General features: G+C 65.8%; 51 protein-coding genes and 1 pseudogene (2 of these 52 cut by a window edge). 43 read left to right on the top strand and 9 right to left on the bottom strand.

Going from position 1 to position 57,671, the window contains the following annotated elements; all coding sequences use genetic code 11:
* On the top strand, window positions 1-659 hold the end of the coding sequence (locus D3I60_RS12030) for a M16 family metallopeptidase (RefSeq protein ID WP_262776556.1). Its footprint begins 691 nt before the window's first position; 659 of the gene's 1,350 nt are visible here — the last part of the coding sequence; its start codon lies off the left edge, out of view; its stop codon occupies window positions 657-659.
* 76 nt (window positions 660-735) lie between these two features.
* Window positions 736-1,323 carry a TetR/AcrR family transcriptional regulator gene (locus D3I60_RS12035; protein ID WP_262776557.1) on the top strand — a complete coding sequence of 196 codons (588 nt, stop codon included), beginning with the start codon at window positions 736-738 and terminating at the stop codon, window positions 1,321-1,323.
* Between the two features lie 34 nt (window positions 1,324-1,357).
* On the opposite strand, the pseudogene D3I60_RS12040 reads toward D3I60_RS12035, so the two are convergent.
* Window positions 1,358-1,772, bottom strand: a pseudogene (locus tag D3I60_RS12040) (SDR family oxidoreductase); the annotation flags it as partial.
* A gap of 126 nt (window positions 1,773-1,898) precedes the next feature.
* Between D3I60_RS12040 and D3I60_RS12045 the strand changes: the two are divergent.
* The 8 genes from D3I60_RS12045 to D3I60_RS12080 all read left to right on the top strand — a co-directional run bounded on the left by D3I60_RS12045 (window position 1,899) and on the right by D3I60_RS12080 (window position 10,835).
* Window positions 1,899-3,077, top strand: a complete 1,179-nt coding sequence (locus tag D3I60_RS12045; protein WP_262776558.1) for a Glu/Leu/Phe/Val dehydrogenase dimerization domain-containing protein — start codon at window positions 1,899-1,901, stop codon at window positions 3,075-3,077.
* Window positions 3,078-3,081: 4 nt separating this feature from the next.
* A complete protein-coding gene (locus D3I60_RS12050) occupies window positions 3,082-5,169 on the top strand; it encodes an acetate--CoA ligase family protein (protein WP_262776559.1) in 2,088 nt (695 codons plus the stop codon).
* A gap of 2 nt (window positions 5,170-5,171) precedes the next feature.
* Window positions 5,172-6,806: a thiamine pyrophosphate-dependent enzyme gene (locus D3I60_RS12055; protein ID WP_262776560.1), complete on the top strand. Its 1,635-nt coding sequence runs from the start codon at window positions 5,172-5,174 to the stop codon at window positions 6,804-6,806.
* A gap of 70 nt (window positions 6,807-6,876) precedes the next feature.
* Window positions 6,877-8,043 carry an acyl-CoA dehydrogenase family protein gene (locus D3I60_RS12060; protein ID WP_262776561.1) on the top strand — a complete coding sequence of 389 codons (1,167 nt, stop codon included), beginning with the start codon at window positions 6,877-6,879 and terminating at the stop codon, window positions 8,041-8,043.
* Between the two features lie 159 nt (window positions 8,044-8,202).
* Window positions 8,203-8,910 (top strand): superoxide dismutase, encoded by a 708-nt coding sequence (locus D3I60_RS12065; RefSeq protein WP_262776562.1) that lies wholly within the window; start codon window positions 8,203-8,205, stop codon window positions 8,908-8,910.
* Window positions 8,849-9,409, top strand: a complete 561-nt coding sequence (locus D3I60_RS12070) for a GNAT family N-acetyltransferase (RefSeq protein WP_262776563.1) — start codon at window positions 8,849-8,851, stop codon at window positions 9,407-9,409. The genes D3I60_RS12065 and D3I60_RS12070 overlap by 62 nt, the downstream gene beginning before the upstream one ends.
* A gap of 221 nt (window positions 9,410-9,630) precedes the next feature.
* Window positions 9,631-10,377, top strand: coding sequence for a 4-hydroxy-tetrahydrodipicolinate reductase (gene dapB / locus D3I60_RS12075; RefSeq protein WP_262776564.1), 747 nt, complete (start codon window positions 9,631-9,633; stop codon window positions 10,375-10,377).
* Window positions 10,377-10,835 (top strand): hypothetical protein, encoded by a 459-nt coding sequence (locus D3I60_RS12080; protein ID WP_262776565.1) that lies wholly within the window; start codon window positions 10,377-10,379, stop codon window positions 10,833-10,835. The genes dapB and D3I60_RS12080 overlap by 1 nt, the downstream gene beginning before the upstream one ends.
* On the opposite strand, the gene D3I60_RS12085 is transcribed toward D3I60_RS12080, so the two are convergent.
* Window positions 10,798-12,078, bottom strand: coding sequence for a DUF1624 domain-containing protein (locus tag D3I60_RS12085; RefSeq protein WP_262776566.1), 1,281 nt, complete (start codon window positions 12,076-12,078; stop codon window positions 10,798-10,800). The genes D3I60_RS12080 and D3I60_RS12085 overlap by 38 nt on opposite strands.
* A gap of 68 nt (window positions 12,079-12,146) precedes the next feature.
* Between D3I60_RS12085 and ypfJ the strand changes: the two genes are divergently transcribed.
* From ypfJ to D3I60_RS19185, 3 genes are all read left to right on the top strand, one after another.
* Entirely contained in the window at window positions 12,147-13,025 is an 879-nt protein-coding gene (gene ypfJ, locus D3I60_RS12090) for a KPN_02809 family neutral zinc metallopeptidase (protein WP_262776567.1), read from the top strand.
* 162 nt (window positions 13,026-13,187) lie between these two features.
* A complete protein-coding gene (locus D3I60_RS12095; protein WP_262776568.1) occupies window positions 13,188-15,188 on the top strand; it encodes an oxidoreductase in 2,001 nt (666 codons plus the stop codon).
* Window positions 15,185-15,823, top strand: coding sequence for a TetR/AcrR family transcriptional regulator (locus D3I60_RS19185; RefSeq protein ID WP_262776569.1), 639 nt, complete (start codon window positions 15,185-15,187; stop codon window positions 15,821-15,823). The genes D3I60_RS12095 and D3I60_RS19185 overlap by 4 nt, the downstream gene beginning before the upstream one ends.
* Before the next feature lie 37 nt (window positions 15,824-15,860).
* Here D3I60_RS19185 and D3I60_RS12105 read toward each other — a convergent pair whose 3' ends face one another.
* Complete coding sequence (locus D3I60_RS12105) at window positions 15,861-17,174, bottom strand: ATP-binding protein (protein WP_262776570.1); 1,314 nt, start codon at window positions 17,172-17,174, stop codon at window positions 15,861-15,863.
* Between the two features lie 174 nt (window positions 17,175-17,348).
* On the opposite strand from D3I60_RS12105, the gene dapA reads away from it, so the two are divergent.
* A complete protein-coding gene (dapA, locus tag D3I60_RS12110) occupies window positions 17,349-18,272 on the top strand; it encodes a 4-hydroxy-tetrahydrodipicolinate synthase (RefSeq protein ID WP_262776571.1) in 924 nt (307 codons plus the stop codon).
* A gap of 34 nt (window positions 18,273-18,306) precedes the next feature.
* Window positions 18,307-19,953 (top strand): ribonuclease J, encoded by a 1,647-nt coding sequence (locus D3I60_RS12115; RefSeq protein ID WP_262776613.1) that lies wholly within the window; start codon window positions 18,307-18,309, stop codon window positions 19,951-19,953.
* Window positions 19,954-20,179: 226 nt separating this feature from the next.
* Here the strand turns inward: D3I60_RS12115 and D3I60_RS12120 are convergent, their stop codons facing one another.
* Window positions 20,180-22,102, bottom strand: a complete 1,923-nt coding sequence (locus D3I60_RS12120; protein ID WP_262776572.1) for an L-lactate permease — start codon at window positions 22,100-22,102, stop codon at window positions 20,180-20,182.
* A gap of 360 nt (window positions 22,103-22,462) precedes the next feature.
* Here D3I60_RS12120 and aceB point away from each other — a divergent pair, with 360 nt between their 5' ends.
* Together aceB and D3I60_RS12130 are read left to right on the top strand one after the other, a co-directional pair.
* Window positions 22,463-24,067, top strand: coding sequence for a malate synthase A (gene aceB / locus D3I60_RS12125; protein WP_262776573.1), 1,605 nt, complete (start codon window positions 22,463-22,465; stop codon window positions 24,065-24,067).
* A 162-nt stretch (window positions 24,068-24,229) separates the two neighbouring features.
* On the top strand, window positions 24,230-25,384 hold the full coding sequence (locus tag D3I60_RS12130) for an FAD-binding oxidoreductase (RefSeq protein ID WP_262776574.1): 1,155 nt from the start codon (window positions 24,230-24,232) through the stop codon (window positions 25,382-25,384).
* Between the two features lie 57 nt (window positions 25,385-25,441).
* On the opposite strand, the gene D3I60_RS12135 is transcribed toward D3I60_RS12130, so the two are convergent.
* Complete coding sequence (locus tag D3I60_RS12135; protein WP_262776575.1) at window positions 25,442-25,903, bottom strand: universal stress protein; 462 nt, start codon at window positions 25,901-25,903, stop codon at window positions 25,442-25,444.
* Window positions 25,904-25,916: 13 nt separating this feature from the next.
* A complete protein-coding gene (locus tag D3I60_RS12140; RefSeq protein WP_262776576.1) occupies window positions 25,917-27,410 on the bottom strand; it encodes a CitMHS family transporter in 1,494 nt (497 codons plus the stop codon).
* Window positions 27,411-27,553: 143 nt separating this feature from the next.
* Between D3I60_RS12140 and D3I60_RS12145 the strand changes: the two genes are divergently transcribed.
* Window positions 27,554-29,410 (top strand): ATP-binding protein, encoded by a 1,857-nt coding sequence (locus D3I60_RS12145; protein ID WP_262776577.1) that lies wholly within the window; start codon window positions 27,554-27,556, stop codon window positions 29,408-29,410.
* 55 nt (window positions 29,411-29,465) lie between these two features.
* Window positions 29,466-30,125: a response regulator gene (locus D3I60_RS12150; RefSeq protein WP_262776578.1), complete on the top strand. Its 660-nt coding sequence runs from the start codon at window positions 29,466-29,468 to the stop codon at window positions 30,123-30,125.
* Window positions 30,126-30,146: 21 nt separating this feature from the next.
* Here the strand turns inward: D3I60_RS12150 and D3I60_RS12155 are convergent, their stop codons facing one another.
* Window positions 30,147-31,448 (bottom strand): MFS transporter, encoded by a 1,302-nt coding sequence (locus D3I60_RS12155; RefSeq protein WP_262776579.1) that lies wholly within the window; start codon window positions 31,446-31,448, stop codon window positions 30,147-30,149.
* 63 nt (window positions 31,449-31,511) lie between these two features.
* On the opposite strand from D3I60_RS12155, the gene D3I60_RS12160 reads away from it, so the two are divergent.
* From D3I60_RS12160 to dapF, 13 genes are all read left to right on the top strand, one after another.
* Window positions 31,512-31,943 (top strand): winged helix-turn-helix transcriptional regulator, encoded by a 432-nt coding sequence (locus D3I60_RS12160; RefSeq protein ID WP_262776580.1) that lies wholly within the window; start codon window positions 31,512-31,514, stop codon window positions 31,941-31,943.
* 646 nt (window positions 31,944-32,589) lie between these two features.
* Window positions 32,590-35,370, top strand: a complete 2,781-nt coding sequence (locus D3I60_RS12165) for an FtsK/SpoIIIE family DNA translocase (protein ID WP_262776581.1) — start codon at window positions 32,590-32,592, stop codon at window positions 35,368-35,370.
* A 125-nt stretch (window positions 35,371-35,495) separates the two neighbouring features.
* Window positions 35,496-36,164 (top strand): CDP-diacylglycerol--glycerol-3-phosphate 3-phosphatidyltransferase, encoded by a 669-nt coding sequence (gene pgsA, locus D3I60_RS12170; protein ID WP_262776582.1) that lies wholly within the window; start codon window positions 35,496-35,498, stop codon window positions 36,162-36,164.
* On the top strand, window positions 36,157-36,699 hold the full coding sequence (locus D3I60_RS12175) for a CinA family protein (RefSeq protein ID WP_346659569.1): 543 nt from the start codon (window positions 36,157-36,159) through the stop codon (window positions 36,697-36,699). The genes pgsA and D3I60_RS12175 overlap by 8 nt, the downstream gene beginning before the upstream one ends.
* Before the next feature lie 177 nt (window positions 36,700-36,876).
* Window positions 36,877-37,206 (top strand): helix-turn-helix domain-containing protein, encoded by a 330-nt coding sequence (locus tag D3I60_RS12180; protein WP_262776583.1) that lies wholly within the window; start codon window positions 36,877-36,879, stop codon window positions 37,204-37,206.
* Window positions 37,206-37,433 carry a DUF3046 domain-containing protein gene (locus tag D3I60_RS12185; RefSeq protein WP_139470110.1) on the top strand — a complete coding sequence of 76 codons (228 nt, stop codon included), beginning with the start codon at window positions 37,206-37,208 and terminating at the stop codon, window positions 37,431-37,433. Before D3I60_RS12180 ends, D3I60_RS12185 begins: the two co-directional genes overlap by 1 nt.
* 120 nt (window positions 37,434-37,553) lie before the next feature.
* Window positions 37,554-37,961: a VOC family protein gene (locus D3I60_RS12190; protein WP_262776584.1), complete on the top strand. Its 408-nt coding sequence runs from the start codon at window positions 37,554-37,556 to the stop codon at window positions 37,959-37,961.
* 191 nt (window positions 37,962-38,152) lie between these two features.
* Complete coding sequence (gene recA / locus D3I60_RS12195) at window positions 38,153-39,244, top strand: recombinase RecA (RefSeq protein ID WP_262776585.1); 1,092 nt, start codon at window positions 38,153-38,155, stop codon at window positions 39,242-39,244.
* Window positions 39,225-40,289: a regulatory protein RecX gene (locus D3I60_RS12200; RefSeq protein WP_262776586.1), complete on the top strand. Its 1,065-nt coding sequence runs from the start codon at window positions 39,225-39,227 to the stop codon at window positions 40,287-40,289. The genes recA and D3I60_RS12200 overlap by 20 nt, the downstream gene beginning before the upstream one ends.
* Window positions 40,290-40,324: 35 nt before the next feature.
* Window positions 40,325-41,821 carry a tRNA (N6-isopentenyl adenosine(37)-C2)-methylthiotransferase MiaB gene (miaB, locus tag D3I60_RS12205; protein ID WP_262776587.1) on the top strand — a complete coding sequence of 499 codons (1,497 nt, stop codon included), beginning with the start codon at window positions 40,325-40,327 and terminating at the stop codon, window positions 41,819-41,821.
* A 1-nt stretch (window position 41,822) separates the two neighbouring features.
* The gene (locus tag D3I60_RS12210) at window positions 41,823-42,488 is read left to right on the top strand and encodes a hypothetical protein (RefSeq protein ID WP_262776588.1); all 666 of its coding nucleotides are present in this window, start codon (window positions 41,823-41,825) and stop codon (window positions 42,486-42,488) included.
* Between the two features lie 6 nt (window positions 42,489-42,494).
* Window positions 42,495-43,415, top strand: a complete 921-nt coding sequence (miaA, locus tag D3I60_RS12215) for a tRNA (adenosine(37)-N6)-dimethylallyltransferase MiaA (RefSeq protein ID WP_262776589.1) — start codon at window positions 42,495-42,497, stop codon at window positions 43,413-43,415.
* Between the two features lie 76 nt (window positions 43,416-43,491).
* Window positions 43,492-44,481, top strand: coding sequence for a diaminopimelate epimerase (gene dapF / locus D3I60_RS12220; protein WP_262776590.1), 990 nt, complete (start codon window positions 43,492-43,494; stop codon window positions 44,479-44,481).
* Window positions 44,482-44,483: 2 nt separating this feature from the next.
* Here the strand turns inward: dapF and D3I60_RS12225 are convergent, their stop codons facing one another.
* Entirely contained in the window at window positions 44,484-45,098 is a 615-nt protein-coding gene (locus D3I60_RS12225; protein ID WP_262776591.1) for a class I SAM-dependent methyltransferase, read from the bottom strand.
* Between the two features lie 129 nt (window positions 45,099-45,227).
* On the opposite strand from D3I60_RS12225, the gene hflX reads away from it, so the two are divergent.
* Together hflX and D3I60_RS12235 are read left to right on the top strand one after the other, a co-directional pair.
* Window positions 45,228-46,700 (top strand): GTPase HflX, encoded by a 1,473-nt coding sequence (gene hflX, locus D3I60_RS12230; protein WP_262776592.1) that lies wholly within the window; start codon window positions 45,228-45,230, stop codon window positions 46,698-46,700.
* Window positions 46,697-48,667, top strand: a complete 1,971-nt coding sequence (locus D3I60_RS12235) for an ATP-dependent DNA helicase (protein WP_262776593.1) — start codon at window positions 46,697-46,699, stop codon at window positions 48,665-48,667. The genes hflX and D3I60_RS12235 overlap by 4 nt, the downstream gene beginning before the upstream one ends.
* Before the next feature lie 66 nt (window positions 48,668-48,733).
* Here D3I60_RS12235 and lexA read toward each other — a convergent pair whose 3' ends face one another.
* Entirely contained in the window at window positions 48,734-49,489 is a 756-nt protein-coding gene (lexA, locus tag D3I60_RS12240; protein WP_092012603.1) for a transcriptional repressor LexA, read from the bottom strand.
* A gap of 234 nt (window positions 49,490-49,723) precedes the next feature.
* Here lexA and D3I60_RS12245 point away from each other — a divergent pair, with 234 nt between their 5' ends.
* The 9 genes from D3I60_RS12245 to D3I60_RS12285 form a co-directional block, all read left to right on the top strand.
* Window positions 49,724-50,062, top strand: a complete 339-nt coding sequence (locus D3I60_RS12245) for a LysM peptidoglycan-binding domain-containing protein (protein WP_101546893.1) — start codon at window positions 49,724-49,726, stop codon at window positions 50,060-50,062.
* A 129-nt stretch (window positions 50,063-50,191) separates the two neighbouring features.
* Window positions 50,192-51,379 carry a histidinol-phosphate transaminase gene (locus tag D3I60_RS12250; RefSeq protein ID WP_262776594.1) on the top strand — a complete coding sequence of 396 codons (1,188 nt, stop codon included), beginning with the start codon at window positions 50,192-50,194 and terminating at the stop codon, window positions 51,377-51,379.
* Entirely contained in the window at window positions 51,376-51,972 is a 597-nt protein-coding gene (hisB, locus tag D3I60_RS12255; protein WP_262776595.1) for an imidazoleglycerol-phosphate dehydratase HisB, read from the top strand. Before D3I60_RS12250 ends, hisB begins: the two co-directional genes overlap by 4 nt.
* Window positions 51,969-52,571 carry a hypothetical protein gene (locus D3I60_RS12260; RefSeq protein ID WP_262776596.1) on the top strand — a complete coding sequence of 201 codons (603 nt, stop codon included), beginning with the start codon at window positions 51,969-51,971 and terminating at the stop codon, window positions 52,569-52,571. The genes hisB and D3I60_RS12260 overlap by 4 nt, the downstream gene beginning before the upstream one ends.
* On the top strand, window positions 52,568-53,233 hold the full coding sequence (hisH, locus tag D3I60_RS12265) for an imidazole glycerol phosphate synthase subunit HisH (RefSeq protein ID WP_262776597.1): 666 nt from the start codon (window positions 52,568-52,570) through the stop codon (window positions 53,231-53,233). Before D3I60_RS12260 ends, hisH begins: the two co-directional genes overlap by 4 nt.
* Window positions 53,234-53,291: 58 nt before the next feature.
* Entirely contained in the window at window positions 53,292-54,029 is a 738-nt protein-coding gene (gene priA, locus D3I60_RS12270) for a bifunctional 1-(5-phosphoribosyl)-5-((5-phosphoribosylamino)methylideneamino)imidazole-4-carboxamide isomerase/phosphoribosylanthranilate isomerase PriA (RefSeq protein WP_262776598.1), read from the top strand.
* Between the two features lie 4 nt (window positions 54,030-54,033).
* The gene (locus D3I60_RS12275; protein WP_262776599.1) at window positions 54,034-54,870 is read left to right on the top strand and encodes an SseB family protein; all 837 of its coding nucleotides are present in this window, start codon (window positions 54,034-54,036) and stop codon (window positions 54,868-54,870) included.
* Window positions 54,871-54,916: 46 nt separating this feature from the next.
* Window positions 54,917-56,263, top strand: coding sequence for a M20 family metallopeptidase (locus D3I60_RS12280; RefSeq protein ID WP_262776600.1), 1,347 nt, complete (start codon window positions 54,917-54,919; stop codon window positions 56,261-56,263).
* A gap of 49 nt (window positions 56,264-56,312) precedes the next feature.
* A protein-coding gene (locus D3I60_RS12285; protein ID WP_262776601.1) for an AbgT family transporter crosses the window boundary here: on the top strand, window positions 56,313-57,671 show its 5' portion. It continues 285 nt past the right edge of the window; only the first 1,359 of its 1,644 coding nucleotides appear in the window; it begins with the start codon at window positions 56,313-56,315; the stop codon falls past the right edge of the window.

Raw genomic sequence — 57,671 nt, forward strand, 5'->3', positions numbered from 1 at the left:
CGGTGCGCACGGGTGACGCCGACGGCGGGGCCGCCTCGGTGGCGAAAGGCTCGCACCTCGGTGGTGCCGCGCGGGCGCGTCCGGAATTCCATTCCGGGAAGTCGCACACCGTCAAAGACATCGAGCAGCTGGGCATCATGCTCGGCTGCGAAGGCCTGCCCGAGGGCGACGACGACCGTTTCATATACTCGGTGATGCTCACGATGCTCGGCGGCGGGATGTCGTCGCGGCTGTTCCAGAGCGTGCGCGAGGAGCGCGGACTGGCCTATGCCGTGAACTGCGTGGCCAGCCAGTTCACGGATACCGGCACCTTCGGCATCTATGCCGGATGCACGGCCGAGAACGCTCAGGCCGTCGTCGATCTGGCGGTGAGCGAATGGGATCGGCTGGCGCAGGAGACGCCGAGCCAGTTCGAGCTCGACGAGATCGTGTCCCAACTGTCGGGGTCAATGGTGCTCGGACTCGAGTCCTCTGCGGCGCGGATGAATCGTCTCGCCCGGTCGGAGATCTTCGGGCTGCCGCTCGAATCGCCGATGGACCTCATCGAACGCGTCCGCTCGGTCACAGCCGAGGACGTCAGCGAGATGGCCGGGCGGCTGCTGTCGCGGCCCAAGGCTCTGGCGCTGGTCGGACCGGCCGCCGAGGTCGAACTGCCCTGATCGCGTCGCCGCATCCGGGGCTTCGGCCTCGGGCGCGGGATGCCGTCCGGCTGGAACGTGAAAGGAGACAGGCGAGATGGCGAGGAAGAGCGCAGCGGTCCGCCGGGAGGAGATTCTGGCGGCTACGGTCGAGGAGATCGAGGCGACGGGTCTGCGCGCGCTACGGGTCTCCGACGTCGCCGCGCGTTTGGGCTTGAGCGCCAGTCTCGTCATCTACCACTTCGAGACGAAGGAAGCCCTCGTCGCCGAGGCGTTCGATTTCGCCGGGCGGCAGGACATCGATCGGGCCCGGGAGCTGGCTGCGGGGCATGTCTCGGCTCTCCAGCGACTGCGGGACGTTGTCGGCTGGTACCTGCCCAGCGGGTCCTCGCGAAGCTGGAAGATCTGGATCGACGCTTGGTCGGCCGGACTCTTCGATGCTGGTCTGAGAGCAACATTCGCCGCGCTCGACCGGGAGTGGAAGTCGATTCTCGTGCACCTCATGGACGAGGCCATCGCGGCAGGGGAGTGCACGGCACCTGACGGCGGCACCGCGTCGGGCGCGACCCGGGTCCTCGCCTTCCTCGACGGCCTGGCTATCCAGGTGATGGTCAATTCGGAGACCGTTGACACTGAAGCGCTGAGCACCTGGGTCGACGACTTCCTCACCCGCGAACTCGGCTGAGGGTGATTGTTGGGTCGACTGCCGTGTGCTCCCATCAGTAGCGAGCGGAGAACCCTCCGTCGGCAGACAGCAGTTGGCCGCTGATCCACCGGCCCTCAGCAGAGAGCAGAAATGCAGTGACCCAGGCGATGTCGCGAGGAGTGCCCATACGGCCGAGTGGCTGATAAGGGATCAGCCCGGTCCTCGTCTCTTCGTCCATCCAACCCGTATCGATCGGCCCAGGATTGACGACGTTCGCAGAGATCCCCTTCGGTCCGAGTTCCCGCGCAGCGGAGATGACGATTCGATCGAGCGCGCCTTTCGATGCTCCATAGGGCAGATTGCCCGTGGCGTGATCGCTGGTGAAGGCGACGATCGCGCCTCCCGACTCGCCGATCTGCTTCGCGAACGCCGCGATGAGGAGCAACGACGCGCGTGCGTTGACAGCCCATGTGGCGGTCGAAGCTGTCGGCATGCTTCGATCCTAGCGGCCTTGACGTGGTGGCCCTCACCCGGACAGACTGGAGTCACACGTCTTACTGAATAGCGGTTCAGTAAGAGTCTTGAGACGCCGATCTTTTGGGAGCCCCATGTTCATGGACATCACTTGGCAGGATCCGGACACCGGTGCACTCGGGTATGTCGTCATCGACACCCTTGTGCGCGGCACCGCTTCGGGAGGTCTGCGCATGCGCAAAGGCTGCACCCTCGAGGAAGTGCGCGGACTCGCCCAGGGAATGACCCGCAAGGAAGCGATCCATCTGCGCGAGGGTCGACACTATGTGCCCGTCGGCGGAGCCAAGGGCGGAATCGACTTCGACCCTCGCGCACCCGGAGCAAAGGACGTCCTCGAACGATTCCTCGTCGACATCAACCCGATCATGCACGCCTACTGGGCCCTCGGTGAAGACCTCGGCGTTCGCCAGGACGACATCGACGAGATCCTCGCCCGCCGCGAACTCGGCTCGGGGCTCTCCGCCGTCAACAAGCTCGTCGACGATCCGGTCGCCGTCGAGGCCCGCGCGGAGAAGGCCTTCTCCGCCATCGTCGACGGCGTCGCCCAAGACGAACTCGTCGGCGGCCTCGGTGTGGCCACCTCGGTGATCGCGGCCCTGCACGAAGCTGGACGCGACCCGAGAGAATCCACCGTAGCCATCCAAGGATTCGGCTCCATGGGCGGCGCCACCGCCCGCTATCTCGCCGAGGCGGGTCTGCGTATCGTCGGCATCGCCGACGCCGACGGGTTCGTGTCCAACCCTGCCGGGCTCGACGTCGAAGCGCTGCTGGTCACACGCGACCAGTTCGGCGGTATCGACCGCAGAGCACTGCGCCCGGAGGACCAAGTCGGCGATCGCGACGACTGGCTCGCTGCCGACGCCGATGTCCTCGTCCCTGCGGCCGTGAGCTACTCGATCACGCCGGACAACTGCGACCGCGTCACCGCCTCACTCATCTTCGAGGCCGCGAACATGCCTGTCCTGCCCGCCGCCGAAGAGACGCTGCTGGCTCGCGGCGTCACCGTCGTCCCGGACTTCCTCGCGAACTCGGCGACGAACGCCTGGTGGTGGTGGGTGACCTTCGGCGACGTCGACGGCAGCTGGGAGGACAGCCGCACCATCGTCACCTCGACCCTGCGCGACCTCACCGCCGAAGTCCTCACCGCAGCCCGCGACCAGGGCATCAGTCCCCGGGCGGCCGCCCAGGCGAAGGTCGATGCGAATCTCGCCGCTTTGGGCGATCGCACTGCCGCTGCCGCCTCGGTGACGGAAAGCTAGCGACATGGACGCGTTCTTCGATCCCGGCAGCGTCGCCGTCCTTGGAGCATCGAACGATTCCAGCAAATGGGGTTTCTGGCTCGCCGCCGGAGCTCTGCGCGGGGCCGAGCGTCGCCGCGTCTACCTCATCAACGCCAAAGCCGGCTCGATCCAGGGCCAGCCGACGTACGCTCGCCTGAGAGACCTGCCGGAGACGCCCGAGCTGCTCGTCATCTCCGTGCCCGGCCCCACCGTCGCGGGAGTCGTCGCCGAAGCACTCGAGAACGGAGTGCGAGCCTTCCTCATCATCTCCGCCCGCGTCCCCGACGCCGACCAACTGGCTGCCACTATCCGCGAGACCGGCGGCCGCCTCATCGGCCCGAACTCGCTCGGGATCGTAGACTCACACACCGATCTGCTCCTGGCCTGGGGCAACTTCATTCCCGGAAGTCTCGCCGTAGTCACCCAGAGCGGCCAGCTCGGCACGGAGATCGCGACACTCGCGGCCCGCAGCGGACTCGGCGTCTCCCGATTCGCTTCGATCGGAGGACAGTCCGACGTCCGCGCCGCCGAGGTGCTCGCCACCCTCGTCGACGACCCCGCCACCGCTCAGGTCGCGCTCTACCTCGAATCCTTCACCGGCGGAGCCGCCCTCGTCTCAGCCCTCAAAGCCCTGCGCGCCGCCGGGAAGCCGACGATGATCCTGACCACCGGTGCGTCGTCGGCCGGTGCCCGCCTCGCGAGATCCCACACCGGATCGATGACCTCGGCCATGGACACCATCGACGCCGCCTGCCGTGCCGCCGGCTCGATCCGCCTCACCACCCCCGGACAACTCGTCGAACTCGCCGGATTCTTCGCCTCCGCCTGGCTGCCGAACGGCCCACGCATCGGTGTGCTCTCCGACTCCGGCGGGCAGGGAGCAATCGCCGCCGACACGGCCGAGAGCTGGGGACTCGACGTGCGCGAACTCAGCGCCGGCGCTGCCGGACGCGTGAGCGAACTGCTGCCCGAGGCCGACCACATCGTTAATCCCATCGACCTCGACGGTGCAGGAGAGAAGAACCTTGATGTCTATGCGGACCTCGCCGAGGTGCTGCTGACCGATGCGGACATCGACGCCGTCGTCCTGTCCGGATACTTCGGCTGCTACGGCGAGGACGTCCCCGACCTCATCGACAGGGAACTCGCCGTCGTCGATCGTCTGGGCGAGCTCGTCGCCGAGGCGAAGAAGCCCGTCATCGTCCACTCGATGAGCGCATCGTCGCCCGCCGTCACCCGTCTTTGGGAGCTCGGCGTCCCCGTCTGCACCTCGATCGAAGCGGCCATGCGCGTGCTCGCCCGCGCCGGCTTCTACGCCGCCCATTCGGGTCGGCTCACCGAATCCCTCGAACTCACCGGCCCCGTCACCCCGTGGGGCACCGGATATGCGGCCGCTCGAGCAGTGATCGAGGACGCTGGGATTCCCGTCCCCGCCGCTGTGACTGTGGGCAGCGTGGGCCCGGGGGAGTCCCGTGCACCCGCCGAGGCGGCCAAGGCGTCCGAACTCAGACCGCCGTTCGCGCTCAAGGCCGGGTGGCCCGCCCACAAGACCGAGGTCGGAGGCATCGCCCTGGGACTGAACGACCTCCACGCAGTCGACACGGCATACGCGGACATGGTGGGTCGCCTCGGCGAGGGTGAGTACATCCTCGAGGAGATGGACACACGCGATCACGTAGTCGAGATCCTCGTCGGGGGTCGGCAGGACGAGAACTTCGGGCCGCTCGTCATCGTGGCCGCGGGCGGGACGGAGACCGAACTCTTCGCCGACACGTGGCTCGAACTCGCCCCCGTCACCCACACCGAAGCCTTGGACATGATCTCGCGGCTGAGCTGCTCGCGGCTGCTCACCGGATGGCGGGGCAGACCCGCCGCGGATGTCGACGCACTCGCCGAGATCATCGTCGCGGTATCCAGACTGGTGGCCGGGAACAACGCCATCGCCGAGATCGAGATCAACCCGGTGCGAGTCGCCCCGGACGGCGCCTTGGCCGTCGACGCACTCGTCGTGACGACGGAGAACCCGACAGCAGAGAACGTGCCAGCAGAGAAACCGAACAGCGAGGAATGAGAATGGACCAGACGACCATCACCGGCGGAGCACACCTGGCTCGTGCGCTCCAGGCCGAAGGGTTCACCCGCGTCTTCGGAATCCCCGGCACCCACAACCTCGAGATCTTCGCGCAGCTGAGCGCCGCAGGCATCGACATCGTCTCACCTCGCCACGAACAGGGCGCGGGCTACATGGCCGACGGAGCTGCCCGCGTCACCGGCGAGGTGCAGGTCATCGTCACGACCACCGGGCCGGCCGCGCTCAACGCACTCACCGCCCTGCTGCAGTCCTTCACCGATTCCGTGCCCGTCCTCCTCATCACCCCCGGCATGCCGTTGACCCACCCCGGCCGCGGGAACGGACTCCTCCACGAAGTGCGCAACCAGTCCGCGGCGCTATCGGCGGTGCTGACCGAGGTCATGCGGGTCACGAGTCCCGGCGAGGTGTCGCTGGCAGTTGGGCAGACGCTGTCGGCGATGCGTTCGGGCCGGACCCGCCCGGCCGCCATCGAGATCCCACTCGACCTCATCGAAACCGCCGGCCCGGGTCAGCTCCATCCGTCCTTGACCCGGGCGCTGCCGGCTCCCGTGTCCTCGGAGATCGATGCTGCCGCCGAGGCGATCGCCGGCTCGAAGCGTCCGCTCATCATCGCCGGGGCCGGAGCACACGGAGCAGGAGCGGAGGTCGCGGCTCTGGCCGAGTCACTCGGAGCGGGAATCGGCCTGTCCTCGAACGCGAAGGGACTCGTCGATGACCGCGCCGAGAACACCATCGGCGCCGTCGGGGTCCTCGAGTTGCTTCCAGAACTCACAAGCGATGCCGATGCGGTCATCGCGATCGGTACGGAACTGGCACCCAGTGACTTCTGGCCGGAACCTCTGCCACTGCCCGACACCGTGGTGCGCATCGACATCGACGAAGTGCAGATGCTCACGAACGCGGCCGTCACCCATCCGATCCTCGCCGCCGCGAAGAACGCGACAGCCGCCCTGAGCGAACAAGTGTCTGCGCTGCGGACGGAGTCCACGACTGCCGCCGCACGGGACTGGACGGTCGGCTGGAAGTCGAGGGCCGCCTCGGCGATGGAATCCGATGGTCGGCCGTGGGCCGAACTGTCGGCCGCACTCACAGCGTTCGCGGAATCGGACACCTCACCGCTCATCGTCGCAGCGGATTCGACGATGGCCTGCTACTACGGGGTGCAGACCGGGTGGAAAGCTCGATCCGGAGACCGATTTCTCTACCCGGCCGGGGCGGGCACGCTCGGTTACGGGCTGCCCGCCGGCATCGGTGCGAAACTCGCTGCTCCGCAGGCCAGAGTGGTCGCGGTGGAAGGCGATGGGGGATCGATGTTCACGATCCCCGAGCTCGCCGCGGCCGTGCAGGCGGGCGTGCGAATGAGCCTCATCGTCGTCGACAACGGCGGGTACGGGGAGATCCGCAACGAGATGGAGGACCGCGGGGACAGTCCGTCAGGGGTGAAGCTCACCGGGCCGGATTTCCCGGCACTCGCGCAGGCGATGGGCGCGCGCGGAGTCCACGTCGACGGCGCGGACGCGCTGCTGGCCGCGCTCACCGAGGCAGAGGCAGCGGACGGTCCGACGCTCATCCACATCACCGAGGATTCCCGGGCCGGAGCGGACATGCTCGACTGACCGGGGACGAGGAACATCGGCCGGGCGCAATGAGGCGCCCGACCTCCACTGACACTTCGAAGGAGAACTGATGAGCTACACACCTTGGCCGCTGAGCGATGAACAGCACGACATCCTCGACCTCGTGCGCGGATTCGCCCACGACACGATCCGCCCGGTCGGTCGGCGCGTCGACGAGGCCGACACCGAATCGCCCGTCGACATCTTTGCGGCGGCAGCAAGGCTCGGGATCACCGACTTCATGATTCCTGAGGAATTCGGCGGCGGCGGATTCACCGATGTCTTCACTCAGTGCCTTGTCCAGGAACAGCTGTGCTTCGGGGATCCGGGCATTGGGAACTTCGTGTGCTCGAACGGCTTCTTCGCCGACCCGATCCTCGCATTGGGCACGCCGGAGCAGAAGGAGGAGTGGCTGCGCCCGCTGACTGGAGCGGACCCGAAGATCACGGCGCTGGCAACGACCGAACCCGGCTCCGGATCGGACTCGGCTTCGATCATCACCCGGGCGGATGCCGTCGACGGTGGATACGTGCTCAACGGGCAGAAAGCCTGGATCTCGAACGCGGGACTCGCCGACTTCTACGTCGTCTTCGCCAAGACTGACTCGAGCCGGCGTTCTCGCGGAATCAGCGCATTCCTGCTGCCCAGGGAGACCGGGGGGATGGAGTTCGGTGCGCCGATGAAGAAGATGGGACAGCGGGCCATCGTGTGTCGGGAGATCTTCTTCTCCGACGCATTCGTGCCCACGTCGGGCCGCCTCGGCGAGGAGGGGCAGGGCTTCTACGGACTCATGCGCACCTTCGACATCTCACGGGTGGTGCTCGGTGCTGCGGCGCTCGGCACGGCTCGGGCTGCCTTCGAATATGCGCTTGACTATGCGCGGGAGCGCACGCAGTTCGGGACGAAGATCATCGATCATCAGGCCGTCGCGTTCCGGCTGGCGGATATGTCCTCGCGGATCGATGCGGCGTGGCTGCAGGTGCTCAATGCGGCGCGGATGCTCGACGCCGGCGATGTCGTGGATCGGCAGCGGATGACGGCCGCGGCGGCGATGGCGAAGCTGAACGCCTCGGAGACGGCCATGTTCTGCACCTGGGCGGCCGTGCAGACCCTCGGCGGATGGGGGTATTCGCGCGAGCATCCCGTCGAGCAGTGGATGCGAGATGCCAAGCTCGAGGAGATCGAGGAGGGCACCTCGGACATCATGCGGCTGCTCATCTCACGCAACCTCGGGTGAAGGTGTCCTAAGCAATCTCGGGTGGGGAGGTGATCCCGTCACCGCGCGTCATATGGAATAGGATGCGGGATCCCCTTGTTGTCCGAGATGAGACCCTGGGATAGGGTCGAAATGAAGCCACCGATGTGGTGGTCATCAAATCTGATCAGGAGGAATCTCATGGCTGAGCAGTACACACTTCCGGAACTGCCCTACGACTACTCCGCTCTTGAGCCGCATATCTCGGCTCGCATCATGGAGCTGCACCACGACAAGCACCACGCCACCTACGTCAAGGGCGCCAACACCGCCGTTGAGCAGCTGGCCGAAGCCCGCGAATCCGGCAACCTCGCCAATGTGCCGAAGCTGACCCGCGACCTCGCGTTCAACCTGGGCGGTCACGTCAACCACTCGATCTTCTGGAACAACATGTCCCCGGACGGTGGAGACAAGCCGGTCGGTGAACTCGCCGCAGCCATCGACGACCAGTTCTGTTCATTCGACAAGTTCCGCGAGCACTTCACCACCGCGGCCACCACGATCCAGGGCTCCGGCTGGGCCGTGCTCGTCTATGACCAGCTCGGCGGGAACCTCTTCATCGAGCAGCTCAAGGACCAGCAGTCCGACATCCAGCTCGGCGGCACCCCGGTTCTGCAGCTCGACATGTGGGAGCACGCCTTCTACCTCGACTACCAGAACGTCAAGCCCGACTACGTCAAGGCTTGGTGGAATATCGTCAACTGGGCCGCCGTCAGGTTGTTTGAGAGTCCAGAACTAGCGCTGGCGGACCGGCGGCTGGACCCCCAACCGCGAATAAGGTGGCCGGATGAACGCAATTCTCAGACAGTGGCAGGCAGGCGACGCCGAGGCGTTGGCCCAGGTGTATGAGCGGGCCGACGATGCACTGCTGAGCAACATCCCCGACGACCGTACGATCGCTGGTGCCCGGACATGGCTGGAGACCATCACCGACGCCGAGGCGGCCAGTGAACTGTGCGCTCGGGCGATCGTTGGCGACGCTGACCGTTCAGGCCGACGAATCTTTGGAAACGTCATGGCCTCCCGGATCGAACGCCGGCACTCGAGTGCGTGGATCTCCTATTGGTCGGTGGCCGAGGCCCGCGGCCAGGGGCTGGTGTCGGCGGCGCTGCGCAGCCTCGTCGACCTCCTCCACGACGGACTCGGGATCCACCGGCTCGAACTCGGCTACCGGGTGAACAATCCGGCTTCGGCCGCAGTCGCGAGGAACGCGGGCTTCATCGTCGAAGGCCGCGAACGAGAGAAACTCCTTTACGACGGCATTCGCTACGACACCGAGATCTGCGCTCGGCTGAGTGGAGACCCGCGGCACAGCGGACCGCGCGTACCGGTCGCCCCACCTCGTTGACCGCGCCCCGTCCTCTCAAGAACTACCTGACGGGGGCCCAGATACCTGGCGCCAGGTTGCTGCGCCGCCGTCGGGTAGCAATTGGGAGTGTTTGGATGGTCACTGGATGTGAAGAGAACTGTCGAGGGTCGCTAGACTGGCTGGCGGAGATCGTTCCGGTCGTTTCGCCTCGTCCCGACCGGCACACCTCGCAGGGATCATCGCACAAGGAGTCACAGCATATGAGCATTCGCGTAGCCGTCATCGGAGCCAAGGGTCGGATGGGATCCCACGCCGTCGATGCGATCAACGATGCCGAAGGACTCGAACTCGTCGCCGCACTCGGCAGCAGCGATTCGCTGGAGACCCTGCTCGATCAGAACATCGACGTCGCCGTCGAACTGACCGTGCCCAAATCCACCGAGGACAATGTCACCTTCCTCGTCGAGAACGGCATCGACACCGTCGTCGGCACCACCGGCTGGAACAACGACCGTCTGGCCCGCCTCGAAGCCACACTGAAGAACCACCCGGAGACCGCGGCGCTCATCGCCCCGAACTTCTCGATCGGTGCCGTCCTGGCCATGCGCTTCGCCGAACTCGCGGCTCCCTACTTCGACTCGGCCGAAGTCGTCGAAATCCACCACACCCGCAAACTCGACGCCCCGTCTGGCACAGCGAACCACACGGCCCAGCGCATCGCCGCGGCGCGCAGCGCCGCCGGACTGCCTGCCGTTCCCGACTCCACCGAATCCGATCCGCACGGTGCGCGCGGCGCCGTCATCGACGGAATCCACGTCCACGCCATCCGTCAGCAGGGCATGAACGCCCACGAGGAGATCCTCTTCGGCTCCGACGGCGAAGCCCTGACCATCCGCACGGACTCGCACTCCACCTCGGCGTTCATGCCCGGCATCGTCACCGCCGTGCGATCGATTGCCGATTACACGGGGCTCATCCACGGCCTCGAGAACATGCTCGACCTCTGATGTCGAAGGCCAAGATCGGAGCGATCATCGTCTCCGTCGTCCTCGTCTTCTACTTCGCCCTCATGGGACAGCGGGCGTGGATCCTCGTCCGCGAACCCGCGATGATCCCCAAGATCATGGGCATCGCCCTGTTCGTCCTGCCCGCCATCGGAGCGTGGACGCTCATCGTCGAACTCGTCTTCGGCGCTCGTACGGAGAAGCTCGCGCGCATCCTCGGGGAGGAAGGCGGACTGCCCGTCGACGACCTTCCCCGGACTCCGGGCGGGAAGATCATCCGCGAGGCCGCGGATAAGGAATTCGTGAAATACCAGGCCGAAGCCGAGGCCGCACCCGAGGACTGGCGGTCCTGGTTCCGGCTCTCGTGCGCCTACGACGCCAGCGGCGACCGCAAACGGGCGCGGGCCACGATGCGCAGATCGATCAGCCTTTTCCGGGAAGGTCAGAAGCAGGGCGCTTAGGACCCGGCGACGCCACCCTGATGATGCCCGCGATTCCGCCTTCCAGCGGGCCGCGGGTGCTGACAAATGCTTTCCACAGCAGAGGCAGCAGCACGAACGTGAGTGCGTGAATGACGAACTCGAGAGTCTGCTCGCCCGTCGTTGCGGACTCCTTCAACGGATCGCCCACGATCTGAGACCTCGTGATCTCCAACAGCACGACGTGCGCCGAATACACGCTCAACGGCATTGATCCCGGCGCCGACAGCGGCGCGAGTACCCATGACTGGCGACCCAAGAGCACTGCCGCGGCCTGGCAGGCGGCGATCGTCATCACCGCGGTTCCACCCGTGGAGAGCAGATCGAACGGCGTCCCCGAATGCGGTCCCGCGATCGCCAGCCACCACCACGACGTCGCCGGAGTCACGCCGTAGCTGCCGGTGAACAGTGCCGCCGTGAGATCCGTGCCCCACATCTGCGAAACCTCCACGAGCGCGGCATCACCGCCGAAAACATTGAGCAGAATCCACGAGGCACCGCGCCCGACGACGAAGAGTCCGAGCCCGGCGGTGAACAGCGCGAGCAGGTGACGCCCGATGTCGAGCTTCGCCACGGCCATGCCGAGCAGAATGTACGACAGCCACTGCAGCACCGGGTAATAGCCGGTGAGGAAGAGGTCGGTGAGCATCGTCCCCGGCGTCGCGAAGTCGAAGAAGCCCATCGGCAGGTAGCTCGGTTCGAGGAGGAACGTCGAACGCACCCACATCGACGCGACGGGGGAGACGACCATCCAGACCCCGGCGATCGCGAACAGCGCTCCCGCGCGCAGCCGCAGGAAGAACAGGGCGAGGGCGAACATGATCCCGTAGTTGACGAGGATGACCGCGAGCAGTCCGGAGATCGACCCGAGGCAGAGCCCGATGAGGACGATGGCCGCGGCCCGGATGAGCACGCTCGGTGCCGCATCGCGCAACCGCCCCGACACCGCCATCCGCGATCGGGTCGAAAGCACCAGGGAACAGCCGGCGAGGACCGCGAACAGCGCCGAGGCCCGTCCGGCGAAGACCGCGGCCCAGGTCGGCATCCCCGTCTCGTCGCCGAGGGCGAAGATGTGCGTGACCATCATCGCCAAGAGCGCGATCCCGCGGGCGACATCGAGTCCGATGAGCCGACCATCGGGGCTGAGCCGACGGGAAACCCTCGCCGAGGTGGCCGTGGAGTCCGCGTCGTGCGCTCGGTGAGGTTCCGCCGGGTGAGAGCTCATGGAACGATTCTCACACGACTTCACTTCTGCGCGCCCTCCGGCGTACGCTCCCGGGGTATCTTTATGCCATGACCTTCAATCCGAACGCCGATATCAGCGGCAACAGGACGAGCAAACGCGGTCGCAACACCGCGATCGTCGGCGGTGGCGGCGTGGGCATCGTCGGCCTGCTCGTCTTCCTCATCGGACCGCTGCTCGGCGTTGATGTCACCGGTCTGATGGGCGGAATCACCCCGGACGACGGCGGCCAGAACCAATCGAGCGGGACGAGCATGGCCCAGTGCGATACGGGCGAGGACGCGAACACGAACATCGACTGCCGAATGGCCGGAGCACAGGTCGTTCTCGATGACTACTGGGCGCAGAAGGTCGACGGCTACGAACCGCCGGCGATGACTCTGGTCGACGGTCAGACCTCGACCGGCTGCGGGACCGCATCGAACCAGGTCGGACCCTTCTACTGCCCGGCCGATCAGGGCGTCTACATCGACCCGAGCTTCTTCGACATTCTGCGCCAGCAGTACGGGGCCTCGGCCGATGAGCTCGCCCAGCTCTACATCGTCGGCCACGAATGGGGCCACCACATCCAGAACATCACGGGCGTGATGAGCGAGCATCCGAACAACGGCACGGGTCCGGAGAGCAACGGCGTGCGCACCGAACTCCAAGCCGACTGCTACGCCGGCGCCTGGCTGGGCAAGGTCACCACTCTCACCGACGACAACGGCACTCCGTATCTCGAAGGGCCCTCCAAGGAACAGCTCGATGACGCTCTCAACGCGGCCTTCGTCGTCGGCGACGATCACATCCAAGAGCAGTCCGGCTTCGTCAATCCGGAATCGTTCACCCACGGTTCGAGCAAGCAGCGCCAGACATGGTTCACCACCGGATACAACGAGGGCCTGAGCAGCTGCGACACCTTCGTGGTCTCCGGCAGCGAGCTCTGACCGACGGTTCCGCCCGATAGCAATCGCGCCGCCCCAATCGGCGATCGGCACCTTGGGAGCCAACCCTTGCCGCCGTTCGTCATACGGTGATATGAATAACTGAGGCAGCCCCATCGAGGGGCGGCCGCCCAGTCTCACCCGACGATCTGATCAAGGACGATCATGTCTCAGCTGTTCCCGCACCTCTTCGACCCCATCACCATCGGCTCCACGACGATCCGCAATCGCATCGTCTCCTCCGGACATGACACCGTGCTCGACGATCACGGCCACATCGGCCACGACCTCGTTGCCTACCATGAGGCCCGCGCGAAGGGCGGGGCCGGACTCATCGTCCTCCAGGTCTCCGGCGTCCACGAAACCGCCCGCTACACCAGCCACGTCCTCATGGCCACCGACGAATCCTCCGTCCCGGGTTACCGAAACGTCGCCGAGGCGGTCCACCGCCACGGTGCCACGATCTTCGCCCAGCTCTTCCACCCCGGCCGCGAAGTCATGGACGGTGAGCGCGGAATGGCACCCCGCGCCAAGGCCCCGAGCGACGAACCGCAGGAACGCTTCAAAGTGGTCCCCGAGCCTCTGACCACCGCTGAGGTCAGAGACATCATCGCCGGCTACGGACGTGCCGCGAAACGCATCGCCGACTCCGGAATCGACGGCGTCGAGATCGTCGCCAGCCACGGCTACCTGCCCATCCAATTCTTCAATCCCGCCGTCAACACCCGCACCGACGACTACGGCGGCAGCCCGGAGAACCGCCGCCGTTTCCTCACCGAGGTGGCCCAGACCGTCCGAGCCGCCGTCGGACCCGACGTCGTGGTGGGCGTGCGGATTTCCGGTGAGGAGAAGACCGAGGACGGCCTCGTCGCCACCGAGATCCTCGACCTCATCGAACACCTCGACTCCCTGACCGCCGACGGCGTCGACTGCCTCGACTACTTCTCGATCACCGCCGGCGATTCCTCCACTCTGCAGGGCGCCGTCCACATCGTGCCCTCGATGCAGATCGACCCCGGCTACGCCGCGAACCTGTCCCAGCAGGTCAAGAAGATCACCGCCAAGACGGTCATGGTCGCCGGCCGCATCAACCAACCTCACGAAGCCGAAGCCGCGATCGCTGAGGGCCGCACCGATATGGCGATCATGACCCGCGCGATGATCTGCGACCCCGAAATCGCGAACAAGTCCGAATCCGACAAGGTCGACGAGATCCGCGCCTGCATCGGGTGCAACCAAGCCTGCATCGGCCACTTCCAACAGGGCGTGCCGATCTCGTGCATCCAATACCCCGAATCGGGCCGGGAACTGACTTTCCTTCCCCGACCGACGGTGCGCTCCCGCAGCCGAGTCCTCGTAATCGGCGGGGGACCGGCCGGCCTCAAGGCAGCCGCGGTCGCCGCCGAGCAGGGCGATGACGTCGTCCTGTGCGAGAAGGAGCCCCACCTCGGCGGGGCGGTGCTGCTGGCTCAGGAACTGCCGTATCGGTCCGAATTCGGGGGAGCGGCGACCAATCTCTCCGCTGAGGCGGCCCGCGCCGGCGTCGACATCCGCACCTCCGAACCGGCCACCCAGGACCTCATCACCGAGGTCGCCCCCGACTACGTCATCATCGCCACGGGAGCCGAACAGCGCATGCCCGCCCTTGAGATTGCTGACGACGCATTCGTCATCGGGGCTCGCGATTATCTGCGGGAGTCCCCGGACCTGCCGCCCGGCCGCGTGCTCATCACGGACTGGAAGGGCGATTGGATCGGACTCGGCATCGCCCTGCGGCTGGCCGAGGCCGGGCGACACGTGAGCTTGGCGACGGCGGCGAACTTCGCCGGTGCCGCGATCCAGCAGTACACGCGCACCCTGCTCGTGTCGCAGGCGCTGCGGACCGGTCGGATCGGATTCGTCAACGACGTGCGCCTCGTCGGAGTCGATGCCGACACCGGCTATCTGCAGTCCACTCTCTGCGAGGTCGTTCACGAGGTCGATGGTGTCGCCGCGACGATCGTGTCCGGAGCACCGCGATCTGTTCCGGTCGATCTCGACTTCGGGGCCGCCTCGGTGACGGTGATCGGCGACGCCCTGGCCCCGCGCACGGTCGAAGAGGCCGTGTACGAAGGGCTGACCGCGGCCACCGCCCTGGCCGAACGACGAACACCGGTCACGGCGTGAGCCCGCGTCCGGCCCAACCTGCGGCCGAAGCCGAGGCGAAGAAGGCGGCGACCATCGCGGCTACCCTCGGCCAGATCGTCGACCGAGGCCCCGCGGCTGTGCGCATGGCCGATGTGGCGAAAGCGGTCGGCATGTCAGTCGGGTCGGTGCAGTACTACTTCGGGTCACGCGATGCCCTGCTCGCCGCAGCGTTCTCGGCCCACAGCGATGCGGTGCTCAAGGACATCGCGGACATGGCGAATCCTGATGGCAAGAACACGGGCGAAGGGACAGAAGCCAGTTCGCCTCGGTCCCGTCTGCACGCGGCCTTCAGCGCCGTCCACGAGGTCGGCAATCACGGCCAGAGATCGCGGATCTGGATCGAACTCGTCACCGCGGCACGCACCCACGCGAGCCTGCAGGATTGCGTCGACTCCGTCTTCGAAGGGTGGCGCAGTCTGTTCTCACGCATCATCTGTGACGGCATCAGGACCGGAGATTTCACCCTCGGAGAGCTCACCGCCACCGAGGTGGTCGATACGTTCATCGCCATCATCGACGGCTTCGACCTCGCCGCCGTCGCCGGTCACGGATCGGATCCACGCACAATGACGCGCATCCTCATCGAAACAGCCGACCGCCTGCTCGAAGCTTAGGGGAACCGCGCCCGAGCGACGGGTGAGCGCGCCCGCCTCACAACCGCGCGATCGTCTCCACGTCCTCGCCGAACTCCCGAGCCGTCTCCTCGGACACCGTCGCCCGCGTCGCACGCAGCGCCTCGAGATAGTCATCGGTCGAAAGCACGTCGGTCCGCGAAGCGATGTCGACGTGCTGCTGTCGCAGCGACGAGGCCAGAGCTTCCTGCGAAGCACGCCGGGCAGCGTATTCGATATCGGCCGGGGTCAGACCATCACTGGCATCGACGAGCACATCGAGATCGACACCGTTGATCGTGTGCTCGGGAATGTAGCGCGACCAGATCGCCTCCCTGGCAGTGGCATCGGGCAGCCCGATGGGAATGACATAGTCGAAGCGCCCATGCCGCAGGAACGCCGCATCGAGGGCACGGACGAAGTTCGTCGCACAGATGAGCAGCCGGCCCTCCCGATCCCGGAACTGACCGACCTGCTTGAGCAGCTCATTCGTCACCCCCTGCGTCGGCGACGGCGGCTCACCTCCGCGCCTCGACGCGATCTCCTCTACCTCATCGATGAACACCACAGCATGCTCGAGTTCGTTGATCTGCTCGAACGTCGTGCGCAGACCCGCGGCCACGCCGCCGGGCTCACCGGACAGACGCGACGGGAACACCTCGACGAACGGCCAGTCCAAGCGCGACGCCACCGCCTTCGCGAACGTCGTCTTCCCCGTCCCCGGCGGACCGAAGAGCATCACCGCCCGAGGCGGCACCACCCCGAAATGATCGGCGAGATCCGGTTCGGCCAAGGGCACGACGAGGCGGTCCTCGAGCATGTCCTTCTCCTCCTGCATCCCGCTCACCCCATCCCAGAGATGGCGCGGCAGAATCCGTCCCCCGACCGCTTTGAGCCGGTCGAGCTCACGACGTTGGACGGGCAAGTGCCGCTCGACGTACTTCAGTCCGGTCCGGGTCTCGAAACCGTTGGCCACCAGACCATCGCAGGCCGACGTCCCCGCGGGAACGAGCATCGACAGCTTCCCCAAACCCAGCGGCATGAGGCGTCGTTCGAGCGCATCGAGCAGTCCCGCCTCGGCGCGGGTGCCCTGCTCAGGATCGGCACGGATCGCCTCCAGGACATGGAAGAACACGAGAACTCCCTGACCGTGTGCGGCGCGGCCGACGGCGGCACCGACGATCTCCTCATCGCGGACGGCCACGACGGCCTGATTGCGCTGGCAGGCGGCCAACACCTCGGAGAGCAGATAGAGCGGGGGAGCGGCCTCGGATTCCGGGACGGCGGCTTCGAAGAGACGGATGATTCCGTCGAGGTCATCATCATGGAAATCGCGGAAGCGGGTGCGGGTCATCGAAAACTCCCTTGTTTCGGTGGCGGGCAGGGCTCAAGAGTAGACGATCGGGCGGCCGCAGGTGTGATCCGTCTCTCAACGTGACCGCACGGGCACCGCAGGCGAGGCGAACGACACCCGCAACGCGGGTGGACCACTGCACTGATGCGAGGACGTGGGCGCTATCCTGGTTCTATGGCGATTCTCGGTGACCAGGCAGCAGCGACTGCCATTGACGCGTTCGGTTCCGTCGGCACTGCAATGGTGACTCCATTCAAGCGCGACGGCAGCATCGACTATGCGTCTGTGGAGAAGGTGGCGAACCACCTCGTCGAGCTCGGCAACGACATGCTCGTCGTCTCCGGCACCACCGGCGAATCTCCCACGACGACCGACGACGAGAAGGTCGAACTCATCCGAGTCGTCCGCGGTGTCATCGGCAAGCGGGCGAAGATCGTCGCTGGCACCGGCAACAACGTCACCGCACACACCATCGACCTCTCCCGCCGTTCGGCCGATGCCGGGGCCGACGGGATCCTGCTCGTCACCCCTTACTATTCGAAGCCGACCCAACCGGCGATCGAGGCCCATATGCGTGCGGCCGCCGACTCCACCGACCTGCCGGTCATGCTCTATGACATTCCCGGGCGCGCCGGTGCCCCGATCATCACGGACACCCTGCTGCGCCTCTCGGACCACCCGAACATCCTCGCGGTCAAGGACGCCAAGGGAGACCTCTTCGCCTCCTCGTTCGTCATGAACAACTCCTCGCTCGTGTACTACTCCGGCGAGGATGCGCTGAACCTGCCGCTGCTGTCCCTCGGCGCGCTCGGACTCGTGTCCGTGGCCGGACACGTCTGCTCGGACCGGTTCGCCGCCATGGTCTCCGCAGTGGCGAACAACGACCTCAGCACCGCACGCACCCTTTCCCGCGACACCGCGGACGTGGTGGATGCGCTCATGAACCACATGCCGGGAGTGATCTCGGCGAAGGCCGCTCTGCAGGCCCAAGGAATACTCGACAACCGCGACGTGCGTATGCCGCTGCTCCCAGCTGATGAGGAGCAGACGGCGTTCGTCGCCGCCCAATTGACCAGGAGTGGTTACCTCAGTGAATAATGCATTGACCCAAGAACTGTCCCTCCCGCCGAAGATGGACAGAGAAGCCGTCCGCATCGTCGCGCTCGGCGGACTCGGCGAAGTCGGCCGTAATATGACCGTCTTCGAATACCACGGCAAACTCCTCATCGTCGACTGCGGTGTGCTCTTCCCAGAAGAGGACCAGCCCGGCGTCGACCTCATCCTCCCCGACTTCTCCTACCTCGATGACCGCCTCGATGACATCATCGGCCTCGTGCTCACCCACGGCCACGAAGACCACATCGGCGCCGTTCCCTACCTGCTGCGCCGGAAGGGCGACATCCCGATCCTCGGTTCGCAGCTGACCATCGCGCTCATCGAAGCGAAACTCAAAGAGCACCGCATCAAACCCATCACCCGCGTGGTGAAGGAAGACGATGTCGATCAGCTCGGTCCCTTCGACCTCGAATTCGTCGCCGTCAACCACTCGATCCCCGACGCCCTGGCCGTGTTCATCCGCACCGGCGCCGGAAACATCCTGCACACCGGCGACTTCAAGATGGACCAGCTGCCGCTCGACGGCCGCATCACCGACCTCCGCGCCTTCGCCCGCCTCGGCGAAGAGGGCGTGGACCTGTTCATGACGGACTCGACGAACGCTGAGGTCCCCGGCTTCACCGCGCTGGAGAAGGACATCGGGCCAGTGCTCGAGAACCTCTTCGGCACCGCCGAACGCCGCATCATCGTCGCCTCGTTCTCCTCCCACGTCCACCGTGTGCAGCAGGTGCTCAACGCCGCCACCGCCCATGGTCGCAAGGTGGCCCTCGTCGGCCGCTCCATGGTGCGCAATATGAAGATCGCCGAGGACCTCGGCTACCTCAACGTGCCCCAGGGAACGCTCATCGACATCAAGAAGGTCGACGACTTCCCCGAGGATCAGATCGTCCTCATGTGCACCGGCTCCCAGGGTGAGCCGATGGCCGCCCTGTCCCGCATGGCCAACCGCAACCACCGGGTCGACGTCGGCGACGGCGACACCGTCATCCTCGCCTCCTCGCTCATCCCCGGCAACGAGAACTCCGTGTTCAAGGTCATCAACGGCCTGATGAAGCTCGGCGCTCGTGTCATCTCGAAGGCCGACGCGAAGATCCACGTGTCCGGTCACGCCTCCGGCGGCGAGCTGCTCTACTGCTACAACATCGTCAAGCCACGCGGCGTCTTGCCCGTCCACGGCGAATGGCGGCACCTGCTGGCCAACGCCCGCCACGCCGAGGCGACCGGAGTCGACCCGAACAACATCGTCCTTGCCGATGACGGCTGGGTCGTCGACCTCAAGGACGGTCACGCCGAGGTCGTCGGCGCCGTCGACTGCAACTACGTCTTCGTCGACGGTTCCTCGGTCGGTGAGATCACCGAGGCGGACCTCAAGGATCGTCTCGTCCTGTCCGGTGAGGGCTTCGTGACGATCTTCATGGCCGTGAACTCGCAGACGAAGTCGCTCATCGCCGGACCCGAGATCCACGCCCGCGGTGTGGCCGAGTCCGACGACGTCTTCGACTCGATCGTCCCGAAGGTGCAGAAGGCCGTCGAGGATGCTCTGCGCGACGGCACCACCGATCAGTACCAGCTCCAGCAGGTGGTGCGCCGCACCATCGGCCGCTGGGTGTCCTCGAAGCTGCGCCGCAAGCCGATGATCGTCCCCATGGTCGTCATCGTCTGAGACTCCGCCTTCGAGCGGCTCCGTCGTCGGTCTGCTGCACCGACGAAACTGCGAACGCCCGCAGATGCCTCCTCGTGAGGCTCTGCGGGCGTTGTCGCGTTCTGGGCGAATCGCCTTTTGAGCGGCACATCGCGTTTGAACCCGATGCGTGGATCAAAAGGCGATGACTCCCGGCTCAAAAGGCGATGACATCTGGTGCGGGGGATGATCCGCGCGGGCGGGAGCGTCAAGCGCGGGCGGTGGGCTCCGGTTCGTCATCGTCGATGTCAGAGCCGCCGCCGCGAGCCGAGTTCCCGTCGGCGCCTTCGGCAATCCCGTAGGCCATAGCTGCGCTGCCAACTCCTGCCTCAAGGCCCGGCAGCGGTTTGCCCGGCGAGCGGCGGATCATCACCACGACGACGGCGAGGCCGATGATGATCGCAGTGAGGACGACGGTGCCCGCGTTGAAGCCCAGCCCGTTGAGTCCGATGAACGCCAGGGCGCCCGCGGCCAATGAGTAGACGAGCATCGGGATCGAGGTCCGCCGGATGAGCTCGCCCTCCCGACCAACGAGTCCCACCGTCGCCGAGGCGGCCACGACGTTATGCACGGCCACCATATTTCCAGCGGCGCCGCCGACCGCCTGAGCCGCAACCACGGTCTCAGGGCTGGCAGCACCGATCGCGGTGCCGGTGGAGAACTGGAACTGCGAGAACATGACGTTCGAGACGGTGTTCGATCCGGCGACGAAGGCACCCAGGGCACCGACGAACGGGGCGAACAGAGGCCAGGCGTCGCCCACGGAACTGGCGGCCGCCTCGGCGAGGGTGACCGGCATCGAATCCAGGCCGGCGCCGTTGTAGTCGGCACCGGAGTTGATGAACACACGCACCAGCGGCAGGGAACACAGCAGGGCCACGGCCGCGCCGGCGATCTGCGAACCCGCGATCTGCCAGGAGCCTGCGATCTGCTTCTTCGTCATCCGGTGAATGAAGTACGTCAGCCCGCAGGCGAGGACGAAGATCGCGCCGGGCGACCACAGCAGATCCATGTTCTGGCTGATCGGGGTGCCGAAGATGTTGTCGATCTTGATCACGGCCGGACCGTTGAGGAACTCCTTGATCGCGGGCACATTGCGGGTGATGAGCAGCAGGGCGACGACGATGAGATAGGGTGACCACGCGCGGGGCAGCGACATCTTCTTGGTCAGCTGCGCCTTCTCCTTGTTCGGGTCGACGGTGCCCATCCAGAATGTCGGCCACTTATCACGCGGAGCGAAGTCCCAGGTCTTCTTCGGCATGAGGAAGCCCATCCGCGAGGTCGTCACGACGATGGCGAGACCGAAGAGCCCGCCGAGCAGCGACGGGAACTCCGGTCCGAGCACATTGGCCACGATGAGGTAGGGCACGATCATCGCCAGGGCCGCGTAGATCGCGAACGGGGCGATGGCCAGGCCGTCGGCGAAGCGCCGATTGGCACCGAAGAATCCCGTCATCAGACACGAGAGCAGCAGCGGGATGAGGATGCCGCAGCAGGCGTGGATGAGTGCGACCTGAGTCGCGGTGTGGGCGACGAATTCGGCCTGGCCGAGGCCGAGCTGACCGGCACGTTCGGCGACGTCGGCCGACATCGACCCGTCCTCCTGCGCAAGCCCGGAGCCGATGCCGAGCACCATCGGAGTGCCGACGGCGCCGAAGCTCACCGGCGTCGACTGGATGATGAGACCGGCGAGCACCGCGGCGATCGCGGGGAAGCCGAGGGCCAGCATGAGCGGGGCGACCACGGCGGCCGGAGTGCCGAAGCCCGCAGCGCCTTCGATGAAGGACCCGAAGAGCCAGGCGACGATGATGACCTGCACCCGCCGGTCTGGGGAGATCGCGATGAAGCCGGCGCGGATCGTCTCGATCGCCCCGGACCGCGTGATCGTGGCGAGCAGCAGAAGCGCACCGAAGACGATCCACAGCAGGCCGATCGCGACGAGGAGGCCCTGGACGACCGATGCGCCGATCGTCACCCATTCGATCTTCCATGCGAAATTCGCTACGAGCGCGGCGGCGACCAGGCCGATGGGCATGGCGTATTTGGCGGGCCAGCGGAATCCGATGAGAAGGATTCCAGCCAAGAGGATGGGGGAGAGGGCCAGAAGAGCTGCAACAGCGAGGTTGTCCACTATGAGTCCGATCCGCGGCGTCCTTGCCGCATCGTTCCACGGACCTGACCTGGTGCGACGATCTTCCTCAGCCGACCGAGAACCAGCGGCGGTCGGTGACGATGGGCCGCCTCGGCGAGTCCATGAGAGTTGTTCCCCTTATCCTCCCGAGCCGCCTCCGCAGAGTCAATGAACACACTGTCTCGAATGCAGGATATGGTTTGACGAGACGTGCATCACCTCATATTCTTTCGTTGTGTGAACAAACATTTTCACAATGTGAAAGTTTCGCAGTCAAAACCCCGCTGACCAGCGAACATATCGCATCACCAGATGTGGATAAGGACGCAGCACCGATGTGCTGACTAAGGAGAACCATCGATGACCGCTCATATCGAAAACCTGGACATCCCCGCCGGGATGGAGATCACCGGTGAGCTGCCGGACGGGGCTGAGAAGGTCCTCACGCCCAAGGCGCTTGAGCTCATCGTCGATCTGCACCGGAAGTTCAACGGCGACCGTCTCGAGCGCCTCGCGGCCCGCAAGGAACGCCAGGCCGAAATCGCCGCAGGCAAGGACCTCGACTTCCTCCCCGAGACCGCCGAGATCCGCAACGATCCGTCCTGGCAGGTCGCACCCCCGGCACCCGGTCTCGAAGACCGCCGCGTCGAGGTCACCGGCCCCACCTACAAGAAGATGACGATCAACGCGCTCAACTCCGGCGCGAAGGTGTGGCTGGCCGACCAGGAAGACGCGAACACCCCGCAGTGGGACTCGGTCATCCAGGGACAGATCAACCTGCTCGACTCACTCAACCGCGAAATCGACTTCACTTCGCCCGAGGGCAAGGAATACAAGCTCGCCCCCGACGAGGAGCTGCCGACCATCGTCGTGCGCCCCCGCGGCTGGCACATGCCGGAGAAGCACATCCTCATCGACGGTGAGGAGACTTCCGGTTCGCTCGTCGACTTCGCGCTGTACTTCTCGACCGCCGGTCAGATCCAGATCGAGAAGGGCCGCGGCCCCTACTTCTACCTCGCGAAGATGGAATCCCACCTCGAGGCCCGTCTGTGGAACCAGGTCTTCGAACACGCCGAGGACGCCTTCGGCCTGGCCCGCGGCACCATCCGCGCCACCGTGCTCATCGAGACCTACACCGCGGCCTTCGAGATGGAGGAGATCCTCTACGAGCTGCGCGAGCACTCCGCCGGACTCAACGCCGGCCGCTGGGACTACATCTTCTCCGTGATCAAGAACTTCCGCTCCCGCGGCTCCGACTACCTGCTGCCGGACCGTTCAGACGTGACGATGACGGTGCCGTTCATGCGCGCCTACACCGAACTGCTCGTGCGCACCTGCCACAAGCGCGGAGCACATGCCATCGGCGGAATGTCCGCCTTCGTCCCCTCGAAGGACGAAGCCGCGAACAAGGCCGCCTTCGACAAGGTGCGCGAAGACAAGTCGCGTGAGGCCTCCAACGGCTTCGACGGCTCCTGGGTCGCTCACCCCGGCATGGTCGCGCTCTGCAAGGAGGTCTTCACCGAGACCCTCGGCGAGAAGCCGAACCAGATCGACAACAAGCGCGAAGACGTCAACGTCGCCGCTGCCGATCTCCTCGACGTGAAGTCGACTCCGGGTGCGATGACTGAGGCGGGCCTGCGCACCAACGTGTCCGTCGGCATCCAGTACCTGCGCGCCTGGCTCGAAGGCAACGGCGCGGTCGCCATCAATGGACTCATGGAGGACGCCGCAACCGCCGAGATCTCCCGCTCCCAGGTGTGGCAGTGGCTCGACGCCGGAGTCACCCTGGACTCCGGTGAGAAGGTGACGAAGGAGCTCGTCGAGCGCATCGTCGCCGAGGAGGTCGCCAAGCTGCCCGGTGACGACGCAGGCTGGAAGGACGCCACCGACACCTTCGTCTCGGTGGCACTCGACCCCGAGTACGTCGATTTCCTCACCCTGCCGGCCTACGCCCGCATGCCGTGATCCGCACTCGCTGACGACGCCGAACGCCCCCGAAATCTGTGCCATGAGCACCGATCTCGGGGGCGTTCTTCGCTAAGCTCGACATACACACTCCCTCGCGACGGTCCCAGACCGACCCGCAGGTGGGAGGCGCCGACGACGGATGGATCTACGGAGGTGGGGATGAGCCTGACCACAGACGAACTGCCCCGACTGGCCGGCCCCGGCAGCATTGCCGAACTCTCCGAGCTCATGGGCCGTGCCCATGCCGAGCACCGCACCGTGGCCGTGTTCGGCGGCGGCACCGCCTTCGACGATCATCCGCCCGCGTCCACGCCGGGGCTGCTCATCGACCTGACATCCATCGCCGAGGCGGCCGATCCTCGCGGCGGCACCATCCGTGCCGAAGCCGGCACCCGGATCAGCGCCCTGAACAGGTTCGCCGCACAGTCAGGTCGGGAGATCCTCAGTGACCTTCCCGTCGACCGCGTCGAAGCCGGTGCCACCCTGGGCGGAATGATCTCCACCGCGGCCACCGGTCCCCGCAGTCTGCGCCGACCTCGCCTGGCCGAGACCGTGGAATCCGTGACCGTCGTCGGTGCCGACGGGACCATCGCCCGCACCTCTCACGGGCTCAACTGGGACCTCAGCGGCCGCGATCTGCCCGGACTCGTCACCGGATCCTGGGGAACCCGAGCGATCGTCGTCGAGGCCGAGATCCGTCTGACCGAGCGGCCCGAAACGCAGAGATTCGTATGGATTCCCGGCACCGAGGCGGCCGCTGATCTCCTCGTCGCCCGCAGAGTCCCGGACGCGGTCGTCATCGAACGACCATCTGGTTCACCAGCGGCGACAGTGGTTCTCATCGAAGGGGAGGCCGACGAGGTCGAGGCCGAGGTGATCCACCTCGTCGATCGGATCCCCGGTGCGACCCCGTGCCGGGAACCGGAATGGTGGGGTCGCAGAGCGCGGCTGGCCGCGACGATCGGAGTGTCCGTGGCGCCGAGTTTCATTTCGACGCTCATCGATGCCGTCGCCCGACTGGAGATGACGATCGGCTATCCGCTGCAGCTGCGCGGCTGTGCGACGGGCACGTTCGAACTGGGCATCGGCGCACCGGAATCCGAGCCGGGGGTGGCCACTCGAGTGGTCCTCGAGCATCTGCGCAGCTTCGGCCTGCATGTCATCGCCGCCCGGCTGATCCACGCACCCGCAGCGGTGTGGGACGAGGTGGACGCTTGGGGTCCGCAGCCGGGACGGTCGGGTCTGCGCGACATCAAGAAGCTGGTCGACCCGCGAGGAATCCTGGCCCCGGGCCGCGGAATCGCCGGAATCTAGAGTCGCGCCACCGGGGCCGCGCGATCGGCTCGCACGGCTGGCCACAGCCGCGAACTTCTACTTGACCAACAGCACCGGGCACTCAGCCTCGAGGATGACCTGCTGCGCACTCGAGCCGAGGAGCAGCTTGATCACGGGCGAGCGTCGCTTCGTGCTCATGACGATCAGCGCGGCATCGTGATCCTCGGCGAGACCGAGGATCTGCTCGGCCGGGTCGGGCCCGGAACGGTGGACGGCATACTCGAGTCCCGCCTCGGCGAGAGCGGCGCCCAACTTGGTGCATTCGGACAGGGACGACGTCGACGGAGCTGTCGTCGTATCCGTAGCGAACACGACCGCCTGCACCGCTGCGTTCTCACGGCGGGCCGCGGCGATCGCCTGCTCGAGCACCTCATCCGAGGCATCCGGACGCAGCGCCAGGACCACGGTCGCTGATGCCGAATCGATGCCCGGCGAGGCAGTGACCTGCAGGGACGGGGCAGGGAAGCGGCGCTGCGGAGTCGAATAGAGATCAGTCATCGCAGTCCTCCGCTCAGCCGATTCCGATGACACCGACGGCGACACCCACGGCGAGCATGACTAGCGCGACGATGAGCGCGCGCCACAGCACCTTCTTGTGGTGATCGCCGAGCTCGACACCGGACAGGGACACGAGCAGCAGGATCGCGGGCACCAGCGGCGACTGCATGTGCACGGGCTGGCCGGTGATCGAGGCCCGGGCCATATCCGCCGCGGAGATGCCGAAGTGGGAGGCGGTCTCGGCGAGGACGGGCAGAATGCCGAAGTAGAAGGCGTCATTGCTCATGAAGAACGTCATCGGGATCGACAGCAGGCCGGTGATGACGGCCATGTAGGGTCCCATCGAGTTCGGGATGACCTCGACGAGCCATTCGGCCATCGCGTCGACCATTCCGGTGCCGGACATGAGGCCGGTGAGCACACCGGCGGCCATGACCATGGCCACGACGGAGATGATCGCGGTCGCATGGGAGGCGAGCTCCTCCTGCTGGTCCTTCATCTTCGGGAAGTTGACCATGAGCGCGATGACGGTGCCGATCATGAACAGGTACGGCAGCGGCAGGATGTCGATGATGAGCAGGACCATCACGGCCACGGTCAGGGCCAGGTTGAACCAGAACAGCTTCGGACGAAGAGTCGCGCGGTTCGGATCGAGCGCGGTGTTCGACAGACCCGTGCCGGAACCGGCGGATCCGTCTGTGTCGTTCGCGGAGGCGGGGGCCGCCTCGGCGGTGGGGCCGTCATTCGCCGAGGCGGCCGACCCGGATCCGTGTCCGAGCCCACCCGCAGTGGTGCCCGCGGACGAACCCGCGGTCGTGCTGGCTCCGGCCACGGCGCCGACGAGGTCCCTGCGACGATTCGAACCGCGTTCCTCGACCCAGGCCACGCCGTTCTTGGCCAGGCGGCGGCGTTCGGAGATGCCGAGCACGTAGGCGAAGACGAGGCACACGAGCAGGCCGGCCACGAGGGAGGGGACCATGGGGACGAAGATCTCGTTGGCGTCGATCTGCAGCGCCGAGGAGGCTCGGGCAGTCGGGCCGCCCCACGGGACGATGTTGAGGGTGCCGTTGATGAGACCGGCGACGCAGGTGAGCACCACGGGCGACATCTCGAGGCGCTGGTAGATCGGCAGCATGGCCGCGGTGACGACGATGAACGTCGTCGATCCGTCACCGTCGAGGGACACGGCGCCGGTGAGCAGCGCGGTGCCGAGGACGACCTTGACGGGGTCGTTGCCGGCGACCTTGAGGATGAACTCGACGAGCTTGTCGAAGAGACCGACGTCGATCATGATGCCGAAATAGATGATGGCGAAGAGCAGCAGCGCTGCCGTCGACGACATCGAGGCGATCGCGTCCATGACCATGTCCCCGATGCCCAGACCGGCCCCGGCGAAAAGGCCGAAGATCGTGGGCACGAGGATGAGCGCCAGGATCGGCGAGAGTCGTTTGGTCATGATCAGCGTCATGAAGACGAGGATCATGGCAAAACCGAGAATGACAAGCACGAGCTTCTCCTTCGAAGGCGAATGTGAGGCTCGAAACACCGTAGGGCCCAGATCACGGGCCGCGCGCGCTTGTGTGCACTGATGGCGTTTAGATCGTTGCGCGCCTTTTGCGCATTGCGCTCAAACGCGGCTACGCTGAGCGCGTGCCCCGGCCCCATCGTTCGTTCTCCCGACGTGTGCTGATCTCTCAGCTCGCGCTCGTCATCGTGATCCTCGCCCTGGTCACCGGAGTGTTCGCATGGATGGGTGCGCGCACCGTCACCGAGGTGACCGAGACGAAGGCGCTGGCCACTGCCCGCACGCTGGCGATCGATCCGGACGTCCGCGCCGCCGCTACGCAGGCTTCGGCCGAACATGCTGACGAACCCGATGAGCAGCTCGTGACCTCGATGTTGGCGATCACCGATGATCTGCGTGACCGCTCGGGCATCACCTTCGCCGTCATCACCGACGATCGCGGCATCCGACTCACCCACCCCGACCGGTCGAAGATCGGACACAGGGTCTCGACGTCGCCGGATGAGGCACTGGCCGGACGCGAGAACGTCTCCCACGAATCGGGAACCCTGGGCGAGACGGTGCGCGCGAAGGTGCCGATCTATTCGAATCAGGACGGCGAGACCGTCGTCGGTGAGGTGTCGGTGGGCATCTTCGCCTCCGTGCTCGATGCCGATGTCCGCCGCGAACTCATCCTGCTCGGTACCGTCGCGGTGCTCGCCCTGGCGCTCGGCGGGGTCGTATCGGTCATGCTCGGGCGCCGGCTGCGGCGGGAGACGCTCGGCGTCGGACCCGAAGAGCTTGCCGAGATGGCCCGCGACCAAGGGGCCGTGCTCCACGGTCTCGACGACGGGGTGCTCGGGTTCGATGCGAACGAGAAGCTGACCCTGAGCAATTCGAACGCGAAGGAGCTGCTCCATGCCGCCTCGGCGGGGGACATCGACCGTGCGGACGGAAAGGCGGACGCGGACGACGGAGCCGCCTCGGCGGGGGAATCCGACGACGAACTCGTCAATGTGCCCGAAGAGATCACCGCGCTCATGGCCGACGCCCCGGCGGACGGAGCCCTGCGGCGGCGGATCACCATCGGCGACCGGATCCTGCTGGCCACGGCCGTGCGGGTCCGGCGCGACGGGGTGTCCGTCGGCGGGGTCGTGACGCTCCGCGACGAGACCCAGATGCTCACGATGGCTCGCCAGCTCGAATCCGTCACAGCGATGGCTCGGGCCCTGCGCACACAGCGGCACGAGTTCGCCAACCGGCTGCACACCGTGCTCGGCCTCGTCGACACGGGCGCGAACGACGAGGCACACACCTACCTATCCTCGATCCTGGGCACCGGGCCGATCACAGCCCCCGTCGAGGACATCGACCTCATCTCCGACCCGTACCTGCGCGCTGTTCTGGAAGCGAAGGGAACGACCGCCGCCGAGGCGGGAGTGGCTCTGGCCGTGACACCGGACTCCCTGGCCGTCGGCGCGGTGCGCGACCCGGAAGCGGTCACGCTCATCCTCGGCAACCTCATCGACAATGCCGTCCGCGCGGCCGTCGCGGGCCGGCGGTACGCCGAGGACGGGGGCCGGGTCGAAGTGCAGGTGCTCAGCTCCGGAGCGGAACTCCACGCGGTCGTCACGGACACCGGCGACGGGATCGACGACGAGGTGGCGGAGAAGATCTTCGACGAGGGATTCTCGACCTCGACGGCCGCCTCGGCGCCGGATTTCGGGATCGGGCTGACCACGGGAACCGGCACCGGAGACGGCCACGGACTCGGCATCGGCCTTGCGCTCAGCCGCCGGGTCGCGGAGAAGGGCGGGGGAGCGGTGTGGCTCATCGAGGGCCACGACCCGGACCTCGGCGGGGCGAGCTTCGGCATGCGCCTGCCCGATGCTCTCGACGACCTTGCCGACGTGGGCGACGTAGGCGACCTCGGCGACGTGGGCGACGTAGGCGAAGACGGAGACGTGGGCGATGGCGACAGTACAGCTTCTGGCCTGCGGTGACGACGGTTTTCAACGAATCTGCGGTGATGATGATTTTCAGCGAATCTGAGGAGAGATGATGGTCAACGTTCTCGTGCTCGATGACGATTTCTTCGTCGGGCAGATCCATGCCCGGTACGTCGACGAGGTGCCCGGCTTCACGGCGCTCGAACCCGTCCGCGACCTGAAGACGGCCCGCGAGGTCATCGCCGAGAACGAGGTCGACATGCTTCTCGTCGACTATGTGCTGCCCGAGGGCACCGGGGTCGAACTCATCCGCGAGACCGATATCGACGCGATCGTCCTCTCGGCGGTCACGGATCCGCAGGTGGTCCGCTCGTCGCTGCGCGCGGGGGCGATGACGTACATCGTCAAGCCCTTCGCCGCCGAGGTGCTGCAGAACTTCCTGCGCCGCTATGCTCGTTTCCTCCGCTATTGGGAGCGGGATAAGGTCGGGCAGACCGATCTCGAGCGGCAGCTGCGCAACCTCCACGACGCCGCGGCCGTCGGCGGGACCGGAGCGAGCCCAGCAGGATCGTCGACGACGACTCGGATCCTCGCCGCACTCGAGGAGGCGAGCGGTCCGATGACGGCCCTCGAAGTCGCCGAGGCGGTCGGAGCTTCCCGCGCGACCGCGCAGCGGCATCTGGCGAAACTCGCCGAAGCCCGCACGATCACGGTGTCCCTGCAGTACGGCAACACCGGCCGCCCCGAGCACCTCTACGCCACCCGCTGAGGTGTTTCAGGCTCGTCTCGGTCACTCTCGATCGACGGCTTCGCCGCTGCTGAGCAGATCGAGTTCGCGGGGGAGTTCGCGCATCCGCAGCAGGCGGGAGGCGAGCACCGGCAGTGATCCGAGCAGCGCGCAGGCTGCCAGGATCCACATCGTCGTCGCTACCCCGAGCCAGTCGCCGAGGATGCCTGCCAGGAAGGCGCCCAACGGCATCGGTCCCCATACGAGGAAGCGGATGGAGGCGTTCATCCGGCCCAGCAGCGGCTTCGGGCACAGGCGCTGCCGGAAGCTCACCTGCGCAATGTTGTAGATGACGACCGCCCAGGTCACAAGGAACCAGCTGATCAGCAGGGTCGGCAGCGCAGGCAGTACGGTGGCGAGCGGGACACCGAGGAAGCAGAGACTGCCGATCAGCGCTGACACAGCGATGCTCGTTCCTTCGCCGAGGATCTTCTGCACCCACGCCGCCGTGAGTGCGCCGAGGATCCCGCCTGCCGAGGCGACTGACATGATGATTCCGAGTTCGACCTGGTGAAGACCGAGTGTGGTGAGGGCGTACAGCACGAGGAGAGCGAAGATGCCCGACGACTCGAAGTTCGTCAGACCTGTGCTGGCAGTGATCCGGCGCAGCAGCGGGTGACCGAGCACGAAGCCGAGTCCCTCGCGGATCTCGGCGACGAATCCGGCCCGGACCTCGACTGGTAGTGGGGTTTCGCGGTGTTTGATGAGTCCGACGAGGATGCTGGAGAGACCCATGCAGATGCTGGTCAGTCCGATGGTCAGTGGGGCACCGATCGCGGTGACGAGTCCAGAGGCCAAAGTGGGGCCGGCAACTCCGGCGGTCTGCTGGCTGGCTTGGAGCTTGCCGTTGCCGTCGGAGATCGCGTCGCCGTTGACGAGTTCGGGCAGATAGGACTGATTGGCGATGTCGAAGAAGACGCTGACGATTCCGACCCCGGCCGCTGCGAGATAGAGCTGAACCATGCTCAAGGCGTCGACCATCCAGGTCAGCGGGATGGTCAGGAGGATAGCGGCGCGGATGATGTCGCCGGAGACGATGACAAGTCTCTTCGGCAGACGGTCGACCCAGGCCCCGGCGGGCAGGCTGATGAGCAGGAACGCCGCGGATTCCAGGGTTGCGAGCACTCCCATTTCGAAGGCGTCGGCGTGGAGGAGCTGCACGGCGATGAGGGGGAGGGCGAAGAGGACGAGCTCCGATCCGAACACAGAGACCGTGTCGCCTGCCCACAGCTTCATGAAGTCGCGGTGTCTCCAGAGGGAAGAGCGCTGAGGCTGCTGCGGCGTTGCAGGGTCGGGTGCGGCCATTGCTCTTCCTTGAGTCGGCAGGCGGAGGATCAGTGATTGAAGGTTGTCAATCAGTAATGCTCCATGAGCAATCGAGAGATCGCCGAGGCGACCGGGCTCAATCCTGCGACCTCGCTCCACCACGTGCGGATGCTCGCCGACACCGGATTCCTTGCCGCTCAGGACGCGAGGCGTGGCAGGCGCGGGTCCCGGGAGATTCCGTACCTGGCCACGGGCAAGAGCTGGTTCCTCAACACCGGGGACATGACGACCGAGATGCTCGAGGCCTTCACCGCCGAGTTCACAGCCGCACCCTATGAGGAGCGGACTATGGGGCGGATGGCCGCGATGCTCACCGAGGATGAAGTCGAGGAGTTCCGATCCCGCATCGATGCCCTGTTCGAAGAGTTCCGCAGCCGGCGCAACAAGGACGGTGCCACCCAATGGGGTCTGTTCATCGCCATGCACCCGAGCCGAGAATCGCCGGGTCGAAAGGCCGGGGCTGGTGATGACTGACGGCAAGACGGTCCGTTCGCAGCGAGCCGGTGGCGACCCATACGTCGACGCTGTGCGCCGACACCGGCTTCGTCGAGGGAGCGTCTCAAGCCCCCGAAGGAGTGTCCGCGGGCTCTGAGCACTCAAACATGGGTCGATAACGGATACTTCCAAGAAAATACAGGTCGATAACGGATACTTCTGGGCCTTCTGGGCCGCGAATATGTCCGAAGGTGACCCATGTTTCGGTTGCGGACCGATTTGGTGGTCGATCCGCGGCGAAAACAGAGGGAAACCACCGTGGATCGCCCAGACGATCTCGACAAGACGGTGTCCGGAATTGAAGATCCTCCGAATTCGGCAACTCTCAGAGGTAGATGCCTGCCCGACCTTCTCACCGACATCCCGGCTGACGTCGAAATTCGCCCGGCCAGCGCCCGTCGCCGGAGCCCGTGCCGCCCACCGCGCCACACGCCGAAACCTGCGGATTTGCTGGGCAGGAGCGCAATATCGTCCTAAGATGAGAGACATGGCGACCAGAACGACTTCCCCCGCTTCTGGTTCCGGGAAACGCACAGCGCGCAAAAACGCTGGTCGGTCCGGTCAAGCGGGGACCGAAGAACCCGGTACAAACGTTGTCACCGGTGCATGGAGGGGAGTGGCCCACATGGCCGGAAACCGTGCGCGAAAGACTCTCAGCGACGAACCGACTGATCAATCACCGACGAAGCGGGACGGCACAGCCTTCTTCCTCATCGGACTCTCGATCATCATCGCCGCATTCGAATGGTGGAACATCCCCGGCGCGATCAGCGACGGCATCCGCGGAATCGTCGAAGGCACCTTCGGCCGGGTGGCACTCGCCCTGCCGGTGGTCTTCACCTGCTATGCGATCCGCCTGTTCCTGCGCGGCGACGACAACCGCGGCAACAACCGCATCCTCATCGGGATGATCTTCGGTCTGCTCGCCGCCTCGGGCCTGGCGCATATCGCCGCCGGCAACCCGACCTTCACGAACTCCCGCGAGGCCATGGCCAACGGGGGAGGCGCGCTCGGATTCGTCGTGTCCTCACCGCTGGTCGTCGCGACCACCGTGTACGTGGCGGTGCCGCTGCTCGTCCTCCTCGGGCTGTTCTCCCTGCTCGTGGTCACCGCGACCCCGGTGCGCGCGATTCCCCGTCGCCTCACCGACCTGTACTACCGCCTCACCGGCGGTGCCCGACCTGAAGCCGACGCCGAGGCGGCCGAGACCAAACAGTCCGACCTCGTTGCCGAGAACGGCCGCACCTCCGACCTCAAGCCCGTGATGGGCGCCAAGCGCCGCGGCCGGAGGAAGAAGACCGAGATCCCCGATCTCGACGACGAATCCGCCGACGACGACACCGCGACGAAGGCCTACGACAAGGCCTACATCCATGAAGACGACGTCAGCGACGAAGAAGCCGACACCACGCGGATCGAAACCGCCCCGGAACCGAAGCTGAAGCCCGGCCAGCGCCGGCCCACCAAGGCCGAACGCGAGATGGCCGAGCTGAAGAAGACCATCGGGATGGACGACGACGCCGCGAACCAGGCGAAGAAGTCCGAGCCCGCTGCCGCCTCGGCGCCGGTGCCGACGACGAACGCACCCGCACCTCCGCCCACGGAGCAGCTGCCCGAACGCGTCGAACAGCTCACCCTGGCCGGCGACGTCACCTACACCCTGCCCGCCTCCGACAACCTCCAGCCCGGACCTCCCGCGAAGGAGCGCTCCGAGGCCAACGACCGCGTCGTCGAAGCCCTGCGCGATGTGCTCGAGCAGTTCAAGATCGACGCCGAGGTGACCGGCTTCTCCCGCGGACCGACAGTCACCCGCTACGAGGTGGAGCTCGGCTCCGGTACGAAGGTCGAAAAGGTCACGGCGCTGTCGAAGAACATCGCCTACGCCGTGGCCAGCGCCGACGTGCGCATCCTCTCGCCGATCCCCGGCAAGAAGGCCATCGGCATCGAGATCCCGAACACCGACCGTGAGAACGTGGCCCTCGGCGACGTGCTGCGCTCGAAGGCCGCCCGCAAGACCGACCACCCCATGGTCATGGGCGTGGGCAAGGACGTCGAAGGCGGATTCGTCGTCGCCGACCTCTCGAAGATGCCCCACCTCCTCGTCGCCGGTGCCACCGGTGCCGGTAAGTCGAGCTTCGTGAACTCCATGATCACCTCGATCATGATGCGCGCGACCCCCGACGAGGTCCGGATGATCCTCGTCGACCCCAAGCGCGTCGAGCTGACGATCTACGAAGGCATCCCGCACCTCATCACCCCGATCATCACGAACCCGAAGAAGGCCGCCGAGGCGCTCGAATGGGTCGTGCGCGAAATGGACGCCCGCTACGACGACCTCGCGAACTATGGGTTCAAGCACGTCAAGGAGTTCAACAAGGCCGTCCGCGAGGGGCGCATCCAGCCGCCCGCCGGATCCGAACGCGTCCTCCAGCCCTATCCGTACCTGCTGGTCGTCGTCGACGAGCTCGCCGACCTCATGATGGTTGCCCCACGCGACGTCGAAGCCTCGATCCAGCGCATCACACAGCTCGCCCGTGCCGCCGGCATCCACCTGGTGCTCGCCACCCAGCGACCCAGCGTCGACGTCGTCACCGGCCTCATCAAGGCGAACGTGCCCTCCCGCCTGGCATTCGCGACCTCGTCGCTGGCCGACTCCCGAGTCGTGCTCGACCAGCCCGGTGCGGAGAAGCTCATCGGTCAGGGTGACGCCCTGTTCCTGCCGATGGGCGCGGCCAAGCCGATGCGTGTCCAGGGCGCCTGGGTCAACGAGTCCGAGATCGAGAAGGTCGTCGAACACGTCAAGAGCCAGCTCACCCCGAACTACCGCGAAGACGTGGCCGTCGAAGCGCCGAAGAAGCAGATCGACGAGGACATCGGAGACGACCTCGACCTGCTGCTGCAGGCGATCGAGCAGGTCGTCACCACGCAGTTCGGATCGACCTCGATGCTGCAGCGCAAGCTGCGCGTCGGCTTCGCCAAGGCCGGTCGCCTCATGGATCTCATGGAGTCCCGCGGAATCGTCGGACCCTCCGAGGGGTCGAAGGCCCGCGACGTGCTCGTGCGCCCCGACGATCTGCCGGGCACCCTGGCCATCATCAAGGGCGAGACCCCGCCCGAGGATTCCGGCGGCGCCGCCGACGCCCCGACCGACGGTGGCCAGGGCCAGTCCGGACAGCCCGGTTCCGGGCACGCCTCAGCGGCCGGGGACTATGACGAGGAGTTCGACGACGACTACGGCGAGACCTCCCACGGCTCGGCGTCGGCGTACAGCTCGGCATCGTCCGACCGGTACTCGGGCGGCGTCGGGCATGCCGGCGACCTCACCGTCGGCGACGTCGACCCGGAGACCGGGCTCGAGGTCGTCGAAGCCAGCGGAGAGGACGCCTGGCAGCTCACCGGCCGCTGATCCGATCCGAACCCCACCCCTCGCCGAGGCGGCGCACCGTACCGACGGTGCGCCGCCTCGGCGATTGTGGTTGAGTTGGTCCTGGTTGGAATGATCTGCTCAGCTCACTCCGATAGGCTGGTTGCGTGAACGATCGAGTCGAGGCCGGAGCCTCTCAGCAGCCCTCCGCAGAACCGAGTCCGTGGAATGTCCCGAACGCACTCACGGTGCTGCGCATCCTCATGGTGCCCCTGTTCCTCGTGCTTCTGCTGGCAGACGGCGGCAACGATGTGACTCTGCGCTGGTGGGCGCTCATCGTGTTCCTGCTGGCCATGTTCACCGACTTCGTCGACGGCTACCTGGCCAGGCGGAACAACCTCATCACGAACTTCGGCAAGATCGCCGACCCCATCGCCGACAAGTCGCTCATGGCGGCCGCACTCATCGGTCTGGCGATCATCGTCGAACTGCCGTGGTGGGTGCCCGTGATCATCCTCGTCCGCGAACTCGGAATCACCGTGCTGCGGTTCTTCATGATCCGTATCGCCGTGATGCCCGCTTCACGCGGAGGCAAGATCAAGACAGTGCTGCAGACTGCTGCGATCGGACTGTTCCTGCTGGTCTTCCCACTCTCGGACGTGGTTCCCTCCGTCGTCTACGTCATCCTGCTCGTCTTCGCCTGGATCATCATGACCGCGGCCATCGTCGTCACAATCGTCACCGGTGTCGACTACTGCGTGCAGGCGGCGAAGCTGTACAAGGATGCGAAGAGCGGTGGGAGCACGCAGACCGGCGGGGACGCGCAGCGTGGCTGAGTCCGAGCTGATGGAGACCGCGCGTCGCATCATCTCCACCTGTTCTCAGCTGGGGATCTCGCTGGCTTCGGCAGAGTCGCTGACCGGGGGACGATTCGTCGCCTCGCTCGTCGATGTGCCGGGCGCCTCCGCCGTGGTGCGCGGGGGACTGGTCACCTACGCCACCGACCTCAAGGCGAGCCTGGCCGGAGTGAACGCCGACCACCTCGAGGAGACCGGTCCGATCGACCCGGTCGTCGCCGCGCAGATGGCCGTCGGCACGGCGCTGCAGTGCGTTGCCGATATCGGGATCTCCTGCACCGGAGTCGCCGGCCCCGATCCGCAGGACGACAAGCCCGTCGGACTCGTCTACACGGCGATCGCCTTCGGCGGGAAGGCGAAGGTCTTCGAACACGAGTTCACCGGCGACCGTGATTCCATCCGCAGTCAGACGGTGCAAGCGATGGCCGTCAACCTCAATGAATTCGTCGGCGAACTCGCCTTCGGACCGGAATCCGGGCAGGTCTCGAATGCTCGCGAGGACGCTCCGGAATAAGTTCGTCTGCTGTGGGGTTGACCGGGTGATGACCATCGGACGAAAATTCTCCAAAGTCTTCGAATGGACTGGCAATACCATCCGCTCGGGGCACCAGGTTGGTGCTGTGTCACGGCCAGGTTGTAAGGTTATTGGAACTACATTGACGGGACGCGCTGACAAAGGGAGGGCCGCGTTATGTTACTAAGAGTCGAAATCGGCGACGCACTTCGTTCCGCCCGCCGTCGTCAAGGACGCACCCTTCGCGATGTCTCGACCGGGGCCAGCGTTTCGCTCGGCTACCTCAGCGAAATCGAGCGCGGACAGAAGGAAGCCTCCTCGGAGCTGCTGTCGGCGATCTGCGAAGCACTCGACCTGCCGCTGTCGGCACTGCTGTCGTCTGTGTCCGATCGCTTCGCTCTCGAAGAAGGTGTGCAGATCCCCGATACCATTCCGCAGGAGCTCTCTGACAAGGTCCTCGGTCACCCCGAGGGATTCTCTGCTCCGCGGCTGGCCGCCAAGCCCTGATGCGGCACACGCTCTACTGGATCCTCATGAACGAGGAGTTCGGTGAGGCTCGCGCCGCCTCCCTGCACACCGACCTCACTCTGAGCTCCTTGGGTTCGCGAACCGCAGCCCAGGCATTCGAAGCCGGAGTCGAACCCCGCGACATCTGGACTGCCGTCTGCGATTCCATGGGTGTTCCCGAATCTCGGCGTCTCGGCAAGGAAAAGCCGCGCTCGACGCCGTTCTGACCGAGGTTCGACGCCGTTCTGCTGGATCGGAGCTGCCTCGCACCGTCTGTGGCTCTGTCTGGTCGGAGCAGCGCTGGCCTTCACTGTCGGCGCCGTTTCGGCCGAGGGTAGACTGACCGCATGAATCAGGCCATCCCGTTCATCACCTTCCAGCCCAGTCGTGGACGGAGCGCCGCCGAGGCCATGGAGACCTACCTCGAGGTCTTCGGCGACGGGCGAGTGATCCTCGACAATCGCTATGGTCCCGATGGTCCGGGCGCCGAAGGCACGGTCATCATGTCCGAGATCGAGATCGCCGGACAGAGACTGCGCTTCAGCGACAGCTTCGTCGTACATGAGTGGGACATCACTCCCGGCGTGTCACTCATGGTCGACTGCGAATCGGCCGAGGAACTCGAACGCATCTTCTCCTCACTGAGCGCAGACGGAACTGTGTTCATGCCGCTCGACGACTACGGATTCGGACCATTCGGGTGGGTGGGGGACCGGTTCGGCCTCACCTGGCAGTTGGGCCTGGCCCAGGACTGATTCTCGCGGAGACACGCGACACACCCGAATATATAGAACACCTGTTCCCATGTGGGTTATGCTGGTGAGGAATCACGGGACCTGTGACCACGAGTGGCTGGTTATCCACGGGGGAATCGCTTCCTCTGTCGTTATGTCAGTGCCATCTTCTAGCCTTGGTCTCAACGGAAAAGCAACGAAGAGGAGACGTCATGGCACGTACACCCAAGAACCTCCAGGTTCCCACCGGCGGCGACAAGTCGAAGGCACTCGACGCCGCGCTGGGCCAGATCGATCGCAACTACGGCAAGGGCGCGATCATGCGCCTCGGCGACGGTGTGCGTGAGCCCATCGCCTCCATCCCGACCGGTTCGGTCGCCCTCGACATCGCACTGGGCATCGGCGGTCTGCCGCGCGGTCGCGTCGTCGAGATCTACGGTCCGGAATCCTCCGGTAAGACGACTGTCGCCCTCCACGCCGTGGCGAACGCTCAGAAGGCCGGCGGAATCGCCGCGTTCATCGATGCCGAGCACGCTTTGGACCCCGAGTACGCGAAGAAGCTCGGCGTCGACACCGACCAGCTCCTCGTCTCCCAGCCGGACACCGGTGAGCAGGCGCTCGAGATCGCCGATATGCTCATCCGCTCCGGCGCCCTCGACATCATCGTCATCGACTCCGTCGCAGCCCTCGTGCCCAAGGCCGAAATCGAAGGCGAGATGGGCGACAGCCACGTCGGCCTGCAGGCTCGTCTGATGTCGCAGGCACTGCGTAAGATCACCGGTGCCTTGGCCCAGTCGAAGACCACCGCGATCTTCATCAACCAGCTGCGTGAGAAGGTCGGCGTCTTCTTCGGTTCGCCGGAGACCACCTCGGGCGGTAAGGCGCTGAAGTTCTACGCCTCCGTGCGCATCGACGTCCGCCGCATTGAGACCCTCAAGGAAGGTCAGGACGCGGTCGGCAACCGGACCCGTGCGAAGATCGTGAAGAACAAGGTCGCTCCGCCGTTCAAGCAGGCCGAGTTCGACATCCTCTACGGCCACGGCATCTCCCGCGAAGGCAGCCTCATCGATATGGGCGTCGACAACGGCATCGTGCGCAAGTCCGGTTCCTGGTTCACCTATGACGGCGATCAGCTGGGTCAGGGCAAGGAGAACGTCCGCAACTTCCTCCGCGACAACCCGGGCCTGGCCGAAGAGATCGAGCTGAAGATCAAGCACAAGCTCGGCCTGATCCAGGTCGACGAACCCGAGGAAGGCGTCGAAGCGGCCGGAGAAGCACAGACGGATGACGTCGAAGTCTCCTGACGCCTCGTCGACTGACGACGAGTTCGCCGACCGCGAGTCCGCCGCAACGACCGACACGGTCGGTGCGGGGGACTCGGGTCGCAGCGACTCGTCTCAGACCGAGACGCTCTCGCAGCTCCGCAGTGCGATCTCGGAGATCGACCAACGTCATGCCGAAGGAGAAGCCGGGTTCTTCGCCGGCCTCTCCGGAATCGACAACGATGTCACCGGTGGCAATGGTCGAAATGCCAAACGAAACAGCTCTGGGTCGCGGTCCGGTGCTGGCTCGGGAACGCGGTCGGGGAAGTCTGCACGATCGGGTTCGAAAGCTGGCACGAAAGCCAGTTCGAAGCGCAAGAAGAACTCCAGCGGCTGGAAGCGACAGCAGAAGGAACCGGACAACGGATGGGTCGAAGGCGGTACCGACTCGACTCCGGATTTCATCGATGTCCCTGATTTCCTTGCAGCCGAGAATGATGGTCCAGATTTCCTGGCGAGCGATGGCAATGCCGGGCCCGACTTCCTGGATGACAGCGACGGCCCACCCGACTTCGCTGCCGGACCCGGGCTGGGCTTCGACGACGACGAAGACGACGCCCGCGACTTCGACGGGGACTACGCGCAGGCGAAGAAGACGGCGATGAACATGCTCGCCATGCGCGATCACTCCAGCGACGAACTGCGCAAGAAGCTCCTCAAACGCGACCTCATGCCGGAAGCGATCGATGTCCTCATAGAGAAGCTGCAGAACTCGCGTCTGCTCAACGACGAAGAATTCGCGCACCGCTTCGCACGGGCACAGCGCGAGAACCGGAAACTCTCCCGGTCCGTGCTCAAACGCGAATTGAGCAAGAAGGGCATCAGCCCCGAACTCGCCTCCGAAGCCGTCGCCGAGATCGACGGCGAGGAAGAACTCGCCCGCGAAGTCGCCGAGAAGAAAGCCGCCTCCACCAGGCGCCTCGACTATGCGGTGCGGGAGCGCCGAATCCTCGGCATGCTCGCCCGCCGCGGCTTCCCCTCGGCGATCTGCATCAAGGTCACACGGGAAGTGCTTGCCGAAGACTGAAACGGTTCCCGGGGAACGGCTAGAATGGGTGCGCCATGACTGAACTGATTGACTCCCCGACGACATCCGAAACCACCCCTCGCAGCTACGAGGTCAAGACCTACGGATGTCAGATGAACGTGCACGACTCCGAGCGTCTGTCCGGACTGCTCGACGATGCCGGCTACGTTCAGGCGAACACCGACGACCAGGCCGACGTCGTCGTCTTCAACACCTGCGCCGTCCGCGAAAACGCCGACAACCGGCTCTACGGCAACCTCGGCCAACTCGCGAAGGTCAAAGAGAACCACCCCGGCCTCCAGATCGCCGTGGGCGGATGCATGGCACAGAAAGACCGGGACACGATCGTGAAGAAGGCACCCTGGGTCGACGTGGTCTTCGGCACCCACAACATGGGATCACTGCCCGCGCTGCTCGAGCGCGCACGCCACAACGAGGAAGCCCAAGTCGAGATCCTCGAAAGCCTCGACGTCTTCCCGTCCGCTCTGCCCAGCCGCCGGGAATCCCAGCACTCCGGATGGGTGTCGATCTCGGTCGGCTGCAACAACACGTGCACCTTCTGCATCGTGCCCAGCCTGCGCGGCAAAGAGAAAGACCGCCGCCCCGGCGACATCCTCGCCGAGGTCGAAGCCCTCGTCGCCGACGGAGTCGTCGAAGTCACTCTGCTCGGCCAGAACGTCAACTCCTATGGCGCCGAATTCCGCGACAAAGGCGCATTCGCAAAACTGTTGCGCGCCGTCGGCAACGTTGACGGAATAGAACGAGTCCGCTTCACCAGCCCGCACCCAGCCGCATTCTCCGACGACGTCATCGACGCAATGGCAGAGACCCCGACCGTCATGCCGCAGCTGCACATGCCGCTGCAGTCCGGTTCGGACACGATTCTCAAATCAATGCGCCGCTCCTACCGCACCAAGCGGTTCATGAACATCCTCGACACCGTGCGCGAACGCATCCCGCATGCTGCCATCACCACCGACATCATCGTCGGCTTCCCCGGAGAGACCGAAGAGGACTTCCAAGGGACGATGGACATCGTCCGCCGCGCCCGCTTCTCCCAGGCCTTCACCTTCCAGTACTCCATCCGCCCCGGCACACCGGCGGCCACGATGGACAACCAGGTGCCGAAGGACGTTGTGCAGGAACGGTTCGAACGCCTCACCTCACTCCAGGACGAGATCGCCTGGAACGAGAACAAAGACCAGATCGGCCGTGAGGTCGAAGTGCTCGTGACCAAACTGCCCCATGACGATTCCCCACGACTGAGCGGACGCGCTGAAGACAACCGCCTCGTCCACGTCGGAATCCCCGAAGGCACCCAGATGCCACGACCCGGCGACTTCGTCACCGCCACCGTCACCGAGGCGAAGCCCTACTTCCTCCTCGCCGACTCCGGATTCTCCGTACGCCCGTCCCGAGCCGGTGACGCCTACGACCGGGCACAGGCGGAGAGCTGCGGCGCACCGAGCCCCGGGCAGAGTGCAGTCGGTTCGACGAACCTCGGCATGCCGACGATCCGCCCTCGCGGCTGAGATGGGTGCCTTCGCCATCATCCCGGCAGCCCCGGTGCTGCTCGAGAACATCGACCTCAGCGAGACCTCGCGGATGGTTGAACTGCGGACCGCCATCCGCGATACCGTGAGTACGCAGACCGATTGGGCCCTGCCCGTCGAGACCCTGCCACCCGTGGCCGGACTCGGCGGCTGGGGAATCGACCGCGGCGTCGATATTCGCACCGGTCAGTATCTGTCCGGGACCGACTGGGTCGAAACCGTTGACACCCTGACGACGGATGAACGCAGACTCGCCGAGGCGGCCGACTCCGCCATCATCGTCGCGATCCTTCACGCTCACGCCGCCGGCATCGACTTCGGCCCGCTCGGATCGAGTGAGAATCTTCTGCTCCCCATCGACTTTTCCGGAGCCGCATCAGAGGACGCGCCCTTGGCCCCGATCGACGGTGCCGCGGAATTCGATCGTGCTGTCATCGAGACACTCACCTCCGGGACGTCGATCGACCCCGAACCACTGTTCGACCTCTGCGATCAAGCGGAGACCATGGCCGCCAATCTCAGTGTGCTCGCTGCTGGTATCCGCCACGCCGTCGACCAGGGTGCACGTTTCTCGTCTCTGGAACCGGTCGTCGACGAACGTGTCCACGAAGTGCGGACACTCTGCGGCACCGGACTCTGGGAGTGATCGCCGATGGCTGAGGACACTTCGCCGATCATCACCGTCGTCGGAGCCACCGCCACCGGGAAATCGGACCTGGCGCTGGATCTGGCCGACCGCCTCGGCGGGGAGATCATCAACACGGATTCGATGCAGTTCTACCGAGGGATGGACATCGGCACGGCGAAGCTGCCGGCCGATGAGCGGCGGGGGATTCCGCATCACCTCATCGACATCCTCGACGTCGCCGAAGAAGCGAACGTTCAGGACTTCCAGGCACGTGCGCGGGCAGCGATCGCGGACATCCGGGAGCGCGGACTGCGGCCGATCCTCGTCGGCGGGTCCGGACTCTATGTGCGCGCCGCCGTCGACCATATGGAGTTTCCTGGTACCGATCCCGAGATGCGGGCTCGCCTCGAGGCCGAGGTTGCCGGGGACCGGTGGGCGCTGCATCAGAAGCTGCGAGAGCTCGACCCGAAAGCGGCCGAGAAGATCACCGTCAACGACCAACGACGTATCGCACGAGCCCTCGAAGTCATCGAACTCACGGGACGTCCCTTCAGCGCCCAACTGCCGGACTACCAGGAGATAGAACCGACCATTCATCTGGGATTGAGCATGGACCGGGCGATTCTGCATGAGCGCATCGCCACCCGAGTCGAGCTCATGTGGGACCACGGCTGGGTCGACGAAGTGACGCGACTGCTCGACGTTGGGCTGGCCGAAGGCAAGACGGCGTCTCGCGCGATCGGATACGCACAGATCCAGCGCCACCTGGCCGGAGAGCTCACTGCCGCCCAGGCGAAGGAGGAGACGACGATTCGCACCCGGCAGTTCGCACGCCGACAGGACACCTGGTTCCGCCGCGACCCGCGCATCCGCTGGATCGACGGCAGCGCTGCCGACGCCGAACAGAATCTGGCGGCCGCGCTCGATGTGCTGGGCGATCGCTGACGACGTGGCCGTCGGCACTCGACGTCCTGAACGTGCACTGAAGACCTGACTGGACGCTCACCGATAAGATGGAGCCATGAGCACTCCGGATACCCCGTTCGCCGCCTGGACCGATGTCAGCTTCGTCAAGGGGCACGGCACCCAGAACGACTTCGTTCTGCTCTCCGACGACGACAGCACACTGGAGATGCATCCCGAAACTGTGGCCACGCTCGCCGACCGACGCGCCGGACTCGGCGCCGACGGCATCATCCGCATCGTGCGCTCCGCCGCCAGCGGCATCCCGGGAGCCGCCGAACAGGCCGACGCCGGTGCCGAATGGTTCATGGACTACTACAACAACGACGGCAGCCTCTCCGAGATGTGCGGCAACGGCGTTCGCGTCTTCGCCCACGCACTGGTGACCAGCGGTCGAGTCCCCGCCGATGCCCGCGAGATCCTCGTCGGCACCCGTGACGGCATCAAAGCCGTGCGCACCACCCTCAATCCAGCTCTCGGCGTCCAGACCGGAGACGATGTCGTCGACACCGGCACTGCCGGACCCGGATCCGCCCGCGACGCCTGGTACACGATCGACATGGGCGAATGGTCACTCGACCCCGCGAGCAGCGTGCTCGTGACCACCGGCGGCATCGACGTCGCCCGTCCCGGACTGCGCGTGTCCACCGGCAACCCGCACACCGTCGTCGCCCTGGCCGAGAACGCCGAACTCGCCGCAGCCGAACTGCGCGATGCCCCCGTCCTCGATCCCGTCCCGGCGCAGGGATCCAATGTCGAATACATCGTCATGGAACCGGCCCGGTCCGATGTGGCCGGGGGAGAAGGCGCCCTGCGCATGCGCGTGTTCGAACGCGGCGTCGGCGAGACCCGCTCCTGCGGAACCGGAGCCTGCGCGGCAGCGATCGCGGCCCACCACTGGGCCGGCGAGAAGTCGCCTCTGCAGTGGAGAGTCGACGTGCCCGGCGGTCAGCTGCGCATTGAAATCGAACCCAACGCCGAGGGCACGAGCGGACGAGTCCGCCTTGCCGGTCCCGCAGTCCTCGTCGCCAGCGGCACGATCAGCTGAGCTCAGTCGCGCTCGACCGTGAGCACGCGGAAGCCCTTCGACGATCCCGTGCGCACGACCTCGAAACCGTCGCCGAGCATCCCGGCGATCCACTTCTGCAGGGAATCGGCACCGAGGTTCTTCGATACGACGAGATCGGCGCGGCCGCCCGGCGCCAGACGCGGCAGCCACGTCTCCAAGAGCTCGTGCAGCGCTTCCTTGCCGATGCGGATCGGCGGATTCGACCGGATCGCGGCGAACTGCAGGTCGGCGGGAACATCCGCAGCGGTGACGGTGTTGATCGTATCGAGACCAAGCCTGCGCGCATTCGCCGCGGTGGCCTCCAGGGACCGGGAGTTGACGTCGAGCGCCCATACTCGCACATCCACCTCGGCGTCTTGGGCATCCAAGGCCGTGTGCAGGGCGATCGGACCCCAACCGCACCCGAGATCGAGGATATCGCCGGCCGGCGGCTGAGGCAGATGCCGCAGCAGCACAGCCGTGCCGAGGTCGAGGCGAGTGGGCGAGAACGTGCCGGATACGGTTTCGACGGTGACGGCGCGGCCGGCCAGATCGAGGTTGAGTACCCGCGACTTGGCCTCGCTGCTCGGCGATTCGGTGAAATAGTGCTCTGACACCGTTTCAGTCTAGACGGCTGTGGGAGAATTGATGGACACCACCGTCGGTGCGAATCGCCGTGACCGGTGGCAAGCATGACGACGCCCGCACGAGAAGTCGCGTACGGGCGGCAGAGAACAAAGGAATGAATGACGTCTGAAGACAAGGAGCGTCGCAACGCGATGCTCGATCGTGTGCTCTCCCGAGGTGCCCAAGCCCTCGACGATCACGACACCACCCCGGGCGATGACCAGTTTGACCTCGCCGAGCGCGCCGCCCTCACCCGCGTCGCCGGACTCTCCACCGAGCTCGAAGACATCACCGAGGTCGAATACCGTCAGGTCCGCCTCGAACGCGTCGTCCTCGCCGGCATCTGGAACACCACCCAGGCCGAAGCCGAGAACTCGATCCGCGAACTCGCCGCACTTGCCGAAACCGCCGGCTCTGAAGTCCTCGACGCGCTCATCCAGCGTCGCGACAAGCCGGACCCGGGCACCTACCTCGGCAAAGGCAAGGCCGCCGAGCTCGCCGAGGTCGTCGCCTCCGTCGGCGCCGACACCGTGATCATCGACTCCGAACTCGCCCCCAGCCAGAGGCGCGGACTCGAGGACGTCATCAAGGTCAAGGTCGTCGACCGTGTCGCGCTCATCCTCGACATCTTCGCCCAGCACGCGAAATCCCGCGAAGGCAAGGCCCAGGTCGAGCTCGCCCAACTCGAATACCTCCTGCCGCGACTGCGCGGTTGGGGCGAGTCGCTGTCCCGGCAGGCCGGCGGACGTGTCGCCGGCGGTGCCGGAATCGGCTCCCGCGGACCCGGTGAGACGAAGATCGAACTCGACCGTCGCCGCATCCGCACACGCATGTCGAAGCTGCGTCGTGAGATCAACGCCATGGCGCCCTCCCGGGAGACGAAGCGGAAGAACCGCGCCCGCCACCACGTGCCCTCCGTCGCGATCGTCGGCTACACGAACGCGGGCAAGTCCTCCCTGCTCAACCTGCTCACCCACGCCGAGGTGATGGTGCAGAACGCCCTTTTCGCCACCCTCGACCCGACCGTCCGTCAGGCGAAGACCGCCGACGGCATCGTCTTCACCTACACCGACACCGTCGGCTTCGTCCGCAACCTGCCCCACCAGCTCGTCGAAGCCTTCCGCTCGACCCTGGAGGAAGCCGCTGGCTCGGATCTGCTCCTCCACGTCGTCGACGCCTCGCACCCGGATCCGCATGGGCAGATCCAGGCCGTTCGCGACGTCCTGGCCGACGTCGACACCGGGGACATCCCCGAACTCCTCGTGTTCAACAAGTCCGATATCGCCGAGGAGGCCGTGATCACCGGCCTGCGCGCGGAGTATCCCGACGCCCAGTTCGTATCCGCCGTCTCGAAGGACGGGATCGATGACCTCATCGAGGCCATCGAGAACCGCCTTCCCGTCCCGGACATCGACATGACCGTGCTCATTCCCTATGAACGAGGTGATCTCGTGTCGAAGATCTACGCCCTCGGCACGGTCGAACACGAATCGCACGGCACGGAGGGCACCAGCCTGCAGGCGAAGGTGCCGACCGAGCTCGTCGACGAACTGCGCGAATTCCAACGGCCGGACCTGGTCATCGACGAGTGAAGGCTGTCGACACCCTCCTCGAATCCGCTGTCGGCGCCATCGGCGGATCGCCACGTGAGGGTCAGCAGGAGATGGCGCAGGCGGTCGCCTCGTCGCTGGACAAGGGAATCCATCTGCTCGTGCAGGCGGGAACCGGCACCGGCAAGTCGTTGGCCTACCTGGTGCCGGCGGCCGAATACGTCACCCGCACCGGCGGGAAGGTCGTCGTGTCAACGGCGACCCTGGCCCTGCAGACGCAGATCATCCACCGCGACCTGCCGCGGCTGTTCAAGGCCGTGAAGAAGGACCTCGATCCGCTGCCCCGGGCGGCACTGCTCAAGGGGCGCCGGAACTATGTGTGCAAGCACAAGCTCGCCGGAGGATACCCCGACGAGGGCGAGGGCATGCTCTTCGACCTCGGCGCCGACGCCGAAGCGGGACGCAAACCAACAGAACGCTCCGGCCTGGGGGAGGAGATCCAGCGGATCCGCACCTGGGAGAAGACCACCGACACCGGGGACCGGGACGACCTTCTGCCCGGCGTCAGCGATCGTGCCTGGTCACAGGTGTCCGTCAACGCCTTCGACTGCCTCGGTTCGAACTGTCCGCTGTTCACCGAATGCTTCGCCGAGATCGCCCGGAACAAAGCCGCCGAAGCCGATATCGTCGTGACGAACCACGCCCTGCTGGCCATCGACGCCTTCGGGGAATCGAACGTACTGCCCGAACACGACGTCATCATCATCGACGAGGCCCACGAGCTCAAGGACCGGGTGACCAGCGCCCTGTCCGGGCAGATCAATACGAGCATGCTCTCGGCCGCGACGAGTTCCGTACGCAAACACACCACCGTCCAGGACGGCGTCGTGTCTCTGCTCGACTCCGGCGCGGCGGCACTCGAACGCGCACAGACCTCGGTGCCCGAGGGACTCATCCTCCACATGAGCGAGGCCCTCGGTCTGGCACTGGCGCAGATCCGCGACTCCGCCCGCCAGATCATCAACGACATCGGCGGCAAGACCGAGGACGCCGATGCCGGCCGGCAGATGGCCAAGGCGCGCTGTCAGGAGATCTTCGAACTCGCCGAACGCTTCTGCGATCCGGGCAAGAACGACGTCATCTGGCTCTCACGCTCGACCTTCCGCGAGAAGGAGACGACGAATCTCGTCGTCGCGCCCTTGAGCGTGGCCGGGACCATGCGCAACGGCATCTTCGAAGAATCAACGGTCGTGGCCACCTCGGCGACCCTGTCTCTGGGCGGGAACTTCGACGCAGTCGCCGCCTCGTTGGGACTCTTCGGACCCGACGCCCCGAAATGGGACAGCCTCGATGTCGGATCACCCTTCGACTACGGCAAACAGGGAATCCTCTATGTCGCCTCCCACCTGCCCAAGCCCGGACGCAGCGGACTGAGCGAAGAAGCGCTGACCGAACTCGAAGAACTCGTCGAATCCTCGAACGGCGGTGCACTGGGCCTGTTCTCTTCCCGAGCTGCGGCCAACGCGGCTGCCGAACACCTGCGGAAGAAGTTCGATTTCCCGATCCTGCTCCAAGGCGAAGACGGCCTGCCGGCGCTGGTCTCTCAATTCTCCGCCGACGACCAGACCTGCCTGTTCGGAACCATGTCTCTATGGCAGGGAGTCGATGTGCCGGGACGGACGAACCGCCTGGTCATCATCGATCGTCTGCCGTTCCCACGTCCGGACGACCCGCTCATGCAGGCGCGGGCACGCGATGCCGACCAACGGGGAGTCAACGGATTCATGGCCGTGTCGGCCACGCACGCCGCCCTGCGTTTGGCTCAGGGAGCCGGACGCCTCATCCGGTCGACCAAGGACAGGGGAGTGGTGGCCGTGCTCGACTCGCGGCTGCGCTCGGCCCGGTATGCCGGGTTCCTCGTCAACTCGATGCCGAGGATGTGGCCGACGACGAACTCCGGTCTCGTTCGCAAGAGCCTGGCAAGGCTTGCCGAAACCGACGAAGGATGACAGAAGGGCCCGCGACCGATTCGGTCGCGGGCCTTTGTGTTCAGACTGCGGAGAGCCGGCAGAGGGTCAGAGGCGGCGGATGACGGCGACGACGAGGCCCATGATCTGCGCGTAGGTGCCGTCGATGGGTTCGTAGTTCTCGTTCTGCGGCATCAGCCACTGCTGACCGGCCTTGCGCTTGAGCGTCTTCACGGTGGCCTCGCCGTCGAGCAGGGCGGCGACGATCTGACCGTTGTCAGCGGTGTGCTGCTTGCGCACGACCACCCAGTCGTCGTGGCAGATGGCGGCTTCGATCATCGAATCGCCGACGACCTTGAGCAGGAACATCTCACCGGAGCCGACGACCTGGGTCGGCAGGGAGAAGACATCGTCGACTTCCTGTTCGGCCAGTATTGGGCCACCGGCGGCGATGCGACCGACGACCGGCACCTGCACGGTGTTGTTGGCGAGCTCCTCGTACTTCGCGCGCTCGGCTTCTTCCTCTTCGAACGGATTGACCACTTCGATGGCACGCGGGCGCTTCGGGTCGCGGCGGACATAGCCGAGGCGTTCGAGCTGGGAGAGCTGGTGGGCGACGCTGGAGAGGGATGCCAGTCCGGCGGCCTTGCCGATCTCGCGCATGCTCGGGGGGTAGCCGTTGGTCACGACCGCGCGTTCGATGGTCTCGAGCACGAGACGCTGACGGGGAGTGAGGCGGAAATCGCCCTCACCGGATGACCCCTCAGGGATCTGGACGACGTCGTCATCGGTGCGAGCGGCAGCGATCTCGCTGGCAACATCTTCGTTGCGAGGCCTGCCTCTGCCTCGTTTGTTCTGAACCATTGCTCGTTCCCCTTCGTTCTATTCCCTGCCGCTGAACGCCGTGATCTCCGCTTCGGAAATTCTCGTGTCAGTGCCGACTGAGATGGTTCTGACAGATCAATCAACAACGCTGGTTCCCTCTCATTGTCGCATAGATGTTCGAGTTGGACTGGACATTTGTTCGATTGGCATGTTGAATAGAACAGACGTTCTACCGATTACTGGTGGAATCGTACGAATGAAAGAGGTAATGCGATGTCTGCACAGAACACCGAGCTGCACCTGACCCCTCGTGGACGCCAGGCTGTGCGCCTTCTCCGGACCCTGCTCGTCGCTCTCGTTGTCATCGGCGGAGCGGTACTCCTCGCCACCCAGTCGTTCTCGGCCGCTGCCGTCGCCGAATCGGAGACGGAGAGCATCGGCATCGACGCCGAGGCAGTCGTCGTCGGTGAGGGCGAATCGCTGTGGACCGTGGCTTCGAATCTCGGAATCGACCGCGACACCCGCGACGTCGTTGCCGATATCGTCGAGATCAACCACCTGGACACCCCGACGGTTCACCCCGGACAGACCCTCGACGTCCCCGTCCGCTGAAGTCGAACCCTGCTCGACCGACAGGGTGCAGGTCCGACCGGCAGCACGCTGACCCGTTCGATCGGGTGAGCCGACCGGCGGATCTCGATGCCCGACCCGCCGCCCGGGCGGCGGGCGCCTCTCGGTAGAATGACCGCCGTGGGAAACATCGACTCTCTGCCAGTGCGCTCTGACCTCGTCGGCCTCAAGCCGTACGGGGCTCCGCACCTCAATGTGCCGGTCCAGCTCAACGTCAACGAGAACGCGTATCCGCTTCCGGATGTCGTCGTCGACAGCATGCGTACCGCCGTCGACGATCATTTCGCCGGACTCAATCGATATCCCGACCGCGAATTCACCGCACTGCGCGAACACCTCGTCACCTATCTGGATGGTGTGAACGAACGCGCCGGAGACTCCGTCGACCTCGATCCCTCCATGATCTGGGCCGCCAACGGCTCGAACGAAGTGCTCAGCCACATCGTCCAGGCCTTCGGTGGGCCGGGCCGCACCGTCTTAGGCTTCACCCCTTCGTATTCGATGCACCCGCTCATCACCACGGGCACAGGTGCCGAATGGCAGCACGTCGAACGCAAGGACGACTTCTCTCTCGATGCCGAGACGGTCGCCGCCGAGGTGGCCCGTGCGAATCCGGACATCGTCTTCCTGTGCACCCCGAACAATCCGACCGGCACCTCGATCGGCCTCAACGTCATCGAAGCCGCCTACGACAACTGCTCGGGAATCGTCATCGTCGACGAGGCATATGCGGAATTCTCCCGCCCCGCCAAGTCTTCGGCGATGACACTGCTTGAGGGTCGGCCCCGCCTCGTCGTCTCCCGCACCATGAGCAAGGCCTTCGCCTGTGCCGGCCTGCGCTTGGGCTACGCCATCGCCGCACCCGAGCTCATCGACGTCCTCCGCCTCGTCCGCCTGCCCTACCACCTGTCCGAGGTCACCCAGGTGCTGGCCTGCACGGCACTCGAACATGCCGAACTGCTGCTGGGCAACGTCGACCGTCTCATCGACTCGCGCAACCGGATTTCCAGCCATCTCGCCGAGGCGGGCTTCACCGTCCACGACAGCGATTCGAATTTCGTGCTCTTCGGCAACATCGCCTCACCGGCCGACCTGTGGCAGAAGCTCCTCGACCGCGGAGTCCTCATCCGCGATATCGGCATCACCGGCCACGCCCGCGTCAACGCCGGCACCGAGGCAGAGACCGAAGCGTTCCTGACCGCCATCGACGAGATCCTCGCCGAATCACCGGACGTCCTCGCGGACCGTCCGCAGTCTCCGACCCCGTCATCAGCCGCCCCGACGAAAGGCACTCCATGAGGCAGGCCCAGAACTCACGCACCACGTCAGAGTCCACGGTGTCCGTGTCCGTCAACCTCGACGGCACCGGCACCTCGACCATCTCGACGAGCGTGCCGTTCTTCGACCATATGCTCACCGCCCTGTCGAAGCACTCGATGATCGACCTCGACATCACTGCCACCGGCGACACGCACATCGACGTCCACCACACCGTCGAGGACACCTCGATCGTGCTCGGCCAGACGCTGCGGGAAGCGCTCGGTGACAAGGTCGGCATCCGCCGCTACGGCTTCGCCGCCGTCCCGCTGGACGAGGCGCTGGCCCAGTGCGTCGTCGACGTCTCCGGTCGCCCCTACTTCGTCCACGAAGGCGAGCCCGAAGGCCAGCAGTACCACCTCATCGGCGGCCACTTCACCGGTTCGATGACCTCCCACTCGCTGGAATCCATCGCCTTCAACGGCGGACTGACCGTCCACCTCGACCTTGTCCGCGGCCGCGACCCGCACCACATCGTCGAAGCCGAGTTCAAGGCCTTCGCCCGCGCGCTGCGCGAGGCCGTCGAAACGGATCCGCGCAGCAACTCCGTTCCCAGCACCAAGGGAGTCCTGTGAGCACGACCGTCATCGTGACCCCGTTCGGGGTCGCCCAACAGTTGGCCGCCGCCTGCGTGCTGTCGAACATCTCCGGCACCATCGTGCCGATCGGCGAGTTCAGCGGAATCGTCCTCGCCGACACGGATGTCAAAGCCGGCAACGAGGCGGCCGCCGCGATCTCGAAGCTCGCCGGCAAACATGAGGTCCTCCTCCTCGTGCGCAGCGAAGAGCAGATCGACGCAGGCCACTTCCGCCACGGCGCCCGCGAATCCGATGTGCCGGCCGGGCTGGCGCTGAAGAACCTGCCCGATGTGCTCGAAAGTCTGCTGCTCGAAACCGTTGCCGCAGAGGACGTCGAGGGCAATATCCCGACCTCATCGATGACGAAGCTGCAGGCCAGCGCCGCCACAATGAGCCCGGGACGGGCCGCCATGGCACGCACCGCGCTGCTGTGGATCATCGCCGCCGTCCTCGCCGGACTCGTCATGGCCTTCGGTATCGCCCTGGCCCTGGGCGGGAACACCATCGCCTGGGTCGTCGCCGCACTCGGTGCCATCGTCCTCGGGTTCTCCCTGTGGAGGATCTGGTCGGTGCTGAGCAAGGGGGCGAAGCGATGACGACGGTTGCCGTCCTCGACTACGGTGCCGGAAACGTCCGCTCCGCCGTGCGTGCGGTCGCCGCAGCCGGCGCCGAGGTCACGCTCACAGCCGATCACGATGTCATCAACGACTCCGACGGACTGCTGGTCCCCGGCGTCGGCGCCTTTTCGGCCGTCATGGCCGGACTGGAGAACGTCGGGGGAGTCGACCTCATCCGGGCGCGCCACGAACAGGGTCGACCGCTGCTCGGCATCTGCGTCGGCCTCCAGGTGTTCTTCGCCCGCGGTGTCGAACACGGAGTCAAGACCGAGGGCATCGGTCTGTGGCCCGGAGCCGTCACCGGCCTCGAGGCACCGGTCATCCCGCACATGGGATGGTCGAAGGTCAACGCTCCCACAGACTCGGCCATGTTCGCCGGCATCGGAGACGAACGCTTCTACTTCGTCCACTCCTACGCCGCGACCGAGCCGCCGGCGAACGCGACGGTGACGACCGCCCGCCACGGCAATGACTTCATCGCCGCAGTCGAAGACGGAACCACCTGGGCAGCACAGTTCCATCCCGAGAAATCCGCCGAGGCTGGCGCCGAGCTCCTGCGCAACTGGCTCGCCTCGTTCGCCGCCGACAGCAGCCCGGGCAACAGCTCCGGCACCAACCCCACAGACTCACTCAGCTCCTGACCGAGCACACCGACTATGGTTGCCTCAAACCCCGTGGCACCCTGGCAGAAAGGTCACAATGACAGACAGTTCGAACAAGCTGGTCCTCCTCCCCGCCGTCGACGTCGCCGACGGCAAGGCCGTCCGCCTCGTCCAGGGCGAAGCCGGAACCGAAACCGACTACGGTTCACCCATCGACGCCGCTCAGGACTTCGAGAGCCGCGGCGCCGAATGGATCCACCTCGTCGACCTCGACGCCGCCTTCGGGCGCGGTTCGAACTCGGACCTGCTCAACCAGGTCGTCAAGGCCGTGGGGATCAAGGTCGAACTCTCCGGTGGCATCCGTGACACCGAAAGCCTCGAACGCGCACTCGACACCGGAGCCGAGCGCGTCAACATCGGCACCGCCGCCCTGGAGAACCCCGAGTGGACGGCCGAAATGATCTCGCGCTTCGGCGATCAGGTCGCCATCGGCCTCGACGTGCGCGGAACCACCCTGGCCGCCCGTGGCTGGACGAAGGACGGCGGCGACCTCTACGAAGTCCTCGCTTCCCTCGAAGCAGCCGGCTGCTCCCGCTACGTCGTCACCGACGTGCGCAAGGACGGCACCCTGCAGGGACCCAACGTCGACCTGCTCAAGGACCTCGCGCAGAAGACCGACTCGCCGATCGTCGCCTCCGGAGGCGTCTCGAGCCTCGATGACCTGCGTGCCCTCCGTGAGCTCGTGCCCTTCGGCGTCGACTCCGCGATCGTGGGCAAGGCCCTCTACGCGGGCAAGTTCACTCTGGAAGAAGCCCTCGACGTCGCAGGACGGTGAGTCTGTGAGTACCCACTCGCACGAGCCGGACCAGCCGCATGGGCCGGACGAACCCCAGCCCACCGCGTCTGATGCCCAGGCAGGCGAGGCCCACTCCCCGACGGATTCCGCCGGACAGGCGTGGGAGGGCCGGGATCTCAAACCCAACCCGTTCTCCGGTGACACCGGGCTGGCGGATGAGGCGCTGCTGGAGGCCCTGACCCAGGTCGCTCAGACACCCCTGGATCCGGCCGCACACCAGCAGGTCGTCACGGCCCTGTCCGGAGCCAGGCTCTACGCCCCGATCGTGCCGATGGTTCTCGACCAGGAGGTCGGCGAGAACGGACTGATGGCCGACAACTCCTCGGAGATGGCGATGGTTCGCCTCCAGGCCGAGGACGGACGCGAGTGCACCCCGGGATTCTCCGGAATCCCACCGCTGACCGCATGGCATTCCGATGCCCGTCCCGTGCCGATCGAGTCCGAACGGCTCGTCCTCGGGGCGATCGAGGCCGAGTCCCAGCTCGTCGTCCTCGACCCCGGGGCCGAGTCCTCATTCCTGCTTCGCCGCCCCGCCATGTTCGCGTTCGTGCAGTCCCAGCCCTGGACTCCGTCCTGGGCCGACGCCGAGGTGGCTCAGCGACTGCGTGCCATCGCCGAGTCCTTCCCCTGGCTGGCTCGGATCGGTGTGAGCCCCGGCAGCAACAGCGTCCACCTCGGTGGACCGGAACTCGGCATCACACTCGGCGTCGAATCCGAGGTGCCGCCGGAAGAGGTGCGCAGGTTCCAGGAAGCCGTCGCCGGTGACGAGGACCTCGTGGCGAAGATCGACTCTCTGGCCATCCGCCTCGTCGAGGTCTGACCGTCCCGGGCGTGTCAGATCGGCAACGCCTTTATGCTTGTGAACCATGAGCGAAATCCGTGACCTCGGCCACTCGACCACACCGGACGACAGCTACCTCGACGAGATGGCTCGACAGACTCGGGCACGGGCCGAGCAGGCCGCCGAATGGGTCTCCGACTTCACCGGCGCCCCGGAGACGAGCCGTTCCGGCATAGCAGCCGGATTGGATGCAGCTCAGGGCGACCTGACGGATCTGCTCCACACCATCCATGACCTGGCAGAGACCGCCTTCGAGGAGTTCGATTCGGTCGCCGCGATCGCCTCGGTGCTGGAGACGCACGGAGTCGACGTCGAGACCGGCCTCTACGGGGTGAGGACGACGCTGCGGGCGACGACGGGATCCGGTCACGGTCGCACGATCGCGATCCTCGCCGAATACGACGCCCTACCGGAGATCGGACACGCCTGCGGGCACAACATCATCGCCACCGCCGGAGTCGGTGCCTTCCTCGCCATCCACGCACTGTATAAACAGGACCCAGCTGCAGTCCCGGGCACCGTTGTCCTCCTGGGCACCCCGGCTGAAGAAGGACACTCAGGCAAAGAAGTCATGGCCCGGGCCGACGCCTTCGACGGCATCGACGCGGCCATCATGGTCCACGGCTACGGCTACGACTGCGCCGACCAGGTGTGGCTGGGCCGCCGCCTGCTCAAGGTCACATACTCAGGCATCGCCGCCCACGCCTCGGCGCAGCCCTTCATGGGGCGCAACGCCCTCGACGCGGCGAACCTCTTCTACCAGGGGCTCGGCCTGATGCGGCAGCAGATGCCGCCGATCTCCCGCCTGCACGCGGTCATCACCGACGGCGGAACGAGACCGTCGATCATCACCGAAACCGCCACCGTGCAGTGCTACGTCCGTTCGAAATTCCCCGAGACGCTCAAAGAGCTCTCCGACCGGGTCGAGGACGCGGCGAAGGGTGCCGCGCTGATGACCGGCACCGGCGTCACCGTCGACTGGGACGAACATCCGCCCTCACTTCCCGTGCGCACGAATTCGACGCTGACCGCCCGTTGGGCCGAACACGAACAGACGCGCGGTCGCCAACCGCTTCCCGCCGGTGTCCTCGACGAATCGATTGCCGCATCCACGGACTTCGGCAATGTCTCCTATCGGATTCCCGGCATCCATCCGCTCATCAAGACCGCCGACGCCGAGGTGGCGCTGCACACCCGTGAATTCGCCGCAGCCACCAAGACCCCTGCCGCCGAATCCGCGGCACTCGACGGGGCCTACGGCCTCGCGTGCACCGCCCTGGACTTCCTCGTCGACGATGCCCTCGCCGCCGAGGTGACCGAAGAATTCGCCCGCGACGGTGGAGCCATCGACGTCGAGCACTTCTTCGACTGAGATCGTCCCGCCGCACCCAGACCCGCGCCATCGAAGAGAAGGACCGCTCATGTCGACGACGACAGATGGGAAAGTCGGTTTCGGCCAGCGCACGCTGGACTGGATCGAACGCATCGGAAACAAGCTGCCCGAACCGTTCACGCTGTTCCTCGGGCTGTTCATCATCACTGGCCTCGTCTCCACGGCGATGGCCATGGCCGATGTCACCGTGGCCATTCCCGGCGGCGACGAGACCATCGCGATCAAGGGCCTGTTCACCGGGGAGGGCCTGTCGTGGCTGACCACGACGATGGGAGACAACTATATCGGCTTCCCACCTTTGGCTACGGTGCTCCCGATCCTGCTCGCTGTTGGTGTGGCCGAGAAGTCGGGAATGCTCGCAGCCGCCGTGCGAATCGCCTTCGGCAAGAGCCCGAAGTGGCTGCTGCCATACGCCGTCGGCTTCGTCGGCGTGGTCGGGTCGATCATGGCCGATTCGGCCTTCGTCATCATCCCGCCTCTGGCTGCACTCGTGTTCAAGGCCGCCGGGCGGCATCCGATGGCCGGTCTCATCGGCGGGTTCGCCGCCACCGGTGCCGGATATTCGACGTCGATCGTCCCCACGAGCCTCGACGCGCTGTTCGCTGGGATCACCACCTCGGTGATGGAGACCCTGCCGAACACCGACTACACAGCGGTCAACCCGGTATCGAACTACTACTTCAACATCGCCTCGTCGATCGTGCTTGCCGTCATCGCCGGGTTCATCATCGATCGGCTCATCGAACCGAACATGGTGCGCAAGGGAGTGCCCCGCGAATACGCGACCGCCTCGGGGAGCGGCCTGGCACGCGAATACCAAGCAACTGACAGCCCCTACGGGGATGCCTCGGCGAAGTCAGATGGCTCCGATGACGGCGATGCCACCGAGATCAAGGCCGAACTCCAACCGGAGGAGAAACGCGGACTGATCTGGTCGCTGGTGGCGGCATTGCTACTGACAGCGGTGATCCTGTTCTCCGTGCTTATCCCGAATTCCCCGTGGCGGAACGAGGACGGCGGATTCCTCCCGGAATCTCCGCTGCTGTCGTCGATCGTGTTCATCGTCTTTGCCTACTTCATGCTCATGGGCGTCGTCTACGGTTTCGTCGTGCGTACTGTGCGGTCGATGAATGACTTGGTGAGGATGATGAGCCAGTCGATCATCGACATGATGTCATTCCTCATCCTCGCGTTCATCCTCGGCCAGTTCATCGCCCTGTTCAACTGGACCGGCATCGGTTCGTGGATCGCCGTCGCGGGTGCTTCGGGACTCGAGGCGATCGGGCTGACCGGGTTCCCCGCGGTCATCGGCTTCATGCTCTTGGCCAGCGTGCTCAACCTTTTCATCATCTCCGGTTCGTCGATGTGGACGCTCATGGCTGCCGTG

The organism is Brevibacterium permense (genome assembly GCF_025506275.1).
In the GTDB taxonomy this organism is placed as follows: Bacteria; Actinomycetota; Actinomycetes; order Actinomycetales; family Brevibacteriaceae; genus Brevibacterium; species Brevibacterium permense_A.

Excerpts from the sequence above, each read along its gene's own strand:
- D3I60_RS12035 (WP_262776557.1), top strand. The coding sequence starts at position 736 with ATGGCGAGGAAGAGCGCAGCGGTCCGCCGGGAGGAGATTCTGGCGGCT.
- D3I60_RS12045 (WP_262776558.1), top strand. The coding sequence starts at position 1,899 with ATGGACATCACTTGGCAGGATCCGGACACCGGTGCACTCGGGTATGTC.
- D3I60_RS12050 (WP_262776559.1), top strand. The coding sequence starts at position 3,082 with ATGGACGCGTTCTTCGATCCCGGCAGCGTCGCCGTCCTTGGAGCATCG.
- D3I60_RS12055 (WP_262776560.1), top strand. The coding sequence starts at position 5,172 with ATGGACCAGACGACCATCACCGGCGGAGCACACCTGGCTCGTGCGCTC.
- D3I60_RS12060 (WP_262776561.1), top strand. The coding sequence starts at position 6,877 with ATGAGCTACACACCTTGGCCGCTGAGCGATGAACAGCACGACATCCTC.
- D3I60_RS12065 (WP_262776562.1), top strand. The coding sequence starts at position 8,203 with ATGGCTGAGCAGTACACACTTCCGGAACTGCCCTACGACTACTCCGCT.
- D3I60_RS12070 (WP_262776563.1), top strand. The coding sequence starts at position 8,849 with ATGAACGCAATTCTCAGACAGTGGCAGGCAGGCGACGCCGAGGCGTTG.
- dapB (WP_262776564.1), top strand. The coding sequence starts at position 9,631 with ATGAGCATTCGCGTAGCCGTCATCGGAGCCAAGGGTCGGATGGGATCC.
- D3I60_RS12080 (WP_262776565.1), top strand. The coding sequence starts at position 10,377 with ATGTCGAAGGCCAAGATCGGAGCGATCATCGTCTCCGTCGTCCTCGTC.
- D3I60_RS12085 (WP_262776566.1), bottom strand. The coding sequence starts at position 12,078 with ATGAGCTCTCACCCGGCGGAACCTCACCGAGCGCACGACGCGGACTCC.
- ypfJ (WP_262776567.1), top strand. The coding sequence starts at position 12,147 with ATGACCTTCAATCCGAACGCCGATATCAGCGGCAACAGGACGAGCAAA.
- D3I60_RS12095 (WP_262776568.1), top strand. The coding sequence starts at position 13,188 with ATGTCTCAGCTGTTCCCGCACCTCTTCGACCCCATCACCATCGGCTCC.
- D3I60_RS12105 (WP_262776570.1), bottom strand. The coding sequence starts at position 17,174 with ATGACCCGCACCCGCTTCCGCGATTTCCATGATGATGACCTCGACGGA.
- dapA (WP_262776571.1), top strand. The coding sequence starts at position 17,349 with ATGGCGATTCTCGGTGACCAGGCAGCAGCGACTGCCATTGACGCGTTC.
- D3I60_RS12115 (WP_262776613.1), top strand. The coding sequence starts at position 18,307 with ATGGACAGAGAAGCCGTCCGCATCGTCGCGCTCGGCGGACTCGGCGAA.
- aceB (WP_262776573.1), top strand. The coding sequence starts at position 22,463 with ATGACCGCTCATATCGAAAACCTGGACATCCCCGCCGGGATGGAGATC.
- D3I60_RS12130 (WP_262776574.1), top strand. The coding sequence starts at position 24,230 with ATGAGCCTGACCACAGACGAACTGCCCCGACTGGCCGGCCCCGGCAGC.
- D3I60_RS12135 (WP_262776575.1), bottom strand. The coding sequence starts at position 25,903 with ATGACTGATCTCTATTCGACTCCGCAGCGCCGCTTCCCTGCCCCGTCC.
- D3I60_RS12150 (WP_262776578.1), top strand. The coding sequence starts at position 29,466 with ATGATGGTCAACGTTCTCGTGCTCGATGACGATTTCTTCGTCGGGCAG.
- D3I60_RS12155 (WP_262776579.1), bottom strand. The coding sequence starts at position 31,448 with ATGGCCGCACCCGACCCTGCAACGCCGCAGCAGCCTCAGCGCTCTTCC.
- D3I60_RS12160 (WP_262776580.1), top strand. The coding sequence starts at position 31,512 with ATGAGCAATCGAGAGATCGCCGAGGCGACCGGGCTCAATCCTGCGACC.
- D3I60_RS12165 (WP_262776581.1), top strand. The coding sequence starts at position 32,590 with ATGGCCGGAAACCGTGCGCGAAAGACTCTCAGCGACGAACCGACTGAT.
- D3I60_RS12180 (WP_262776583.1), top strand. The coding sequence starts at position 36,877 with ATGTTACTAAGAGTCGAAATCGGCGACGCACTTCGTTCCGCCCGCCGT.
- D3I60_RS12185 (WP_139470110.1), top strand. The coding sequence starts at position 37,206 with ATGCGGCACACGCTCTACTGGATCCTCATGAACGAGGAGTTCGGTGAG.
- D3I60_RS12190 (WP_262776584.1), top strand. The coding sequence starts at position 37,554 with ATGAATCAGGCCATCCCGTTCATCACCTTCCAGCCCAGTCGTGGACGG.
- recA (WP_262776585.1), top strand. The coding sequence starts at position 38,153 with ATGGCACGTACACCCAAGAACCTCCAGGTTCCCACCGGCGGCGACAAG.
- D3I60_RS12200 (WP_262776586.1), top strand. The coding sequence starts at position 39,225 with ATGACGTCGAAGTCTCCTGACGCCTCGTCGACTGACGACGAGTTCGCC.
- miaB (WP_262776587.1), top strand. The coding sequence starts at position 40,325 with ATGACTGAACTGATTGACTCCCCGACGACATCCGAAACCACCCCTCGC.
- D3I60_RS12210 (WP_262776588.1), top strand. The coding sequence starts at position 41,823 with ATGGGTGCCTTCGCCATCATCCCGGCAGCCCCGGTGCTGCTCGAGAAC.
- miaA (WP_262776589.1), top strand. The coding sequence starts at position 42,495 with ATGGCTGAGGACACTTCGCCGATCATCACCGTCGTCGGAGCCACCGCC.
- dapF (WP_262776590.1), top strand. The coding sequence starts at position 43,492 with ATGAGCACTCCGGATACCCCGTTCGCCGCCTGGACCGATGTCAGCTTC.
- hflX (WP_262776592.1), top strand. The coding sequence starts at position 45,228 with ATGACGTCTGAAGACAAGGAGCGTCGCAACGCGATGCTCGATCGTGTG.
- lexA (WP_092012603.1), bottom strand. The coding sequence starts at position 49,489 with ATGGTTCAGAACAAACGAGGCAGAGGCAGGCCTCGCAACGAAGATGTT.
- D3I60_RS12245 (WP_101546893.1), top strand. The coding sequence starts at position 49,724 with ATGTCTGCACAGAACACCGAGCTGCACCTGACCCCTCGTGGACGCCAG.
- D3I60_RS12250 (WP_262776594.1), top strand. The coding sequence starts at position 50,192 with ATGACCGCCGTGGGAAACATCGACTCTCTGCCAGTGCGCTCTGACCTC.
- hisB (WP_262776595.1), top strand. The coding sequence starts at position 51,376 with ATGAGGCAGGCCCAGAACTCACGCACCACGTCAGAGTCCACGGTGTCC.
- hisH (WP_262776597.1), top strand. The coding sequence starts at position 52,568 with ATGACGACGGTTGCCGTCCTCGACTACGGTGCCGGAAACGTCCGCTCC.
- priA (WP_262776598.1), top strand. The coding sequence starts at position 53,292 with ATGACAGACAGTTCGAACAAGCTGGTCCTCCTCCCCGCCGTCGACGTC.
- D3I60_RS12280 (WP_262776600.1), top strand. The coding sequence starts at position 54,917 with ATGAGCGAAATCCGTGACCTCGGCCACTCGACCACACCGGACGACAGC.